Here is a 47,362-nt window from a genome sequence, read left to right as displayed (position 1 = left end):
GACAATCTTTTTGTGGAGGCCATCCCTTGTGGGGTGGCCTTCACGTGTTTCTGGGGGTGTTCTCCCCCGGGGGGGGTGTTCCCCCCCGGGGGGTGTTTCTATCCGTGTCCGGGCTCAAGATCTCCCCAGCCGCCACCACACTCCAGCCACCACCCGACACCACCGCCCAGCAAGGCCCGCCCGAGCCTGGCCTTGACGTTGACGGCCGGCCGCCCGGAGTCCGTGGCGGCCGTGGCGGCAAGCGGCCAGGATCGCCTACCGATTGGGCTGCCCGCCGACTGGGTTGCCCTCTGGCCGGTGTTATCCGTTTGCGAGGAGTTGCACGGGGCAGCGAGCATGGAGTTAGAGTGGAACGGCATGAGGATCGATCAACGGGAAGATGAAGTTACTGGCCCTCCACATTAGCGAACCAAAAACAATTAAATGCTCGGGCGTGTCGGTGGGGCGCCGCTGAGGTGTCGATTACGGTCCCTTGTATCGGGACGAGCCCGGAAAAGGACAAGTCGGAAAAGGACGAGCCGATGGGGGCAGTGCGCAAGGTGGCGAGCTACCTTGGCCTGGGTGGAGTGGACCAGTACGACGAGGCTTACGGCGACGAGGACTACGCGGACGACTGGATGCCGGCTGCGGAACGTGCCGCCAAGCGGTGGCAGCCTGCCGCGGAGGCGGCAAAGATCGTGATGGTTCGTCCGCTGAAGTACGACGACGCGCTGACGCTGGGGCGGCATTTTCGGGAGGGGAATGCCGTCGTGATGGACGTGGCAGGCATGTCCACGACCGAGGCTACGCGGATGGTGGACTTCGCCGCCGGGCTGGCTTATGGCTGCGAGGGCCGCATTGAGCGGATCGCCGACAAGGTATTTCTGATCACGCCGGCCAGCGTAGAGGTTTCCACTGCTTGATCAGCTGATTACGAGGATGGATGGTTACACGATCGACCGGTAACCGTTTCACCGGCCGCTGATCTGGAATGGCGGATATGCACCCCGGCTTCGGCTGAAGTCGGGGGTGCCGCACCAGTGCCGTACTCCGCGGCCGCCCAATCTTTGCCCCGTCGCGTCGTCCGGGCTTCTGCCGGTCTTTCCCGTTCCCCGGCGTTTACACCGAACGATCGGTTATGCGGCGCGGGGGCCGCGACGGAGCAGCCGAGTCAGATCGACCAGGTCCTGGTCGGCGGCGTCGGCCCGTTCCTCCGCTTCTCTGGCGTACTCGTGTAGGACCCACACGGCCTTGTCGGCGAGATCGGACAGCTCCCGTGCCCGCTTCTGTACCTTCTCGATTTCGGCCTGTTCTCGCGCCCTGCGCCCCCAGAGCAGACGACCGCCCCACGCACCGAGTCCGAGTCCCGCTCCCGCGATGACCCAGCCCAAGGAGGCCCAGCCCCCGAGAGACCAGACCTCGAGAGCGCTGGACAGCGCCACAGCGAGTCCGGCCACGGTCGCCACAACCGCGACGCTCACCAGAAGGTAAGCGGGCCCGGGGTGGGACCGGCGGGGAACGCATTCGGTCACGATCCGATGTTCGGCGGCGGACAGGGTTTCCTGGTCGGGCCCTTCCGGGCGGAGCTTCACCGGGTATCCGAGGATTGACAAGGTCACGGTGTCCGGCGGAGGCTCACGTACCACCTTGGCGAGGGTTTCGGCCGCCGCTTTCACCGAGGGTGCGGCCAAATAGATCGCGAGCGCCGCCAGATGCGGGTCACCGTCTGGCTGTACGTCATGTAGCAGATGGCCGGTGAGTGAACTCAGCGGTCCTTGGGGCTCGCCCTGCCCGATCAGCGATCGGAGCACGGCCAGGGGTTCGTCTTCGGCCCAGATCATGCCGCTGACCACCTTGGTGACCTCGACTCCGCCTTCGCTTTCGCTCCGCTGCGGCGCGGACGTGATCTCGGCGCATCGTTCCCGTAGCCGTCGCAGCAGGGCCGCCGCCTCGATCGCCTTCGTGATCTCCGAGACGTTCGCCAGCTCGGGGAAGTCCTGGAGCGACTGCGGCACGGGCACTTCCGCCTCCGCGGCACCTGAATCCGCGGCGGGCGCCGTACCTCCCAGGGCCTCCGGCGCGCTGAGGGCCGCCAGCCACCGCTCGTCCTCGGTCGGTACGGCCACCGCGTCCAGTTTGCGCAGCACGAAGATTTTGCCCACCGGACCGTAGGCGCCGCGTGCGGCGGCGAGCCACAGGGCTCGCTGACCGTGGGTCACCGGATGGTCGGCGGACAGTTCGCCGAAGGCGGTGCCGAGCCACGACGCGTGGATCCGGTCTCCCTGGCCGCACACCGCAAGCGCCAGGCACAGGAAGAGCGTGGTGTGCCGATCGTCGAGTTGGGTGGCGTGAGCCAGGGGTTCCAGGGCGTCCTGTCCCGACATGATGAGCACGAGGGCCTCGATGGCGGGCGCCAGCCAGTAGCCGGGGACGTCGGTGACGCCGGGCGGGAGGGCGGGGGCGCTGCCGTCGGCCGCCAGATGGACGAGGAGCGCTTGGGCGTAGCGGTGCAGTTCGGCCGTGCCTGCCGGGTTTCCGCTGCTGCCCGCGTTCCCCGGGCTCGCCGGGTCCTCCCCGCCTGCACCGTTCTGGTCGTCCCCGAAGTTCTCGGTGTTCCCGGTCGGGACGTTCCCCGTCTCGACGCTCCCGGTCTCGACGTTCCCGGGGTCCGGGCTTATGGTCAGGTCCATGCTCACGCGAAAACGCTCCCCGAGGGATTGGCAGGCACTCCCTTGACCGCGCCAGAGTAAACCTCTGACGCGGTAAGGGTGGACAGGACGCGCCGATCGGCGCTTCACATGCGCTCGGGAACCTCGATGCCGAGCAGATGGAGCCCCTGAAGCAGGACGCGGAGGGTCAGCGCGGACAGTGCCAGCCGCGATTGCCGTACTTCCTCGTCCTCGGCCTTGAGCACCGGGCATCCCTCGTAGAACGAGGTGAACGCCTGAGCGAGATCGAAGAGGTAGTTGCACAGGCGGTGCGGCTCGGACAGCTCAGCCACCGCCTCCACCACGGACCCGAACCTGAGGAGTTGCAGGGCGAGCGCCCGTTCGGCCGGGTGGCCCAGCTTGATCGGTCCGGTCGCGTCGGCCGGGTCGTACGATCCGGTCCGGAAGATGGACCGGATCCGGGCGGTGGCGTACTGCAGGTATGGCCCGGTGTTGCCGGTCAGCGCGAGCATCCGGTCGAAGTCGAAGACGTACTCGCTGTCGTGGCTGACGGACAGGTCGGCGTACTTCACCGCGCCCATGCCGACCTGGCGGGCGATCTGCCGGCGCACCGCGGGGTCGTAGCCCCGGTCGGCGATGACGGCCTCGGCCCGGACGACGCCCTCCTCCAGCAACTCGGTCAGTTTGATCGACTTCCCGCTGCGGGTCTTGAACATCTTGCCGTCGCTGCCGAGCACGCTGCCGATCTGGACGTGTTCGGCGTGGACGTCGTCGTGCAGCCAGCCGGCCACCCGGGCGGACTCGAAGACCATCTGGAAATGCAGCGACTGGGTGGCGCCGACCACATAGAGGATGCGGTCGGCCTTGAGGTCCCGGATCCGGTAGCGGATCGCGGCGAGGTCGGTGGTCGCGTAGCCGTACCCGCCGTCGCTCTTGCGGATGATGAGCGGCAGCGGCATGTCGTCACGGCCGGTGAAGCCGGGCGGGAACACGCACAGCGCGCCCTCGCTGACCTCGGCCACGCCCGCATGGGTGAGTTCCTCGCAGACGTCGGCGAGCATCGGGTTGTACATGCTCTCGCCGGCGATGTCGTCGTCGGTGAGCGTGACGCCGAGCAACGTGTACACGTGGTTGAAGTAGCGCTTGGTGTACTCGATGAACTCGTGCCACAGCCGCAGAGTCTCCGGATCGCCGCCCTGAAGCAGGGGCACCCGGCGCCGGGAGCGTTCCTCGAAAGCGGGATCGGTGTCGAACTTCAGCCGCGCCTCCTGGTAGTAGGCGTTGCCGTCGCCGGCGGCCAGCCGCCGCAGCGCCTCCTCTTCGCCGATGTCGAGCAGGTGCTCGATGAGCATGCCGAACGGCGTGCCCCAGTCGCCGAGGTGGTTCTGCCGGATCACCCGGTTGCCGACGTGTTCGTGTGTGCGGGCGAGCGTGTCGCCGACGATGGTCGTACGCAGATGCCCGACGTGCATCTCCTTCGCGGCGTTCGGCGCCGAATAGTCGATCACGACTGTCTTGGGCTCCGCGGACCGTGGCACACCCAGCCGCTCATCCCGCAGTTGCCGTACGGCCTGCCCGGCGATCCAGTCGTCGCCGAGGGTGAGGTTGAGGAAGCCGGGTCCGCTGATCTCGGCCGTGATGTCGGTCGTGTCGAGGGCCTCGAGCAGGGCCTGGGCGACCTCCCGCGGGGCACGTCGGAGCCGCTTGGCCAAGCTGAGCGCTACGTTCGCCTGGTAGTCGGCGAACTGGGAAGGCCTGATCAGCGGATCTTCGGTGGCGTACTCCGGCCCGAAGGCGGTGCCCAGCGCCTGCTGGACCCGCTCGGCGAGCACGAGCTGCGGGTCGGTCATGCACAAAGCTTATCGGCGCGCGTAGACAGCCCCCACCGCTTATCAGCCCACCTACCAGCGCCGACCATCTGAGGCGGCTATAGACCGGTGGCTACCAGAGGCGATGTGGTTTCGGGGTGGACGCGACGCGTTCGCCGATCCGGGACACGATGCCCTGGGACGCCAGCCTGGCGGCGAGCTCGCAGGCCCCCGCGATGCCTCTGGCCCGTGAGGAGCCATGTGCGATCACCACGGTTCCGTTGAGGCCCAGCAGTACGGCACCGCCCTGCGATTCGGGGTCGAGCCTGCCGCTCAGCTCACGGAGCCGCGACCGTTGCAGCACCCCGCCGAGGCGGGCCAGGCGGCTCTCCTCGATGGCCTCCCTGAGCTGGCCGAAGGCGTAGCGAACGCTGCCTTCGATGGTCTTCAGTGCGACGTTGCCGGTGAAACCGTCGGTGACGACGACGTCGACCTTCCCGGTGAGCAGGTCGTGCCCCTCGACGTTGCCGGCGAAGTTGAGACCGGCGGCGTTGGAGAGCAGTTCGTGGGCGCGCTTGGCGAGCTTGTTGCCCTTCTCCGCCTCGGCGCCGATGGTGAGCAGCCCGACCCGGGGATCTCGCATGCCCAGTCCGGCTTCGCCGTACGCCACGCCGAGGTGGGCGAACTGCACCAGCATCTCCGGTTTGGCATCCGCGGTGGCACCCGCGTCCAGCAGCACGGTCGGCTTGGGCCTGGTCGGCAGGACCACCGCGATCGCTGGCCGTACGACGCCGGGCTGGCCGCGCAGGCGCAGCCGGCCGGTGGCGACCACGCCGGCGGTCGATCCGGCGGAGACGATGGCCGCGGCGTCGCCGCGCCGCACGAGATGGCAGGCGACGGCGATGCTGGAGCGGGGACGGCGCAAGGTGGCGAGGGCGCCCTCGTCCATCGTGAGCGCCTCATCCGCCCGGACGATGGGGACCTCGGCGACCGCGTCGTGTTCGGCCAGCGCCCGGTGAAGCTCGTACGGCCGGCCCACGAGGACGACCCGGACGTCGCGTTCCCGGACGGCCTGTACGGCTCCCGCCACGATCTCGCCGGGCGCGTGGTCGCCACCCATCGCGTCGAGGGCGATGAGCGGTCCTCGCCCTCCAGCCTGCATGGCCGCATCCTAATCAGATGGCAGCACCCTAATCACGAGGTCGGGCGCTGCCCGCGATAGACGACGATCTTGCCGAAGCGCGCCTGGCCGGTGATTCGGATGAGCGGACCTTCTCCCGGTTCTCCTCCGGTCACTGAGCGCTTGGAGAACAGTGCGCTGCCTTCGTCGACGACGCGGGCACCGGGCGGAACCGCCACGATGATCTTGCCGCAGAACGAGTTGAGCTCCAGCGTGACCTCGCGGCCCGGCAGGACGGCGTCGCCGAGGTTCACGATCAGCGCGCCGAAGACGGAGCGCAGTTCGGTGCGGCGGCCGGCCACCCAGCGTCCACGCCGGATCACCTTGCTGAAGACAGCGGAGACCAGGTGGTTCTCCGCGCCCGTGATGAAGCCCGCGATGGGGGAGGACGGCGAGTGTGACACCTCGGGAAGGTCTTTTATCAGAGGTACGAGGTCACCGAGCGTCACGGCCGAGTAGGCGGCGTCGAGCCTGTCCGCGTGCTCGGCGCTGGTCAGGCGACCGGTGGCGAGCGCCTCACCGAGGACGGCCGCGATCCGGTCGCGGTCCGCGTCGGAGGCGCGCTGGGCGGGGTCATCTCCCGTGAACGGGGTGAGGGAAGTCACACGACCAGCCTAGCGCCAAACGCGATATGTCGCGATAGTGCGACGGTGTTCGGCCGTCGAACCAGGCCATCCACACGGTCCTGCCGGGCCTGCCTCGGACTCGAATCCCGTGGGATGCCGCCGGTCGGCGCGGCCGTCTGAGGCGCAACGTCAAAAGCCACCGGAAAGAATGGTTTCCCGGTTTCGTAGATGCGTTTACTGTGCCTTTTTCTTGAGACGGATGAGGCCTGACCTGACGGTGGCCGATGGTCCTCTCATATCCGGACTTTACCGGCGCGAGGCTGCCCGTACCTGCTGGGAGGGCCAGCGGAGACCGTCACCCCTCGAGGCCGGAGAGCTGATAGAAATTCGTCGTCTCAGTCGGCGGGTGCCGACGCACGGGGGTACTTGGGTTCGTCATTCCCGCTCTCGTGAAAAGAACAAGAACCGGGGGAAACAATGAAGCGAATCGCTAAGGCGGCCGCCGCAGTCGCACTTGCCGTCGGCATCGGGGGCGCGCTCGCCGCGCCGGCCCAGGCCGCCGTCACCGGCTGGGGAGGTGACAACCCGAATGTCAACCAGGCTGGCCTCCTGAATCTCAACTGCACCCCGCTGCAGGTGCCGATCTCGATCGGCGGAATCGCCCTCCCCATCCTTGGGGTCGCTGCCGACGCCGGCAACCAGCGTACGAACACGCAGGCATTCGCCTGCAACGACGTCGACACCTACCGGAATGGAAAGCTCGACGGCGCCAGGCCCGGCTGGGTGCACCGGGGCGACTGGGGCAGGAAGCCCACCACGACCGTGGTCATAGTCAAGTGCGGCGACGACGGGCGGCCTTGCCACGACGGCTGCCACGACGGCTGCCGCCCCTGCCACGACGACCCCTGCCGCGACGGCAACTGATCCGAGTCGATCGAGCGACCGATGCGGCGGCAGCCGGCGCCGCTGTGAACATCGGACTCTAGACCCGGCACGAACACCGGCCGGCATCCACTGGATGCCGGCCGGTTCTTCTCATGTGATGACAGCGATGCGGATGACCGCCGAGTAGCGGTCGGGCGCGGTGCTCTGACTCAGTTGGCCCGCTCGGGAAGGCGGCAGGCGGCCGGGCCGCGGACGTGGGTGCGTCGGGCGATCTGGGCCTGCAGCCGGGCCATCTGCCAGTGCAGCTCGATGAGCTGCTCGGTGAGAGTCCCCAACGGAAGCTCCGCGGGATCTTCGGCGGCCAGGTTGTCGATCGCCGTCGCCAGCTCGCTCATCCCACCCCTCCCCTACATCGAATCTCCGTTCGAATGATAGTCGAACGAGGGGCGCGGCGGTATCAAGTCGCGTACACCGGCGCGATGTATCCGCGGGCGAGGGTGCCCGCCGTGATGTTGAACCCGACGACGGCCGGCGAGGCGTCGTCGCCCACGCCCAGCTTCTCCACGCTGAGGGCGTGCACGGCGAACAGATAGCGATGCGGGTGTCCGGGGGGCGGGGCGGCTCCGCCGTACGACTTCAGGCCGTAGTCGTTGCGGGCGTGCACGGCGCCCGGGGGCAGACCCTCGAAGTCCGGGGCGCTGCCCGCGCCGGCGGGCAGTTCGGTCACCTCGGCCGGGATGTCGAACAGGACCCAGTGCCAGAATCCGCTCCCCGTCGGCGCGTCCGGGTCGAAGCAGGTCACCGCGTAGCTTCGGGTGCCCTCCGGGGCGCCTGACCAGCGAAGGTGCGGGGAGGTGTTCTGCCCGGACATGCCCCAGTCGTTGAAGACGTGGTTCTCGCTGAGGCGTTCGCCGTCGCGGACATCGTCGCTCTCCACGGTCAGTTCGGCCACCTCGGGGAGGTGTTCGTAGGGAATCGGTGGCGGCGTCGGCACGGTTCACCCTCTCTGTGGATCAGGCCTTGTTGTAGGCGTCCAGAACCTCCTGCGGATCGCCCTGCATCCTGATCTTCCCCTTGTGGAGCCAGATCACCCGGTTGCAGGTCTCCTCGATCACGTCAAGATTGTGCGCTACCAGGAAGACCGTCCCGGCGGCCTCGCGCATCTGCTTGATGCGCTGCTGGCTCCTGCGCTTGAACTCGCGGTCTCCGGTCGCGAGGGCCTCGTCGATGAGCAGTACGTCGTGCGTCTTGGCCGATGAGATGGCGAAGCGCAGCCGGGCGCCCATTCCGGAGGAGTAGGTCGACATGGGGAACTGGACGAACTCCCCGATGCCGGAGAAGTCCACGATCTCGTCGTACTTCTCGCGCACCTCGGTGGGGGTCATGCCCATGGCGTAGCAGCCGAGCACGATGTTCCGCTCGCCGGTGAGCTCCTTCATGAGCGCGGCGTTGACGCCCAGCAGGGACGGCTGTCCGTTGGTGTAGACGGCGCCCTTGTGCGGGGGGAGAAGCCCCGCGATCGCCCGCAGCAGCGTCGACTTGCCCGAGCCGTTGCGGCCGATGATGCCGATCGCGTCGCCGTGATGCGCGACGAAGGTCACGCCTTTGACGGCGTGGACCTCCTTCATCTGCGGCCGCCCCTGGCGGCGCAGGACGCGCATGAGCGCGTTCGCCGCGTTCCCCTTCTCGGCGTCGCCGCCCGCGCCGTACACCTTGTAGACGATGTGGAGGTCGTCCACAATGACCGTCGGAGTCCCGCCCCCGGTCGGCCCGCCCTCGGTCGCCTCAGCCACGGCCGTACCTCTCCTCGGAGCGCCAGAAGTACCAGAAGCCGCCGACCAGCGCGAACACCGCCCAGAACAGGCAGGTGACCCATGCCCAGCGTTCCGGGAACCTCTCGTAGATGAGCAGGTCGCGCATGAACTCGATGTACGCGGCCGCGGGGTTGAACTCCAGCACCCAGCGGAGGATCTCCGGCTGGTCCGCGGTCCGCTCGGTGATGCTGTAGAAGACGCCGGAGGCGTAGAGCCAGGCACGCAGGATGAACGGCAGCAACTGGTTCATGTCGCGGACGAACGCGCCGATGCGGGCCATGAACAGGCTCATGCCGATGTTGAAGACCAGCTGCATGAGCAGCGGGACGGGGATCAGCAGCCACAGCCACGTGAGCTTCTGGACGGTGGCGAGCACGAACAGGATGAGCACGCCCATCGACCAGGCGAGCTGCTGCAACTCCTGGATCGTGTACGCCAGCGGGAGCGCGGCCCGGGGAAAGTGGAGTGCCCGGATGAGCGACAGGTTTGAGGAGATGGACTTGGCGCCGCCGGTCACCGTGCGCTGGGTGAACGTGAAGACCATGACCCCGGTGATGAGGAACGCGGGGTAGTGTTCGATGTTCTTGCTCTGCCCGAGGATGATGCCGAACATCAGGAAGTAGACGGCGGCGTTCAGCAGCGGGGTGAGGACCTGCCAGAGCTGGCCGAGCGCCGACTCCGAGTATTTCGAGACGCTTCTCGACGTGGCATACGTCAGGATGAAGTGCCGCCGGTCCCACAGTTGGCGCAGGTAGGCGGGCATGCTGGGGCGTGCGATCGCCCGTCGCAGTCCGTAACGCTCGGCGAGCGCGGCCAGCGACTCCGGGGCTCGGCCGCCCGCCTGGGCGTCCGCGAGGGCGGATTCCGGCTGGCTCATGGCATGGACTCTATTGGATGGTGGTCGGTGAGGTGGCCGCGACGGGCAGGACCGCGGCTTGGTCAAAGATAGCCCAGGACATCGTTATATGGGAGCAACGGCACGGGGGGTTCGGCATCTCATGGGCCATGTACGGGCTGCTGGGTGATATATGTACCTTACTGGGGGCTTTACGACGATGTTGGGTATTTGGGGTCAGCTCGTTGAAATGTGTGTGACGCCCGACTGACACACGTGTGACCGAACTGCAATGAGTCAGAGACTCCTATGGTGTGTCTGATAAGGGATGCTCCGGACGACTGGCAGGGGCGCCGGCTGGTGCGACGTGCCTGGAACACCGGGCTTTACCAGTGGGGACGCCCATCTTAGAGGGAGGACCAAGATCCATATGCGCGTGACTAGGAGCGTAAAGCTTGCCGCGGGAACTGCGCTGCTCGCACTCGCGGTCGCCGCCTGTGGCGGCGGTGGCGGCGACTCCAAGGAGTCCGGTTCGGCGGGGGCGCAGCCGGTTCGCGTGGAGATCGCGGAGCCGCAGAACGACCTGATCCCGGGCAACACCGCGGAGAGCAGCGGTTCGGAGGTCGTGAGCGCCCTGTTCATCGGCCTCATGAGCTACGACGACAACAAGAAGCCGGTCAACCGGATCGCCGAGTCCATCGAGTCGACCGACCAGGTCAACTGGACGATCAAGATCAAGGACGGCTACACCTGGCACGACGGAACCCCCGTCACCGCGCAGAACTTCGCCGACGCCTGGAACTTCACCGCCTACGGCCCGAACCTGCAGCAGAACAACTACTTCTTCTCGGCCGTCAAGGGTTACGACGCGATGAACCCGGAGGACCCGGACGGTGAGGAGGGTCCGAAGGAGGCCCCCGAGCCCTCCGCGAAGACGCTGTCCGGCCTCAACGTGGTCGACGACACGACCTTCACCGTCGAGCTCACCCACCCCTTCTCGGGCTTCCCGACGATGCTGGGCTACGTCGCGTTCTACCCGCTGCCCAAGGCCGCGTTCGACGCCGACGGCAAGATGACGGCCGAGTACAGCGCCAACCCCATCGGCAACGGCCCCTTCAAGCTCACAAAGCCGTACAAGCGCGGGACCGACCAGACGATCGACCTCGCCCGCAACGACAGCTTCAAGGAGGGCCAGGCCAAGGTCGACGCGGTCCAGTTCAAGATCTACACGGACCTGAACACCGCGTACAACGACCTGCGGGCCGGCAACCTCGACATCATGGACCAGCTGCCCGCCGAGGCGATCGGCGGCGCCAAGGCCGAGTTCGGCGACCGTTACATCGAGCAGCCGTCCTCCGGCGTCGGCTGGATCGGCTTCAACGTCAAGTCCGGCGCCGAGTACTCGAAGAACCCCCAGCTGCGCAAGGCCATCTCGATGTCGATCGACCGTAAGACGATCACCGAGACCGTGTTCTCCGGCACCCGCGTGCCGGCCGACGACCAGATCAGCCCGGTCGTCGCCGGTTACCGCAAGGGCGCCTGCGGCGAGGCCTGCACCTACGACCCGGCCAAGGCCAAGGAGCTGTGGGACGCCAACGGCGGCAAGGACATCAAGACGGTCAACCTGAACTACAACGCCGACGGCGGCCACAAGGAGTGGATCGAGGCGCTGGCCAACAACCTCAGGACCAACCTGCAGGTCGAGGTCCAGGCCAAGCCGTACGAGAAGTTCGCGGACATCCTCAACGACCTGGAGAAGGGCAAGGTCCCCGGCGGCTTCCGCATGGCGTGGATCATGGACTATCCGTCGCCCGAGAACTACCTGCGTCCGATCTTCGCGACCGGCGGTAGCTCCAACTACGTCAAGTACTCCAACAAGGAGTTCGACGAGCTGCTCAAGAAGGGTGACTCTGCCGCTACCTTTGATGAGGGTCTGAAGTACTACCAGCAGGCCGACGACATCGCCCTCAGGGACCTCGCATACGTGCCGATCTACTTCTACACGACCAACGGGGCGTACTCGACGCACGTGAAGAACATCAAGATCGACCCGTTCGAGCACATCGACCTGTTCAACGTGGAAAGGGCCTGACCTCGTGAATCCACCTCGGGCAGTGCTTGATCTGCCCGAGGTGGCCGTACCATCCTCAAGGGCAGCTCAGTGTGTTTGAATCGGGCTGCCCTTTGTCATGACCGGGAGACCTAATGGGTCGCTACGTGATCAGGCGCCTGCTACAGGCGATCCCTGTACTGCTAGGCACCACGTTTCTCATCTTCGCCACGGTCTACGCCCTGCCGGGTGATCCCATCGCTGCGTTGGGCGGGGACCGGCTCCTCGACCCGCTGCTCGTGGCGCGCATGCGAGAGACGTTCCACCTGAATGACCCCCTGCTCGTTCAATACTGGTATTACATCAGCGGTGTCGTCACCGGTGACCTGGGGACGACCTTCCGCGGGGTTCCGGTGGCCTCGTTCTTCCAGCACAAGATCCAGGTGACCTTCAACCTGGCGATAACGGCCCTCGTCTTCGAGGCGATCCTCGGAGTCCTCCTGGGCCTGTACGCGGCGCTGCGTCGCGGTAAGTGGCAGGACCAGGCGATCCTCGCCTTCACCCTGCTCCTCGTGTCGGTCCCCACGCTCGTGAGCGGCTTCGTCCTCCAGCTCGTGCTGGGCGTGAAGCTCAAGCTGGGCACGGGCATCGACTTCTTCCCCGTGGCCGGCATCCAGGACGGCTGGCGCAGCTACCTGGTGCCCGGTCTGGTGTTGGCCGGTCTCTCCGTCGCCTATCTCGCCAGGTTGACGCGGACCAGCCTGATGGAGACGCTCCGGGCCGACTACGTCCGTACCGCGGTCGCGAAGGGCATGCCCAGACGGCGTGTGCTCGGCAGGCACGTACTGCGCAACTCGCTGATCCCGGTGATCACCTATCTCGGCGCCGACCTCGGCAACCTGATGGGCGGCGCGGTGATCACCGAGACCATCTTCAACCTGCCGGGCGTCGGTCAGCAGCTCTTCCAGTCCGTCTATCTACGAGAGAACGCCGTCGTCGTCGGCATCGTCACCGTGCTGGTGCTGGTCTACATCGTGGCCAACCTGATCGTCGACTTGCTGTACGCCGTCCTCGACCCCAGGATCCGCTATGACTAACGCGACTGTCACCCAAGAACCGGCCAAGCACGCCAAGCGGGTGAAGGCCAAGAAGCCCGCGAGCCTGTGGTCCGACGCGTGGTACGACCTGCGACGGAACAAGATCTTCCTCATCGGCTCCGCACTCGTGTTGGTCCTGATCCTGATGGCGGCCTTCCCGTCGCTGTTCTCTCCGATCGACGCGACCAACGCCGCGACGTGCGATCTCGCGCAGGCCCGGAAGGGCATCACCTCCGAGCACTGGTTCGGGACCGACAACCTCGGCTGCGACACCTACTCTCGGGTGATCTACGGTGCCCGGGTGTCCATCATCGTGGGCATCGCGACCGGCGTGATCACCGCTGTCATGGGCGGAGGTCTCGGCCTGCTGGCCGGGTTCTACGGCCGATGGGCGGACGTCGTGCTGTCCCGGCTGGCCGAGATGTTCTTCGCCGTTCCCGTGGTTCTCGGCGCCCTGCTGATCCTCGCGATGATCGGCCGAGACAAGGCCGGGGCGTGGTTCGTGGTCATGGCGCTCGCGATCCTCGCGTGGCCGATGATCCTGCGCATCATGCGGGCCTCGGTCATCTCCGCCAAGAGCCAGGACTATGTGACGGCGGCCCGGGCGCTGGGCGCCGGACCGGGGCGGATCATGATCCGGCACATCCTGCCCAACGCGATCACGCCCGTGATCGTGACGGCCACCCTCAACCTGGGGGTGTTCATCGCGGCCGAGGCGGGGCTGTCCTTCCTCGGCGTGGGCGTCCAGCCGCCAGAGATCTCCTGGGGCCTGATGATCGGCGACGCCCGCAACCGGTTCCTGGAGGCGCCGGAACCGCTGATCTTCCCGGCGGTTTTCCTCAGCATCACCGTGCTCGCGTTCGTCATGCTGGGCGACGCGGTGCGTGACGCGCTCGACCCGAAGCTTCGATAAAGGGGGCGGTAAGTGAAGAACCCAACCGTCGACACGCACACGCTCCCGGCGCAGTGGGCGGACGACGAGCCGCTGCTCGTCGTGGACGATCTGTATGTCGAGTTCCAGACCAGGCAGGGGACCGTCCGCGCAGTCAACGGCGTCTCCTACTCGGTCAACGCGGGCGAGACCCTCGCCGTGCTCGGCGAGTCCGGATCCGGGAAGTCGGTCACGGCCCAGGCCATCATGGGCATCCTCGACATGCCGCCGGCACGCATTCCCAGGGGACAGGTCCGGTTCCGCGGCACCGATCTGCTGAAGATGCCGGACGACGCGCGCAGCCAGATCCGCGGCCGGCGCGTCTCGATGATCTTCCAGGACGCGCTGTCCGCGCTCAACCCGGTCTTCAGCGTGGGCTGGCAGATCGGCGAGATGTTCCGGGTCCACCGCGGCATGTCCAAGCGGGACGCCAGGAAGAAGGCCATCGAGCTCATGGACCGGGTCCGGATCCCGGCCGCCCGGGACCGCCTGGACGACTTCCCGCACCAGTTCTCCGGCGGCATGCGGCAGCGCATCATGATCGCGATGGCGATCGCGCTGGACCCAGAGATCCTGATCGCCGACGAGCCCACGACGGCGCTCGACGTGACCGTGCAGGCCCAGATCATGGGGCTCCTCGCGGAGATCCAGCGCGACAGCGACATGGGCCTCATCCTGATCACCCACGACCTCGGCGTGGTCGCGGACGTGGCCGACAAGATCGCGGTCATGTACGGCGGACGCATCGTCGAGGAGGCTCCCGTACACGACCTGTACCGGAGCCCGGCGCACCCCTACTCGAAGGGCCTGCTGGAGTCGATCCCGAGGGTGGACCTCAAGGGGCAGGAGCTCTACGCCATCAAGGGAATGCCGCCGAACCTGCTCGAAATGCCGACAGGATGCGCGTTCCACCCCCGTTGTCCGTACCGGCGCGACAACTGCGTGACCGACGTGCCTCCGCTGCACCCGGTCGGCAGCGGCCGGGGCAGCGCCTGCCACTACTGGAGGGAGGTCCTCGATGGCGGCCACAGCTGAGCCCATCCTGGAAGTCCGCGACCTGGTCAAGCACTTCCCGCTGACCCACGGCATCGTGTTCAAGCGTCAGATCGGTGCGATCAAGGCCGTGGACGGCGTCTCCTTCGACCTGCACCGGGGTGAGACCCTGGGCGTCGTGGGCGAGTCGGGCTGCGGCAAGTCCACCCTGGCCAAGCTGCTGATGGCGCTTGAGCGGCCGACCTCCGGTTCGGTGCGGATCGACGGCAGGGACATCGGCCGCGCGAGGGGCGCGGAGCTCAAGCGCATGCGACGCAACGTCCAGATGGTGATGCAGGACCCCTACACGTCGCTGAACCCGCGCATGACGGTCGGCGACATCGTGGGGGAGCCATTCGAGATCCATTCCGATGTCGTCCCGCGGGGCGGACGTCGCAAGCGGGTGCAGGAACTGCTCGAGGTGGTGGGTCTCAACCCCGACCACATCAACCGCTATCCGCATCAGTTCTCCGGCGGTCAGCGTCAGCGCATCGGCATCGCCCGCGGACTGGCCCTCCAGCCTGACATCATCATCTGCGACGAGCCGGTCTCCGCGCTCGACGTGTCGATCCAGGCCCAGGTCATGAACCTGCTCGAGCGGCTGCAGAACGAGTTCAACCTGGCCTACATCTTCATTGCACACGACCTGTCGGTGGTGCGTCACATCTCCGACCGGGTCGCGGTGATGTATCTGGGCAAGATCGTCGAGGTCGGCCGCGACGCCGAGATCTACGACAGCCCGACCCATCCCTACACGCAGGCGCTGCTGTCGGCGGTGCCCGTGCCCGACCCGGAGGGGCGCGAGCACCGGCAGCGGATCATCCTGCAGGGCGACCCGCCCTCCCCGGCCAACCCGCCGTCCGGCTGCCGGTTCCGCACCCGCTGCTGGAAGGCGCAGGAGATCTGCGCCGAGCAGGAGCCCGCGCTGGAGACCCGGCCCGGCAGTTCGCACCCGAGTGCCTGCCACTTCGCGGAGGTCCACGACGTGGTCGGCAGTCACTAGCCGTACGGCCGCGCCGTACGGGATGCCGGTGCCCCGGGAGGATCGGGGGATTCGTCCGATCCTCCCGGGGCATTTCGCCGACCGGCGGTGTCAGAGACAGCCTTTAACATGAGGAGGGTCGGCGTCCGGCGGAGGAGGAGCGGATGGACATCGAACCGATCGATGACGACGATTTCGCCTTATCCGACCGGGACCGTCAGATCCTCGCCTTCGAGCGGCAGTGGTGGCGTTACGCCGGTGCGAAGGAGCAGGCGATCCGGGAGACGTTCGGTGTCTCCGCCACCCGCTACTACCAGTTACTCAGCGAGCTCATCGACCGGCCGCAGGCATTGGAGCACGACCCCATGCTGGTGAAGCGCCTGCGCCGGATGCGGGCCGGCCGCCGGCGTGACCGAGCCACCCGCCGCTTCGGGACGGGGCGTGAACCAGGATGAGGCCATGAAGCTCCCCACTCATGACGGCCTGTCCGCCATCCTCTCCGATCCCGCCGGAGCCGTGATCGGGCTCGACTTCGACGGCACCCTTTCCCCGATCGTGGCCGACCCTGCGGCGGCCGTCGTACACCCCGACGTCCCTGCTGTGCTCGCCGACCTGGCCGCCCTGGTCAACGCCGTCGTGATCGTCACGGGTCGTCCGCCGGGTACGGCTCTCGCGCTCGGCGCCACCCCTGCCGGGCCGTCCCTCGCCGACGTGCCCGGGCTCGTCATCCTCGGCCACTACGGCATGGAGCGGTGGGAGGCGGGCCAGATCACCGCGCCGCCTCCGCCGCCGGGGCTGGACCTGGTGCGGGCCGTGCTGTCCACCGTCATCGCCGGCATGGACGGCGTTCTGATCGAGGACAAGGACCGGGCGGTGGCGGTGCACACCCGCGGATGCCCCGATCCCGCGGCGGCCCTGGCCGTGCTGAGCCGCCCCATCGAGCGGCTGGCCGAGCAGGCCGGTCTGGTGGTCGAGCCGGGGCGTTTCGTGCTGGAGCTGCGGTCGCCCGGCATGGACAAGGGCCGCGCGCTGTCGGCGTTCCTCGCCGAGCGCGAGGCCAGGTCGGTCATGTTCGCCGGCGACGACCTCGGCGATCTCGCGGCGTTCGAGGCCGTCGAACATGCGGCCGTCCCGGGCGTACGGGTGTGCAGCGGGTCGGGCGAGGTCGCCGAGCTCGCGGCGCACACCGACATCGTGGTGGACGGCCCCGCCGGTGTCGTGACCTTCCTACGCGCCGTCGTCGACGCCCTCCACCGCGGAGACTTCGCCGGCTGAACACTCAGCGGCCGGGGAAGCGGTGCTCGGAGAAGGCGAAGGGCTCCCGATCGCCATGACGCGCCGGGATCAGACCACTGTGTCGAGCAGGTCGCGTACGGAGTCCGCCTCGGTGCTGCCGATCAGGGTGAAGAGGGCACCGGCCTCCCGCCAGGAAGCGATCGCCGCCGAGACGTCTCCGGTCCGCATCTGGGCCTGGCCAAGCGGGACGAGGGTTCTGGCGACCCCCAGCCGATGACCGGTGCCCCGGTGCAGGATCAGGGCGCGCTCAGCCAGCTCGATGGCCTTTCCGGGGTCATCGAGGAGGTAACCTGCCGCCAGCACCGTGAGCGCCTGACCCATCGGTATGGGGTAGCCGCAGCTCTCGGCGAGCCGGAACGCCTCCCACCCGTGGGTTCTGGCGAGTTCCGCCTGGCCGAGCGAATGGTGCGCGGTGGCGAGCCCCAGGAGGGCTCCGGTGACATGCTCCCGGCTGGAGATCTCGCGGGCGATCCGCAGCGCCTCGACGTGGTGATCGATCGCGTCGACATGCCCGCCGCGCTGCACCATGACGGATCCGAGGGTGATGAGGACTTCGGCCTCCACATAACGGTCATCGGTTTCCCTGATGAGGTTCAGGGCTCTGCGAGCGTGATCCACCGCTGCCTCGAAGCGGCCCGCATCGCGGTAGGCCGCCGCCAGATTGCTCAGGCAGATGGCCTGGCCGTTGATCCTGTCGGTGTCCCGGTAGATGCCCAGCGCCTCGGTGAGATGCCCGATCGCCTCATCGAGGTGTCCCATGAGTTGCAGCACATAGCCCATGTTGTTGAGGGCGATCGCCTGAGGGGCCGCGGCTCCGTTCTGGCGCAGCAATGTGAGGGCCTGGCGATGCCGTCGTACCGCATCCTCCAGTTGTCCCATGCTGGTGAACACTCCGCCGAGGTTGCCGAGATAGACCGCGGTCCGGGTCGGGTCGCCGATCTCGCCGTACTTCGAGATCGCACGGCTGATATGGGTGGCCGCCTCGGGGAGACGGCCGGCGTCGGCGAGGATGTTTCCGAGATTGCCCAGTGCCGTGGCCACGCCCTCATGCCATCCGACCTGTTCACTGAACTTCAGTGCGTGCGTGAGGTGATCGGTCGCCGTCGCGGTGTCGCCCCGGCAGTAGTGGGCCTGGGCGAGACTGTGATGGGCGGCCGCCTGTGCGAGGACATCTCCGGCGGCCTCCGCGGCGCCGAGTGCGGCTCGGGCGACGAGCAGCCACTCGGTGGTGTCGCTGCGTACCGCGAAATAGCCACGGATCGCGTCAGCCAGCAGTCCGGCCGGTTCGGTGACACCGAGCGTCCGCCCGCGGATGATCGCCGCCACCAGGTTCGCCCGCTCCGCGTCCAGCCAGGACAGGGCATCCGCGGTGTCGTTGAACACGGATGAATCGGCAGCCGGTACCGGAAGCCGTAGAAGCTGGGGAGCCAGGAGGCGTACCGCGGCGTCGACCCGATGCAGGTACCAGCCGTAGAGCCGACCGATGGCCGTCAGCCGCTCCGCTGGAGGATTGTCGGAAAGTGCTCGCTCGTGCGCGTACTCGCGCACCAGATCGTGCATTCGGAACCGGTCCGCACCATGATGCTCGACGAGATGTGCGCGGGAGAGCCGGCTCAGGCAGGCGGCGGCCCGGGTAGGGGTGGTGTCATCGAGCACGGCCGCGGCTTGTACGGAGAAGTCCGGGCCCGGATACAGTCCCAACAGGCGGAAGAGCCGATGGTCTTCCAGCGCGAGAGTCCGATAGGAGAGATCGATCGCGGACCGGACCGCCAGTTGGTGATCGCCTTCGACTGCCAGTGTCTCCAGTCGGCCCGCTCCTCGGAGCCTGCTCGCCAGCGCGGCGACCGAAAGCCGGGGATCGGCCGCCAGGTGCGCGGCGGCGATGCGTAGCGCCAGCGGTAGGTACCCGCACAGTCGGGACAGTTCGCTGAGTGCGGCCGGCTCCGTGGTGCGTCGGTCGTCTTCGACCAGTCGGGTGAGCAGGGCGTCGGCATCACTCGGGGAGAGAGTGCCGAGGGGCACCGTGCGTACGTCATGGGTGACGAGGAGACCGCGCAGATCGTCGCGACTGGTCACCAGCACCAGGCAGGTGGGCGAACCTGGAAGCAGGGGCCGCACCTGCTCGCTGGTGGCGGCGTTGTCCAGAATGATCAGCATCCGGCGACTGGCGAGAAGCGAGCGGAGAGTCGCCGCCTGCTCGTCCGGATCGAACGCGATCGCCTCCGGCTTGACTCCCAGCGTGACCAGGAAGCGTCGCAGCACCTGGCCGGACGTCATCCGCTCGTCCGTCGAGTAGCCACGCAGATCCACGTACAGTTGCCCGTCGGGGAAGTGGTCCAGCACTCTGTGCCCCCAGTGAACGGCGAGTGCTGTCTTCCCAACTCCTGCCGTCCCGGTGATCGCTGCGATCGACACGGTCGCCGAGCCCTCTTTTCGCCCCCCGAGTAGCAGGGAGTCCAGTGCCTCCAGGGACTTCGTGCGGCCGATGAAGCTGGCGATGCCGGAGGGCAGCTGGCGCGGCGTGGGGAAGGGCTGCCTTCGGGTGTTGCGGGCCGAGGCTTCCCCCGCGCGGTCCGCGGGATCCGCTGCCAGGATCGACTGATGAACCTGGGTGAGCTCGGGACCGGGTTCGATCCCGAGCTCGTCTCGGAGATACCGGCGCGTGTTCCGGTACTCCTCAAGCGCCTCGGCGGTACGGCCCACCCGGTGGAGGGCGAGCATCAGTTGCCCGCGCAACTGCTCCCAACCGGGGTGCTCGGCGGCGAGCCCACGTAGCTCGCCGATCAGCTCCCCGTGACGTCCCGACGAGAGATCGGCGCGGATGCGGTCGGTGAGGGCGGCGAGCCTTCTCTCTTCCAACGCGGCGCACTCGGCCAACTGCAGGTCGGGGTGGGTGCCGCCGAGCGCCGGTCCTCGCCACAGATTCAGCGCCGTTCTCAGGCGATCTGCCGACTCCAGGGCGTCACCGGCGGCCCAGGCCGCGCGTGACGCCTCGGTCTCGGAGATGAAAACGTCGAGGTCGGAGCCGCCGGGCTGGATTTCCAGCCGGTAACCCGCCGACGTACTCGACATCAAGGCGGGATCGGAAAGCAGACGACGTAGCGCCCACACGTGTTTGTGCAGCAGTCTCCGTCCGGTGGTCGGAACATCGGCCCCCCACAGCGCCGAGATCAGTCGTTCGGACGGGACCACGCGATTGGCGTTCAACACGAGGATGGCCAGGAGGCTGCGTTGTTTCACTCCGACGATCGGCACCGACCGCCCTTCGCGCCAGATGTCCACAGGACCTAAGATCCGGAACTCCATGCGCAGGCTGCCTCCTGTGATTGAGAACGCTTCGGGTCGCCGCGGTCTGCCGCCACCTTCTCACAGCGTGGTCTTCGTGGATCAGGGCCTGGTGGCGGAGAGATTCCGAAGATCGCCACAGCGACGGGAACAAGATCGAGACATGGGTTCGTCATGCTGGTCCCGTTCCGGGGGACGGCGGACCAACCGGCGCGTGAACGACCGCGCCGGTTGGTCCGCGGACGGCGCCGGAGGCCGCGGTGTTCACCCGGGCAGGCCGGTCCTCAGAGGGCCGGCTGGGATCAGGGATGGGATCGACCTAGCGAAAGGTGGGATGAATTGTCCGATGATTCGTTGTCAGAATTCGATGTCGAATCAGCACTCGCGCGGGTCACAGCTCTTTCTGAACGTGAGCGGGATGTACTGAGGCTGCTGGCCTACGGGCTCACGGACCGCCAGATAGCCGAGCGCCTCTCCATTTCTCAACGAACTGCCCGCGCTCACACTGCCAACATTCTCAGCAAGCTTCGAGTGACGGGCCGCATTCAGGCCGCACTGGTCGGGTTCACGGTGCACCGTGGATCGGAAATCGCCAATTGGCTGACTCGCCTAGGCGGAACGGCCAATAGCCAGGCCGCTTCCGGTTAGTTCACACTGGACGAAATGCCAACAGCGGGAAAGGGAGACGCTTCCATGCAGAAGGTTCTGGCACTGGGCGACCGGATTCTGTCGGCGATGGTTCCCAGCGCACGGGCGGCCGCCGCGGAGTGTGACTACATCAAATGCGCGGGCGGTAAGACGAAGCTGTGCTGCGTACAGCGCAACGGCTCGATCACCTGCGGTGCTTGCCGATAACAGGGACCGAGGCGTGCCGGCCTGTCCTCACCGGGCCGGCACGTCGTCACCATTCCATTGATCATGCCATTGAGGATGCCTGCTGATGTCATGGTATGTCGCCGCCCTGGTTCTACTCGGTGTGCTCTTCCTGGCGAACCTGCTGCTGACGGTCGCCGTGATCCGGCGGCTCAGGGAGCATTCGGAGTTGTTGCGGCAGTACGTGAGGCCCGGGATGTTCACCAAGTCGCCGGGCGACCCGATCGGCGAGTTCGAGGCGGTCACCACGACGGGTGAAGTCATATCGTCGAGTGAACTGCCCTCCACAGTCGTCGCCGCGTTCTTCGCGCCTGGTTGCGAATCATGCGAGGAGCAGATTCCGCAGTTGGCGGCCTATGCCGCCGGTTTTCCGCCGGACGGGCCCCGATTTTGGGCGGTCGTGTTCGATACCGGCGGAACCGAGGCTGTCCAGGAGAAGGTGGCGGCGCTGGCGGGCGCCGTACAGGTGATCACCGAGCCGCTGGGTGGCCCGGTGGCCAGGGCTTTCGGTGTTGACGCCGTGGTGCCGGCGTTCGTCGTGGCGGGTGACGCCGTCGTCCTGGAGACCAGGTCGCGGGTCGATCTGCTGTCGGAGCTCACCCCCGTGGCCGCCTGATGTCCCTGGCCGTCACACTGGCGTGGCGGTCCGGACCGCTGCGGTTGCTGAGCTACCTCCTGGCCACTCTGTGCTCGGCCGCCGTGCCGTTGAGCGTCGCCTGGCTGACCAAGTTGACGCTCGACAAGGTGGCGGCGGGCACTACCTGGCAGGAACTCGCCCCTCTGGCGGTCGGCCTGGCCCTCGTCGGGGTGATCTCCAGTCTCATGCCCGGCGTGCTGAAGTATGTCCGGTCAGCTCTGGAACGGGCGACCGGCCTGCTGGCGCAGGAGCGGCTGTTCGGCGCGGTCAACGGGTTCACCGGATTGGCACGCTTCGAGGATCCGGCGTTCCTGGATCGGCTGCAGCTCGCCCGACAGTCCGGAGGGATGACCCCGGGCCAGGTGGTCGACACCGGCCTGCAGTTGGTCCACGGTGTCGTGGTCGTCGGCGGCTTCCTGGCCGGGCTGTTCGTCATGAACCCGCTGATGGCCGGGATCGTCGTGGTCTCCGCGGTGCCCGTGCTGGTGTCGGAGATCTGGCTGTCCCGGTGGCGGGCCGAGATGATGTGGCAGATCGCGCCCATGCAGCGTTGGGAGATCTTCTACGGCATGCTGATGAGCGATGTCTCGGCCGCCAAGGAAATCCGGCTGTTCGGCCTGGGCGACTGGCTCCGGCATCGGATGCTGCGCGAGCGGCGCATGGTCAACCGAGCCCAGCAGCGGATGGACCGGCGCGAACTCGCCATGGAGGCGACCTTGTCGCCGCTGTCGGCCGTGGTGGCGGGCGCCGGTCTGCTCTGGGCGATAGCGGCGGCCGGCAGCGGACGGCTCACCATCGGCGACGTCTCCATGTTCGTCGCGGCGGTGGCCGGAGTGCAGACGGGCCTGGCCCAGATGGCGGGCAACGTGGCCGCGGCCCATCAGCAACTGTTGCTGTTCGCGCACTTCCAGGCGGTGCTCACCGCAGAGCAGGATCTTCCCGTCCCGAAGCGGCCGACTCGGCTTCAGCCGCTTCGGCACCGCATCGAATTGAAGGACGTCTGGTTCCGCTACTCACCCGACCACCCCTGGGTGCTCAAGGGGGTCGACCTCACCATCCGGTACGGCACCACCGTCGCGCTCGTCGGCCGGAACGGTGCGGGGAAGAGCACGTTGATCAAGCTCCTCGGCCGGTTCTACGATCCGACGCGCGGCGTCATCCTGTGGGATGGCGTCGACCTGCGTGACCTGGATCCCGCGGAGTTGCGGCGGCGGCTGGGCGTGCTGTTCCAGGACTTCATGCAGTACGACCTGACCGCGAGGGAGAACATCGGACTGGGTGACCTGGAGTTGATGGACGACCGGTCACGCGTGGAGCAGGCCGCGCGGGAGGCGGGTGTGCACGACACCCTGGCCGGGCTTCCGCGTGGTTACGACACCTCACTGACGCGCATCCTGCTTCCTGAAGATCAGGGGACCGGGGTGACGCTCTCCGGCGGTCAGTGGCAGCGGGTGGCCCTGTCCAGGGCATTGTTACGTGGTGACCGCGATCTACTGATCCTGGACGAGCCCAGTTCCGGATTGGACGCCGAGTCCGAACACGCCATCCACAGCAGACTGAGGACGCTTCGGCGAGGCCGTACCAGCGTGTTGATCTCCCACCGGCTCAGCGCGGTCCGGGACGCCGACCATCTCGTCGTGCTGGAGGCCGGGAAGGTGGTCGAACAGGGCACGCACGAAGAGTTGATGTCGGCCGGGGGCCGGTACGCGGAACTGTTCACCCTCCAGGCCTCCGGCTATCGGGAGCCGGTGGGATGAGCGTCCTTCTGGGGGTCGTCTTCGTGGCCGCGGTCGCCGGGTTGGTCGTACGACGATGCCTGCTGATCGTCGAAGTCGAGGGAGCCAGCATGAAACCCACACTCCATGACGGGGATCGGCTGCTGGTGATACGCCTTGGCGGACTCGCTCGTAGGGGACAGGTGGTGGTGCTCGACCGTGAGCGACCGGGGCGACCGGGGCGACGGAGCGGTGAGCCGCGCACCGGTGAGCCGCCGCCCGCGCCGCTGATCGTCAAACGGGTGGCGGGCGTCGCCGGGGACAGGATCTCCGCAGAACTCGCAGGACGGGCGAACCTGCCGGTGGGTGACCGGGTTCCAGCGGGCCACGTCGTCATCTTGGGTGACAATGCCGCGGCGAGCCTGGATTCCCGAAGCATGGGTTATGTTCCCGCTGAGCGAGTCGCGGGCGTGGTGGTTGGTCGGTTTCCGAAGGATGGCCGTTCTTGATCTATCTGGTGTTGGTCTCGCGGATGCTGCTGACGGCCGTTTTTGTGCTCTCGGCGCTCGGAAAGGTGCGAAACCTCGACGCCTTCGCCGAGGCGTTGGCCCAACTGAAAGAGGTGCCGAAGCGGCTGACCGGAAAAGTGGCGCTTCTCGTGGTCGCCGCTGAGATCACGGTTGCGCTCCTGCTCGTCGTCACTTCCCAGGCGGGCCTGATATCGGCCGCGGTCCTGCTTCTGGCCTTCACCACCGTCATCATGCGAGCGATCTCTCGTCGGCGCCGGGTCTCCTGTAACTGTTTCGGAAAGCAGGGCGCGAGCATCGGCGAACGTCATCTGGTGCGGAACGCTCTGCTGGTTCTCATCGCGCTGCTGGGAGCGGTCGGTGAGATGTTCTCATCGGGCTCATTCGATTTACCAGGAATCGCGATGGCCGGGACGGTGACGGCCGCGCTCACGATCCTCATCTACTTCTGGGATGAACTCGTGGACCTGGTGGTCCCTCTCCGCTGACGTGGAGCCGATGAGGTGGAGCCTCCCGCTTCCCGGCATCCGGCCGGACGGTACCCGCGTTCGTCGCCGTCACGTCCCGCCGCGGTCCCGTTCGACGCGGGCCAGGAACGGCAATTGAATTGAGCTTGGTTGAGAGACTGGGACCGGCGTGGGCGCCGGTGTCGGCACCCAGAGCCGGCCACGGTGTAGCCGCGATCCGCGAATCTTCAGCAGTGATCCAGAGCGGCGAGCTGATCGTCGAACCAGCGCCTCGGGGGGAACGCGGTCGCCGCCTCCCGTAGCCGGGCGCAGCGCCCGGCCCGATCCTCCTCGGGCAGCAGCAGCGCCTCGTGCAGTGCGGCCGCCGTACCGGAGACGTCGTAGGGGTTGACCAGCAGCGCGTCGGCGCCGAGCTCCGCCGCGGCGCCCGCCTCGCGGGAGAGCACGAGCGCGCACCGCCTGGACAGGATCGGTCCCTCCTTGGCGACCAGGTTCATGCCGTCCCTGATGGGGTTGACCAGCAGGACGTCGGCCAGCCGGTAGGCGGCCAATGATCGCGGATAGTCGTCGTGGACGTTGAGGATCAGCGGATCCCAGTCCTCGGTGGCGAACTCGTCGTCGATCTCCTTGGCGCACCGCTGCACGGCCGCCGTGTACTCGCGGTATTCAGGCAGGTCGTGCCGGGACGGGTAGGCGAAGGCCAGATGCACGACCTTGCCGTGCCACTCCGGATGCCCGGCCAGGAACTCCCGGTAGGCGGTGAGGCCGCGCACGATGTTCTTGGACAGCTCTGTCCGGTCGATGCGGACGATCAGCTTGCGGTCGCCGACCACGTCCTTGATCGCGGCGATGTGCGACTCGACGTCGGGCTCGGCGGCACGTGCCCGCAGCGCCTCGCCGTTCACGCCGAGCGGATGCACGCCGATGCGGACGGTCCGGCCGCCGAAGCTGACCGTACGGCTCTCGCGATCGACCCTGGCGCCGAGGAAGACGGCGCAGCAGTCCATGAACGCCTCGGCCCAGCGGGCGGTGAGGAAGCCGGCGTGGTCGGAGCCGAGGATCCCCGACAGCACCTCGACGGCGACGTCGTCGGGTAGCAGCGAGAAGTACTCCGGCGGCGCCCACGGCGTGTGGGAGAAGTGGGCGATCCGCAGGTCGGGCCGCTCGACGCGGAGCATCGCCGGGGCCAGCGTCAGGTGGTAGTCCTGCACCATCACGCGGGATCCGGGCCCGGCCTCCTCGGCGAGCGCGAGCGCGAAAGCGCCGTTGTACTCCCGGTAGGACTCCCACTCGCGGCGGAAGCGTATGCCGAACTGCGGCGTGAACGGCGTGTTGTAGAGCAGGTGGTTGACGAACCACAGGGTCGAGTTGGCCACGGCGTTGTAGGCCCGATGGAAGACCGCCGGCGGGATGTCGAGCATCCGGACCGGCCCGGCGTCGAACGCGCGGTCGAGTCGCCCGCCGGGCGCGAGTCGTACGGCACCGCGGTCGCCGTCGGACAGCGCGGCGCAGACCCACAGCAGGTCACCGTCCCTGGCCACCTCCGACAGCCCGGAGACCAGACCGCCACCGCCCCGGCGCATGGTGAGCGTGCCGTCGTCCGACATGGAGAACGACACCGGCCCCCGGTTGGAAGCGATCAGAACCTGGCTGCTCATGAATCAATAGGATGTCAAAAGGAGGGGCGGAAACGGCAATGGCAATGGACGAGACAACTGAGGATCTGGCCAGGGCGGCCGCCGGAGGCGATCATCGATCACTCGGCGAACTGCTCCGCCGGATCGAGCCCGACGTGCTGCGGCACTGCGAGCGACTTCTACCCTATCGTCAGGACGCCGAGGAGGCGTGCCAGGACACGCTGCTCGCCGTGGCGCGCAACATCGGCAGGTTCGAGGGCCGGGCCAAGTTCAGCACCTGGCTGCACATCGTGACCGTCAACTGCACGCGGACCACCTACCGCTCGCTGAAGCGGCGCGCGGCCGAGCAGGCGGAGGAACTACCCGAGCAGCGCCCCGATCCTCGGCGGGTCAGCGTCATCGCCGGATCGCGGCTCGATCTGCTCGACGCCATGGAGTCGCTGGAGGCGGACAAGCCCGATCTCGCTCAGGCGCTGGTGCTGCGCGACATCTGCCAACTCGATTACCTGGAGATCGCCGAGCAGCTCGGCATCCCGCTCGGCACCGCCAAATCGCGGATCCACCAGGCCCGCAAGTACGTGCAGTCGGCACTCGGCGACGCCTACGGGTGACCTGCTTGATACCGGGCTCGCGTACGGATGGTGGGACGATTTGTCTCGTCTATTGAGAAGCGGGACCGGATTCCGGGAACGCCGGGGTACAGTGCTTACGGACGTTCCCCCATGCCATTCGACGACTCGGGACACGACCTGGGACAACTGAACGTCCACACAACTGAACATGCTCATCCAGAGGGGTGGAGGGACCGGCCCTGCGAAGCCCCGGCAACCCTCCCGTGACCGAACTCGTGACCACGAGGCCCGGCCGGGACAGGGTGCCAATTCCGGGCTCGCGGTCAAGGTGGTCGCGAGCGAAGATGAGGGAAGGGCCTCGCTTCATGGCGCACACCAATGCCCCCGGTTCCAGCACCACGACCAGTTCTGAGTTCGGCCCCGCCACGGGTCTGTCCTGTCGCGAATGCGGCACCGTCTACGATTTGGGGCCGATCTTCGCCTGTGCCGAGTGTTTCGGGCCGCTCGAGGTGACGTACGACTTCGGCGATGTCCGCCGCGAGGACATCGAGTCGGGACCGACGAACATCTGGCGCTACCGGGCGCTTCTGCCGGTTCCCGCGGACGTGGCGGCCAAGCCCAATCTCCAACCCGGGTGGACCAAGCTGGTCAAGGCGGACAGGCTCGCGGCCGAGCTGGGGCTACGCTCGCTGCACATCAAGGATGACTCGGGCAACCCCACCCACTCCTTCAAGGATCGGGTCGTGGCGATCGCCCTCGAGGCGGCCAGAACCTTCGGTTTCCACACGCTCTCCTGCTCCTCCACCGGCAACCTGGCGGGCGCCGTCGGCGCCGCCGCCGCCCGTGCCGGCCTCGACTCCTGCGTGTTCATCCCCGCCGACCTCGAGGCGGCCAAGGTCACGATGGCCTCGGCGTACGGCGGCCGCCTCGTCGGCATCCAGGGCACCTATGACGAGGTCAACCGCTTCTGCTCCGAGCTGATCGGCGACGAGCTCGGCGAGAAGTGGGGCTTCGTCAACGTCAACCTCCGGCCTTACTACGCGGAGGGGTCCAAGACGCTCGCGTACGAGATCGCGGAGCAGCTCGGCTGGCGGTTGCCCGACCAGATCGTCATCCCGGTGGCCTCCGGTTCGCAGCTCACCAAGGTGGACAAGGGCTTCCGTGAGCTGATCAGGCTCGGCCTGGTGGAGGACCGTCCGTACCGGATCTTCGGCGCCCAGGCGGAGGGTTGCTCACCGGTCTCAAGGGCGTACAAGGCGGGGCACGACGTGGTGCAGCCGGTCAGGCCGGACACGATCGCCAAGTCGCTGGCGATCGGCAACCCGGCGGACGGGCCGTACGTGCTGGACATCGCGCGGCGCACGGGCGGTGCGGTGGAGGACGTCGACGACCACGAGGTGGTCGAGGCCATCCGTCTGCTGGCGCGGACCGAGGGCGTTTTCGCCGAGACCGCCGGCGGTGTGACGGTCGGCGTGCTGCGCAAGCTGGCGCGCGAAGGCAGGCTCGACCCGGACGCCGAGACCGTCGTACTCAACACGGGCGACGGGTTGAAGACGCTCGATGCGATCGCCGAGCAGGCCCGTCCGGCGGCCGTCATCCGGCCGTCTCTCGACGCGTTCCGTACGGCTTTCGCCAACTGACCGCGTTTCCCTGAGCCCACTTCCAATCACGAAAGCGAGTGAAAATGAGCGTTTCTGTACGGATTCCGACGATTCTGCGCACATACACGAATGGGGTCGCGGAGGTGTCCGGAGAAGGTGCGACGCTTCGCGAGGTCCTGCAGAAGCTGGATGCGGACTACCCGGGCATCGGAGGTCGAATCTTGGACGAAACGGGCAAAATACGGCGTTTTGTCAATGTCTATGTCGGGGAAGAGGATGTCCGATTTGCCGAGGGGTTGGACACCTCCACGCCGGACGGCGCGCAGATCTCGGTGATCCCGGCAGTCGCGGGCGGCTGAGCCTCTCCGCACCTAGAGGGCGCCTGACCTGGGCATTTGTCATCGCCCAAGTCGGGCGCTACCTGTCAAATGGTGCAATTATCAACTATCGCCCACTAAAGTGAATATTCCCTGATCCTGCGTTGAGCGAACACCTCGTAGTAGTTTGCGGATTTACTCTGTTGTCCGATGCCTTGACACGGGTATCGTCGAGGACGATCGACGAAAACCGGGGGCTTCTTGGGTGTGGTCCCCCGCCCAGCAAGAGGAGTCGGAAAGTGGCGCAGGGCACCGTCAAATGGTTTAACGCGGACAAGGGCTACGGCTTCATCGCGGTAGACGGTGGTAAGGACGTGTTCGTTCATTACTCGGCGATCCTGATGGACGGCTACAAGTCGCTTGAGCAGGGGCAGCGGGTGGAGTTCGACATCACGCAGGGACAGAAGGGTCCGCAGGCGGAGGCCGTCCGGGCCGTCTGATCTTGGGTGTGTTCGGCACGTCATGTCCTGCCCCGCGTGGGACGGCGTTGCCGAACACGCCCTTGTCGCTCGACCATCGCGAGGCCCGGTTCGCTCCTGGCGAAGCCGGGCCTTCGTCGTTTCTCGATGCTGTGTCAGGGGCGTGTCAGCGGAGTCTTCGCTGGTCAGCGCGTTGGACACGCCCTGGGTCAGGATGGCCTGCGCTTGCACTCGCAGGGGTAGAGTGCTAAATACATGGTTGGCACTCTGAGGTCGAGAGTGACAACAACAGGATCGAGACGATGGGGTCCCCGAAGGGAGAGCGGGCCCATGCCGTCGCGGGCGTCGGCTCGGTCCAGTGGAAGCCACCCTGCTACTGGGAGGTCTAGCCTGATGGCAGCCAAGATGATCGCGTTTGACGAGGACGCCCGGCGCGGTCTCGAGCGCGGTATGAACCAGCTCGCCGACGCCGTGAAGGTGACCCTCGGCCCCAAGGGCCGCAACGTCGTGCTGGAGAAGAAGTGGGGAGCCCCCACGATCACCAACGATGGTGTCTCGATCGCCAAGGAGATCGAGCTCGAGGACCCGTGGGAGAAGATCGGCGCCGAGCTGGTCAAGGAAGTCGCCAAGAAGACCGACGACGTCGCCGGTGACGGCACGACCACCGCCACCGTACTCGCCCAGGCGCTGGTACGTGAGGGGCTGCGCAACGTAGCCGCGGGCGCCAACCCGATGGCCCTGAAGAAGGGCATCGAGGCCGCCGTCGAGCGCGTCAGTGAGGAGCTGTCCAAGCTCGCCAAGGACGTGGAGACCAAGGAGCAGATCGCCTCCACCGCCTCCATCTCCGCCGCCGACCCCGAGATCGGCTCGCTCATCGCCGAGGCGATGGACAAGGTCGGCAAGGAAGGCGTCATCACCGTCGAGGAGAGCAACACCTTCGGCCTGGAGCTGGAGCTCACCGAGGGCATGCGCTTCGACAAGGGCTACGTCTCCGGCTACTTCGTCACGGACCCTGAGCGCATGGAGGCGGTCTTCGAGGACGCCTACATCCTCATCGTCAACTCCAAGATCTCTGCGAACAAGGACCTGCTCCCGCTGCTCGACAAGGTCGTCCAGTCGGGCAAGCCGCTGGTCATCATCGCCGAGGACGTCGAGGGCGAGGCCCTGGCGACCCTGGTCGTCAACAAGATCCGCGGCCTGTTCAAGTCCGTCGCGGTCAAGGCTCCGGGCTTCGGTGACCGCCGCAAGGCCATGCTGGGCGACATCGCCATCCTCGCCGGTGGTCAGGTCATCTCCGAGGAGGTCGGTCTCAAGCTCGAGAACGCGACCCTCGACCTGCTCGGCCGGGCCCGCAAGGTCGTCATCACCAAGGACGAGACCACCATCGTCGACGGTGCCGGCGACCCCGAGCAGATCTCCGGCCGGGTGAACGAGATCCGCGCCGAGATCGAGCGGACCGACTCCGACTACGACCGTGAGAAGCTCCAGGAGCGTCTCGCCAAGCTGGCCGGCGGCGTCGCCGTCATCAAGGCTGGCGCGGCCACCGAGGTCGAGCTGAAGGAGCGCAAGCACCGCATCGAGGACGCCGTCCGCAACGCGAAGGCCGCCGTCGAGGAGGGCATCGTCCCCGGTGGTGGCGTGGCCCTGCTGCAGGCGGGCGCCAAGGCCTTCGACAAGCTGGAGCTCGGCGGCGACGAGGCGACCGGTGCGGCGATCGTCCGCAAGGCGCTTGAGGAGCCGCTGAAGCAGATCGCCGTCAACGCCGGCCTCGAGGGCGGCGTCGTGGTGGAGAAGGTCCGCAACCTTCCCGCCGGCGAGGGCCTCAACGCGGCCAGCGGCGAGTACGTGAACATGTTCGAGTCGGGCATCCTCGACCCGGCCAAGGTGACGCGCTCCGCGCTGCAGAACGCGGCGTCCATCGCGGCGCTGTTCCTCACCACCGAGGCCGTCATCGCCGAGAAGCCCGAGAAGGAGAAGGCCCCCGCCATGCCCGGCGGCGGCGAGATGGACTTCTAAGTCCGCTCTCTCCTGACGAGCCACGAGAAGGGGCGGTTCCCGGTCTTCCGGGAGCCGCCCCTTCTCTCGTTCTCCGCCCCGGGTCCGCTGGGCGGCTTGGCCTCGGCTTGGCCACTAAAAGTCAGCGCCCGATCGATGAGGGGATCGGGCGCTGTTGCTCGCTTCGTGGCGGGCGTTACTGGTCGAACTGCCCGTCTTTGATGCCGTTGATGAAGGCTCGCCACTCTCCGGGCGTGAAGAGGAGCTTGGGGCCGTCAGGGTTCTTGCTGTCGCGGACCGCGACCACCCCCGGCAGGTTCGCGGCCACCTCGACACACTGACCGCCGTTCGAGCCGGAGCGCGAGGACTTCCGCCACTGTGCGCCGGTCAGATCCATTGCGCCATCACTTCCTTGATCATATTGAGCGATACGTGTTCAGGATAGGCCCACGAGCGGATGGATTCGTACCTGTTCCAGATAGAGGACACCAGCTCAGGGGTAGCGGAGACAAGCCCCTCGGCGGCCGAATCCGCGTGGATGGCGGAGGGTTCACCGCCGGATAGCTCGGCGATCATAAACGCACCGATCAGTCCCGTGACGCATCCGGGATCGACTATCTGAACGGTCACGTTGGAGCGTTCGGCGACCTCCAAGAGGTACCCGAGCTGTTCGTGCATCAGCATGGTTGAAGCCGCCCGGGATCTGTGCTGGCGCCAGTTCGACCTCTTCGCCACCAGCGGCCCATACGACCAGGCGACCGCGAAGCTCGCCCTCCAACCCCTGGTCAACCTGGGACGTCTACACACCCGCGACGGTAACGGCATCGCCGCCTATCAAGTCCATGAGGCCCTGTTCCACGCCGCGCAGTCCCGGAGCGAAGCAGTCATCGACGGCACGCGCATTGATCTGGGCAGGATCGTCCAGGACGGAGACGATCATCGCGTCGTCGTCCGATGGCTCTGGACGATCCTGCTCGCCGACGGCATCCGCGCCCTCTGCCGTGCACGACATCAAGCCCGTCATCCGAACGATCGCACACCGCGACCAACGCCGCCGACGCCTACGCCGCACGGGAAACGTTGGCCGCCGGCTTACCACTGTGGTGCCCTGCGCGAGGTCGAGTCCCCTGCGCCCGATTTCGAGCGGAGCAGAGGCGCCGGCGCGTCCAAGTCGACGCACGCCGTCCACGGTTACGGTAGCGCTGCGAGCCATTCCTACCCCGTGGAGACGCTCCTCCTGCATATGTGCCTCATTGTGTAGTTAGTGACACTCACCAGATTCGGTGGCTAGAATCGCTGACATGGACACCAGGCCGCGACGCACGTATTGTGTGCGCATAAGCGACAAAGGGCGCCTGACCGTGCCCGCCGACGTCCGGCAGGCCGCTGGAATCCCCGATGGGGCGGAGCTGGTCGTCACCGCGAGTGGAGACGGAGAGGTGACGCTGACCACCAGGGATGCGGTGATCCGACGCATCCGTGATGCGGTGCCCCCCGCTCCGGCCGGTGGCTGGCCGCTGGCCGAGTGGGACCGTGAGGACGCGGCCGATGACGAACAGGACGACGCGCGAGACGGCGCCGCATGAGTCATGTACTCGACGCCGGCGCGGTCCTCGCATTCGTCCTCGGCGAGAGCGGAGCCGATCAGGTCATGGCAGAGCTGGACGGTTCCGTACTGCCGACAGTCGCCCTGACCGAGGTGTGCCGCCGCACGGAACAGATCGGATACCGCCGCACCACCGCCCAGCTCACCGCCGATCTGGCGGCCCTCGGCGTGGTCATCGACGAGACTCTGACATCAACGGACGCCCAGCGAGCTGCCGCCCTGCGGCAGTCCTCCTACCGGCTGCGCTCGCAGTGGACGGATCAGGACCGTAATGACGCGGGCGGCATGAGCACGCTGTCCACCGCCGACGCCCAGGTGATCGCTGTTGCGGAACGCCATGGCCTGCCTGTCATGACCACCGACCGTGCGTGGCTGGTTGTCGAGCGCTTGACGGGCGGCTTCCGCGTCAAGGTCGTCTGCATCCGCTGAAACACGACCTAGTGCTACGCCAGCTCGGGGGGCAGGGGCTGGGTGTGGAGGACCGTCAGGGAGGTGACGGCTCGGGTGAGGACGACGTAGAGGCGGGCCAGGCCGCGGTCTTCGGCGGCCGCGATGTCGGCGGGCTCAATCAGGATGACGTGGTCGTACTCCAGGCCCTTGGCGAGCGTGGCGGGGACGACGAGCACCCGATGACCGGTCGAGTCGGCTCCGGCGGCATCGGGGGGAGCGGCTGTGTCCGAGGCGTCGGGCACGGCTGAGGTGCTGCGTTCTTCCTCCGTGCCGAGGATCTGGGCGGTGCCGTCGAGGGCCGCCGCGATGGCGGGCACGGCGGCGTCGGGTGCGATGACGCCGATCGAGCCCTCCCGGCCGAGGGCCTCCCGTACGGCCTCGGGCACGGCGGTGACGGCGTCGGGCACCTGCCGTACGGCCAGGGAGCCGGCGCCGGGGCGCAGTGACCGCGGGGCGGCCAGGTCCGGCGCGACCGAGGGGAGCAGCGTGGCGGCGAAGTCGAGGATCTCGCGCGGCACGCGGAAGCCGACGGTGAGCTCGGTGACCTCCCCGTCCGGCTGGCCGAGATGGTCGAGCACGGTCTTCCACGACGTCGCCGACCAGGGCGTGGTGCCCTGCGCGAGGTCGCCCAGGATCGTCGCCGAGCCCGTACGGCACCGCCGGCCGAGAGCGCGCAACTGCATGGCTGACAGGTCCTGGGCCTCGTCGATGACCAGGTGACCGTGCGACGGCGTCCGCTCGATCAGGTCGTTCAGCTCATCCAGCAGGGCGGCGTCGGCGGCCGACCACCTGGCCGAACGGTGCGACTTGTACGGCTTACGCCACAGGACCAGCTCCCGCTCCTCCGCCGACAGATCGGCCCTGGCGGCCCTGCTCAGGAACTCGCCGTCCGACAGCAGCCGGAAGAGCACCTGCTCGGCGGTGAGCTTCGGCCACACCTGGTCGAGGAGGGCCTTCACCGGCTTCGACCGCGCGACCGAGTCCTGCACCCGGTCGTCCGGTGACTCGCCGCGCCGCTCCATCTGCACGAGCACGGCGTGCGCGAGTCGCTGGGCGAGGATCGTACGGCCGGGGCCGTACCTGGTGGTGCCGCGCAGCGCGGCGACCATCTCACGGACCTCGTGCTCGGCCACCCGGTAGCGGTTGACGCCCTTGGTGATCAGCAGCCCCTCGTCGGGCTTGCTGATGTGGAGCCACAGCGCCCGCTCCAGGACGGCGGCCATCCGTCCGTCGCCCTTGATCGCGGCCGTGACCGGTTCCTCCGGGTGGGCGTGGTCGCCGAGGATGCCGCTCACGGTCGTCTGGTCGACCCGGACCTCGCCCAGCGCGGGGAGCACCGAGGAGATGTAGGAGAGGAATGCCCGGTTCGGGCCGACGATCATCACGCCGGACCGGGTGAGCCGCTCCCGGTGGGTGAACAGCAGATAGGCGGCCCGGTGCAGGCCCACGGCGGTCTTCCCGGTGCCGGGCGCGCCCTGGACGCAGACGGTGACGCCGAGGTCGGCGCGGACGATCTCGTCCTGGTCCGGTTGGATGGTCGCCACGATGTCGCGCATCGGCCCGCTGCGCGGCCGCTCGATCTCCCGCAGCAGCAGGGTGCTCTCTTCCGGCTGCCGCGATGGAGACCCGCCGTCGCCGAGCTGCTCGTCCTCGTACGCTGTGAGGTCGCCGCCTTGGTAACCGAACCGGCGGCGCAGCGCGACGCCCATGGGGTCGGCGGGGCCGGCCTGATAGAACGCACGGGAGATCGGCGCCCGCCAGTCGATCACGAGGGGGCGGCTGCGGTCGTCGTGGACGTGCCGCCGCCCGACGTAGATCGTGCCCGGTAGGTCGTCGTCGGCCGAGCGGTCGAGGCGGCCGAAGAAGAGGGGGGCGTCCGGGTGATCGGCCAGGGCGGCGACGCGCTGGTCGAGCAGACCCTGGAGGATCTCCCGGGAGACCCAGTCGCCTGCCGCGTCGGCGGACAGGGACCGAGCGTGCTCCCGCATCGTTCGGAGCGCGGCGCGGGCGGCCGCGAGATGGGCGCGCTCGGCCTCGAGCACGTCCGCTGGCAGGTCTGCGGGCACGCGAAAGCTCCTCCGGAAGGCAGGGAAAGCTACGAGCCTAGCGGCTGCGGCCCGCGATCCGAAATACTTTTTTCGTGCGTGTCGCCGCTCCCCGGCGCGGGTATCAGACGCGCTGATGCCTCGGCCCGATCCGGCGCGTCATGTTCTGCGACAGGTGAAATGTGGCGATTTATCGGGAGATTGGGTATCCGCGCGAGGAGGTGGGGAGCGTGGCTCGGACCGCTGGGATCTCCTGGACCTAGACCGTGTTCCCTAGACCCAGGGGAGTGTCTCAGGGGTGAGAACTGTTGGCGCTTGAGCGTACCCGCGTCAATGCCCCGTGGTTAAGCCACGAGTGCCATCGTCGACGTGGTCGTTTTCGCGGGTTGCGGCTGGTCGTACGAAACTCGTACCGGTGCGAGCGCGTGCCGAAGAGGCGCTGGCCGCCTCAATGTTGCGGTTGCGTCGTCAGACGCGGATGGCGTCGGCCAGGCGGGAGCGGTATCCGACGATACGGGCGGCTCTGCCAGCGGTAAGCGCTCCGACGAGCCGGCCAGCACGGTAGTAGGAGATCTCCAGTCGTCCCGCAGCCGGATCGTTGGCTTCGACGCGGGTCTGCTCCGCTAGGTGCGGGAACCCCACGGAGCGGAGTTTCACGCCGTACTGGTCAGACCAGAAGGACGGCACCGGCCTATAGTGGCCGGGTTCATCGGGTCGGAGCAGGCTACGGGCGGCAACACCGGCCTGTTCCACAGCATTGCTCCAGTGGCCTAGACGGATGGGCCTGGGCACCCAGGGATGCGGCCAGCAGGCGACGTCGCCGGCCGCGACGACCCCTGTGGCAGGAGAACCATCGTTCAGCAATGCCCGGCAGTGCTGGTCGCATCGCAGTCCCCGATCAATCCAGAGCCCGGATCCCGCAAGCCAATCGGTGTTAGGTCGCGCCCCGAGGGCGAGGATGGCGACATCGGCCTCCACAGACTTTCCATCAGACAGGCGGGCTGCGGTGAGGGCGGCTTCGCCTGTGAACCCCTCGACGGTAGTGGAGCACCTCAGGTCCACGTCGGCCTGGCGGTGGAGAGCCGCGACGAACGCCCCAGCTTCGCCCCCAATGAAGCGATACAGCGGATATCGTCCCGTATGTACCAGAGTGACCTGCATGCCCAGTTCTCGGGCGGTGGCGGCGGTTTCGCAGCCGATGAACCCGCCGCCCACCACCAGCAGTCGCCCTCCCGGCCGCAGTTCCCGGCGCAGGCGGGCCGCGTCGTCCACGGTGCGCAGCACGTGAACACCCTGCTTGGGGAGTGGCCCTGGCCAGGGACTGGACGAGGAACCGGTCGCGACGACCAGGCCGCCGAACTCCATTCGGGTGCCGTCATCGAGATGCAGTTGCCGGGAGGCGAGATCCACACCGGTTGCCCGGAGGCCGAGCCGCCAGTCGGCGTCGAGACCTGCGTGGGACAGGCCCAGCCGTGTGCGCGGGACCGAGCCGGTGAGGAATCCCTTGGAGAGCGGGGGCCGGTCGTAGGGCGGGTGCGGCTCGTCGCCGATGATGGTGATGCGTCCGCGGTAGCCGTGTCCGCGCAGCGCTTCGCAGGTGCGCAGGCCGGCCAGAGAGGCACCGACGATGACGATGCCGTAGTGGTCTAAGCCGTTCATGACACGGCGTTGTTGTCGGCGATGAGGATCGCGCGGACCGGGCACGTCGCGGCGGCTCTGGCGACGGCGTCGCGCCGGGTGTCATCGACGACGGCGGTGTACGTCAGAGTGTCCTCGTCATCGAAGGAGAAGACGTCAGGGGCGGCGAAGACGCACTGTCCGTGGCTCTCGCACAAGTTCATGTCGACATCGATTCGCACGATGCACCCTTTCAGGCAGTCGGGTAGCGGTCCGCGGTGGGGTTGAAGCGGGAGTATTCGACTCCCGTCCAGCGCAGCGGGGTCGCATCGGGGATCTCGACCACGCGCTGAACGGTGAACTCGATCAGCCTTTCGGCTCCGGGTACGGCCGCGGTGCGTCCGGTGTCCCAGTCGATCCTCGCGGTTCCGGTCAACTGGAGGCAGCCGCCGCTTTCCCAATCGGGGAAGAGTAGTCCGGCGGCGGGATTGACCTCGATGTTGCCGAGGGTGCCGAACATGGCGTTGCCCCGGTAGTCAGGCCAGCGCAACATCGTGGGGGAGAGGACCTTGACGAATCCCGGGTTGCCGCCGCGGTGTGAGGCGTCGGCGTGCCCTTCGCCGTCAGCGGTGGCGACGAAGAACGTGTCGGCACTGCTGATCAGCGCCTGCTGGGCGCCGGTGAGGCGGTCGGTGGTGCTTGCCGGGCTGGGGCCCGGCGGTTCTGCCAGCGTCTCTACCTGGCGTTTTTGGATGTATTTGGGGCAGTTGGCGTATATCTGCTCCAGTGCCACGTGGAATCCGTTCGTGGCGGTTGTGGCGCTGCCGTTCATTCTCATCCGGCGGCGGGTGGCCGGTTCGATCGCGATCATACCGATGTCGAACGGCTGTCCGTCCAGGGCGGTGAATCGAGCCCGCAGAGGATCGCCCTTCGGCGGTAGGGACTGGACGTGGAGCGTCGTATCCCCGGTGACCTTGATAAACCCAGCGGGAGCGCTGAGGAGGGACACCCAGATACTCCCGTGCTCATCGCTTGCCCCGGCGATGAGCATGACCTGCTGCGCGAGGAAGTCGCGGGCGATCTCGGGAATGTGTCGGTGGCGGGCCCGTGCGGAGAATTGGGCCTGTTCGCGCAGGCCGGCTCGGGTTTGCACCTGACGCTCCCCTGCGTGGTAGGTGCCTGTCGCTGTCACAGTCATGCCGTTCACCTTTCCCGCGCTGTTCAACACACGGCCGATGCGCGCGAGGCACTGGGTAAGCTTCTCGCGCGCATCGGCATGGCCTTGGGGTGATCAGAAGAAGCCGCAGGTGGGGGCGGCGCCAGAAGGTGCCGGCGCAGTGTCCGCACCGGTGGGAGCGTAGATCTCCAGCCGGGTGCCGTCGGGGTCGGCGAAGAAGATCCCTCCCGACGCGGCTCCCTCACCATGGGGCACGACGCCCTCGTAGTGGAAGTCCGCTCCCAGCTCGCGAAGCACTCGCTCCGCGGCGTTGACCTGGTCGATGGACTCCACCTGGAAGGACAGGTGGTGGAGACCGGCGGAGGAAGCGTTGAAGCCGCTGTCGCTCTGCTGCCACAGAGTCAGGATCAGCCGTCCGTCCTTCCCAAGGAAGGCCCAGCGCTGGGCCTCCTCCTTCCCTTCCGCCTGGATCTGGAAGCCGAACACCCGCAAGTAGAACTGCAGGGATCGCTCCATGTCCGTGACGTTGAGCCCGACATGTCCGGTCTGCAGCGTGGTGGTGCCAGTGGGCTGCGCCATCAAATGCCTCCGATCTTCGATATCCGGATCTTTTGACCTAACCGTTGACAGCAAGCTTAGGGGTTAGATCATCGATGAGTCAACCGCTGACACGGGGTTGGCCGGTTAGACTGGTTCTCCGAGCGACAATGTTGAGCCCAGGGCCGGCCGGGGTGACGCGTCCAGCTCGTGGGGAGCCGCCGTACCACGCGCACAGAGAGGACGGGCACGTGACCGCAGATGAACGCCGGCAGTCTCCACGGGAGGACCCGAGGCCGCTGATCGGCGAACCCCTCTGCCTCGACCTCCTGAACACCCGCTGGAGAAGTGTGGAAGGTCCGCATGACCTGCTGGATTCCGTCAACGGCCTATTTGTGTGGCTACGTTCCACCGGCCTTCACCATCGGGTCACCGCCGACCAACCGACCCTTGAGGCCCTGCTCGACGTACGGGACGCCTTGCTGGAACTCGTAGAGGAAGGCATCACGCCGACTGCCATGGCCGCCCTTGACCGCACACTGCGCCACGGCTGCGTCCGCCGGTCGCTGGGACCCGACGGCGCCCTGGAGACAGTGGAGGCCGACGACCCGGCTCACCTGGCAGCCTGGCTGGCCGCTGACGACTACCTCCGTCTGCTGGGTTGGGCCCCCACCCGCATCAGACGCTGCGCACACCCCGACTGCGTCCTCTACTTCTACGATGTCTCCAAGAACGGCACGCGCCGCTGGTGCTCCATGACCGGCTGTGGGAACCGCGCCAAGGCATCTCGTCACTACGCACGACACAGGCATGAGCCGCAAACAGATCCCGGTCCCGAGCCGCCCGCCAGTTGACGGGCGGTGCCGACCGACGGCACCGCCCGGCCAAGCCACGTCCAGACAGGCCACACGCGTCACATCCGGGCGACCTGCCGCGCATCGGGCGTGACGTCTGTTATCCGCCAGCGTCAGTGACGACGGGGTGAGCGCCGGACGTCATTGACGGTGAGGATGTGGTTGGGGCAGTCCGATGGGGTTGCCCTTCTTCGTGTGCGATGTCAGCGCGAGTATCGCGGAGAGCCCATGGAGGACAGCGGCCCTCCCGTCACGTCTTGGCGGAGTCTCGGGAGGGCCGTGCGACTGGCAACCCGGCCTCGATCAGCAGCCGCCGTACCGTATCGTCGCTGACCGGATGCCCCTGCGCGGTCAGCTCACCGGCCGGCTTGTTCAGCGATTCACTGGTCCACCGCGGCGGCGACATCGGATCTCCCCGGATCACCGGTTCGACCAGCGCATCCAGCGCTGCGGGCAGTCCAGGGTCGATGTTCTCAGCGCGCTTGCGGCCCCCGCCAAGACGGCGTACCCCTTGCGCCAAAGGCTTCTCACCCGTGAGTTCCTTGATCCCCTCGGCGATCGTCTCGGTGGTTACCTTCGTCACCGCCGCGACGAACGCGATCCCGCCGTACCCCCAAAGATCAGACCTCGGCAGCCAGCCACAGCCGACGCGACCGTTCATCCAAGTGTTCCCGCAGGTCGAGCCATCGGTGGGTCAGCCCGCTCTCCAAGCGTTCCCGCTCATCAGCGGCCATCGTGCGGAGCTTCACCACACAATTAGATCACCAATCACCAGAGACCGGACAGCGGGATAAATTTCATATGATCCCTAACAGACGTCCTCGAGTCGATACTCGACCCCGGTCGCCTGGTCTTCCGTCCGACCCTTCAGTTCGGTGCGGCGGATCTTCCCCGAAGCCGTGCGCGGCAGCGTCGCCACGAACTCCAGCAGCCACACCCACTTCTCGGCGGGTAGGACGCTCCGGGCATGCTCAAGCAGTTCACGGGCGTCGGCCGACTCGGTGCGGTGGCCCGGGGCGGCGACGACGTACGCCTTCGGCACCCATAGGCCTACCGGGTCCGGCACCGCTACGACGGCTGCATCGGCCACCATCGGGTGTTCCAGCAGAGCCTGCTCCAGCTCACGGGGCGAAATCCGGTGGTCGAACGACTTGAACATGTCGTCGGTGCGGGAGAGGTAGGTGATGCCGCCCTCCTCGGTGCGCACCGCGAGATCACCCGAGTGGTAGTAGCCACCAGCGAACGCTTTGTCGGTGCGCCGCTCGTCGTCGGCGTATCCGCGCATGAGCCCCACCGGCCGGTGGCGCAGATCCAGGCAGATCTCTCCGGGCTCACCATCGGGCACGGGCTCGCCGGTTTCCGGGTCGATCAGCACAACGGGACAGCCGGGCAGTGGAACGCCCATGCTGCCCGGCACGACCACGCGGCCCGGGGGGTTGCCGATCTGTCCGGTGGTCTCGGTCTGCCCGTACCCGTCGCGCAGATCGAGACCCCAAGCCTCCTTCACCTGGCGGATCAGCCCGGGCTCCAGGGGCTCACCGGCGGCCATCGTCTCGCGTAGCAGTGCGGGTCGCTCGCCGAGACCGACCACGGCCATGGCCCGCCAGACGGTCGGAGGAGCACAGAACGTGGTCACACCGCGGGTGCGCAGCACGTCGAGAACGTCTTCCGCGGTACTGCGAGAGCCTTCCAGCGCCACGACGGTCGCCTCGGCGTTCCAGGGAACGAAGAACGAACTCCACGCGTGCTTCGCCCAACCGGGTGAGGACACGTTGAGATGGATATCGCCGGGCCTGACGCCGTTCCAGTACATGCCGGACAGATGCCCGACCGGGTAGCTGGTGTGCGTGTGCTCAACCATCTTCGGCTTCGAGGTGGTACCCGAGGTGAAGTAGCGAAAGACGACGTCATCGGCTCCGGTGGGGCCGTCGGGGACGAACGTGCCGGAGGCGCGCTCCGTCTCCTCGTACGGTAGCCAGCCGGCACTCGAGGCATCACCGGCACCCACGCGAACGCCCACCCAGCTACCCTCCAGGCCGTGGAATCGCCCGGTCAGCTCCGCCTCCGTGACCACATAACCGATAGCCCCCCGGGTGAGCCGGTCCTGCAACTCCGCCGGTGTTGCGGTGGTGTACGTGGGCACGACCACCGCCCCGAGTTTGACGGCGGCCAGCAGCATCTCCCAGACCTCCTGCCGGTTGCCCAGCATCACCAGGACCGGGTCGTCGCGGCGCACTCCAACGGAGCGGAGCCAGTTGGCCACCTGGGAGGACCGGGTGGCCAACTCGCGGAAGGTGAGCAGCCGGTCCGTCTCGGGCCCCCCCGGACCGACGATGCGCAGAGCCGTGCGCGGCCGACCCTGCTCGGCCGGCTCGGCGAGGGTGTCAAACCAGTCGAGGGCCCAGTTGAAGTGCTCGAAGTTGGGCCACCGGAACTCGCGGACGGCTGCGGCCCAGTCGGTGCGGTGCCGCAGTAGCACGTCGCGGGCCGCGCGGAACACTTCCGTGGGTGAAGCGGCCGCGGCCGCTTCCTGCCCGCTCATTCTGGACTCCCGGCACCGGCGGCCGCGCTGACCAGACGACGAGCGGGCCACTGTTCGTCCTCCAGGTCCGTGTCCTGCGGCTCCACTGACCGCAGGACCTCCTCTGCGATGAGGTCGGCATCCAGGTAGAAGAGGGTGGCGACTCCCGGCCTGCTGCTGCCTACCTGGGTGAACCAACGGGTGTGCTCGGTGGGGATGCCAAGAGCGTACAGACCGGGCTGCGGTTCACCACTCGCCGTACGGACGTGGAACGGGGCCGGCGTGACGTCGAGACCGCCGGTGACGAACGACTCACCGTCAGGGGACGGGATGGTGAATACACGCGCCATGCCGTCGGCGATGAGCTGCTGGGTGAGCTCGGAGGTGTCACGTCGCAGGTCGGGACTGGGTATACGGGCGTCGATGATCGTCCGCACGATGCGCTCCGATCCCTCGACCTGGGGAGACATCACCCGGAAGCCCCCGGCGCTCTCGTCGGTCTCGAACCGGGTGTCGGGACCGGCGATCTCCACGACTCCCTGGCGGATGAGGGCACGCAACTGCTCGACCCGTTCCATCGGCGGTCCCGCGGACAGCAACGAGTTCAGGGGCAGGTAGTAGCCGTGGAAATCCCTGACATGCGACTCGGGCAGCAGCCCCCCGAAGTCGACGGCTTCACGCACGATCGTACGGATGTCGCGCAGCACGTCCAGGGCGGCCTTGAGCGGGCCGTCGACGTTGCCGAGAGAGGCGGCCGCCAGGTCACGGTGCATCAACTCGAACAGCTCCTGGGTGAACTGCTCAGTGCTGCGGTAGTGACGGCCCGCGAAGGGGCGGGCAAGTGCCTCCAGATCGATCGGAGGGAGATCGCCGAGACCGGCCTCGGCCCTCAGTTCCCGCGGATCCTCGCCCCGGCGCAGTGTCGCCTCGTGTCGCTCAGCGAAGGCCTGCGCCTGAGCTGTCCCCTGCGTCACGCGGACGTGCGTGGTGAAGTAGACGTGTTCCACCTCGAGCAGCAGAAGCGGCAGGATATCTTCGGCGAAGACCAGCTGGGCGCTGCCGCCCGCCGCTCGGGCCCGGCGCGCGGCCTCCAGCGCCTGCCTGGTGAGGAACAGCGGCCGATGGCTCTGCGTGGGTTCCTTCTGGTTCCGGCCGCGGGCGGGGATGGGCAGCCCGCTGCGCGATCCGGCCACGATGTGCGGTTCCCGGCCGCTGGGCTTGTACACCAGCTCATCCCCGGGTGACCAGAGGAATCGTCCCCCCCGTCCCACGGTGAGGGACAGCATGACATCGTAGAAGGACAACCCCAAACCCCGCACGCCCACGGAGGTACCCGCCGGGATCGCCTCCTCGCTCAAGTCCATGTCGGCCGCGGAGTCCGCGCAAATGTACCGGGTGCTGGGGAAGTGATCGGTGAAGCCGAGCATACGCCGTTCGAAGGCGTCAGGTTCGTTCACGGGGTGCCCGGTGGTGAGAACGACGCGGTCGACTTCCAGGGGCTGTGAGTGCCCGGCGAAACTGAGCCGGTATCCACCGCGGGGCACCGGACGAACCGCGACGACGCGCCCGGTCACCTGGTGTAGCTCAACGTGGCTCGGAAGGCTGCGGGAGATGACCTGGCAGACGTCGTAGAGATACTCGCCGTACCGCACCCGGGGTGCGTAGTCGTTCGGTCCCAGGTAGTCCTCATCCAGGTCCTTGGCGCGTTGCGCGATCCACTGCCCCAGGGACGGCCCCGCACCGGGCCGGGCGGGCCCTTCATCCTGTTCCCCCGAGTACATGGTCACCTGGCTGATAACCGTGTTCATGGTGAACCAGGTCGGCTGGTCGGTGCGCCACACTCGTCCCGCACCGACCTGGTGTGAGTCGATGAGGTGGATGCGCACCGGCCGTGGGACGACACCGGCGGCCGCGGCCTCTTCCACCTCCACACGTGTACGTACAGCCAACCGTTCCAGTACCGCGATACCGCGAGGACCACTCCCCACGATGGCGATGGCAAGCGGACGAGAGCTTAAGGAATGTGCTGACACGGAACATCCTTGGGATGAGATGAGTGGGAAGCACGGAAGCGGGTACAGCGCGGTGAACGCCGCCCCGGGTCTCAGCGCGCCGGCAAGGCGGGAGCGGGTCCATTTCGCGAGCCCTGCCGCAGCGCCGCTTGGTCGTAAGTCTCCTGTACGTGCGAGAGCATGTTGAGCAGGTCATCTGCCTGTTGCAGACCGCCTGTGGGCGAAGCTGCAGCCCGGATCGGCATGGCCCCGGCGGAGTGCCACTGAAGGCGCCCCCGTGCGTCGATGTAGCTGCGTGAGCGCTGCGCGTTGTCGGCATGCAGGCAGTAGGGGACGTCGAGCAGGCCGCGCCCGAACGCCCTGATGAGCGCCTGACCGATGTCGGTGTGCAGCTCTCGCACAGCCTCGATCAGTGCACGCGCCTCGGCCAGCACCCCATACTCGCCGTTCTCGACAAGAAGATCTCCGCTCCGCGGCCCGGCCGCCTCACGTCCAGCAACTTCGAGTGCTTCGACGTTGTCCTCGATGGTCGGGATGCGGTACGCCTCCGCTGTGGTCTTGACGATGAGCCGCTCGGTGCCGGTGAGCGCCGCGAGGCGGGCGCTGTCCCGCAGCAGTGCCAGGGCGCCTTCGGGAGACCTCGGAAAGACACCCATGTAGGTATAGAGGACGATATGCCAGTCGGTATCCGGCAGATACTCGGCGGCGAGCTTTCTCAGCGCCAGCAGCGCCTCGGTGTCCTGGCCGGGGTGCGTCTGCTGGGCATAGCTGAGGGAGATGCTGCGGATCCCGTGCTGGCGGAAGAACAACCCCTCCAGGAGCGACAGGGCCAGTAGCAGCCCCGGTGGGCAGAGCTGGCCCAGCATGCATCCGCCAAAGCTCTCCAGGTGCGCACCCGGGTGTGCGGCCAGCAGTTCGCAGCTGCGAGCCCAGGCGTCGACTGAGTCACGCAGGGGAGTGCGGCTGTAGGGCAGGCAATACGACACGGGGCCGCCCTCCGTGGCATCGAGCCCAGCGTCCAGCAGAGACCTGATGATGCTCACGGGGTTGGCGGAGCCGTGACGCACCTGGATCGCGAAGCCGTCCGTGACCAGCCCGTCGACCAGGGCGCGGGTCACATCTGGCCCGTGGGCCACGATGGGATAGCCGTTGAGGTCTGCGCCTGAGTCAAGAGCCTGACGGGCGGACTCGTCGTCACCGACTCGGGTGTAGGAGTCGATCGTGAGGGTGCCCACCGTATGGGCTCGGGCGGCTTTCACCGCGTTCAGCCCTTCTCTCATCTGCCGCACGGTGGGAAAGCCCATGCGGGGCTGAACCACCAGGTGGCCGGCCGCGCCGGCGGAGGCCACGGCCGCGGCGAACGTGCCGTCAAGAGGGCGGTCGCGATGTGGCGTCACTGACGTCATGGCGCGCTCGCGGGCTCCAGGTCCCGTATCGAGGCACGGGAGAGGTAGCGGCGGAATTCGGCGATCCCCGAAGTGTCCTCGAAGACCGCGTCGAATCCGGCCTCCATGAGATCGGGCCCATGGGAGGTGGCCTCCACTCCTCGGACACCCAGCTTGCCGCCGATGACGACACGCAGGCCACGCAGGTCGGGCTCGCCACGCAGACGCCTGATCATGCGAGCGCCGTCCATGGCTCCGTGGCCATTGACGCTGCTGATGACCACCAGGTCGGGACGTTGTCGCAGACACTCGGCAACGAGCAGATTGTCGGGCACGCAGGAACCGAGATTGGTCACCTTATGTCCCATCTCTTCCAATAGGAGTTGGAGGAAGACGAGGTTCCAGGTGTGGGAGTCCGAGGAGACGCTGGAGACCAGTACGCGCACGCCGGAGGGGGAGGCAATAGTCGTGGGCCGTATCGCGATATCGGCACGTGGAGATGGCTGGAGTGACAAGGCAGCTCTTTCGATGGTGGTGACTTCAGGGCCGGCGATGCGGGTGAGTGGCCGCCGCCGACAGGCAAGGGGGGCGGAGCGCGCGGTCGGAGGAACACCGTCTGCTAGCTACTCCACCCCCTCCGAGTCAGGGAGCGGCGGTGATTCCGACCGGCCGGACAGCCTTCTGGGGCGTACGGGCCTCAGCGGGTCGTGTCCGGATGGCCAGCACCGTGCAGCCCGTCCGACTGGACATCTGGTGCTCGGTCCCGGGCCCTTCGACCACCAGGTCGCCCTTGACGTAGGAGATGCCGTCACTGTGGTCCAGAACGCCGTCGAGAACGAGCATCAGTTCATAGCCGAGATGTTCGTGGAAATCTCCATGAGCGCCGGGTGGGAAACGCAGCAGCAGCCCGACGGAGTCCTCGTCCCGTGACGCGTCAGGGGCCCACAGAACATGGTGCTCCACCCCGATCCGACCGGGTTCCTTCCACGGAACCCATTCGAGCTGGTCGAGCTCGAAGCCGCTGCGAAAAACATTGGGGATAACCGATACTTCGGCCATTTGTCACCTTTCCATAGTGCGCAGTTGACAGCTCCACCAGAAAGACTAGGAAGTCCGCACTCTCCCGGATGCCGTGAATCGGTGATGGCCGCCATCGGAAAAATCGATGAACGGGTGGTCTATATACCGTGAAAGCCGCCCGCGAAAGCAGCGGACGGCTTGAGGTTGGAACTCCAGACTGATGCGCCCAGAGGTTGTGGAGGTGATTGTCCAGTGATCACGACCTGACCGGAGACTCGTCGTCTGCCGGTGTGCGTCCGGTCCGGGCGATCGCCAGGAAGGCCGGCAGGCCGGCGGCTCGGACTGGAAGCGGGCAAGGCCGAAGCCCAGCGTCGAAAGCCCCGTCGGGGAAAGCAACTGAGCGGTCCGCACTGGTTGCCGATCCGCCGCAACTGGCGCACCAGCGAGCCGGCCTCCTACCGGTGCCGGCCCGTACCTGCCGGCTTGGCCCCACTGGCTCTCGGCGAGATACGCTGCATCAGCTGAGCGGGACCTTCATCGATGGGAGAAGGGTGTCAGACGGTCGCGGTCTCTCCCGTCAGCCTGGCGGCGAGTTCACACACAACACGCACCCGCGGGGCGGTCAACTCGGTTCCGGCCCACAGAGCCCACACCGCCAGTCGCATCCGCGGGAACCAGTCAAGCACCGCGAGCCCGCTGTCTGATCCCTCCCCATGCATCGATCCAGCGGGAAGCAAAGCGATGCCGTAGCCGCTGCGCACGAGTTCGCGAGCGCTGCCGACCGAGCCGCATTCGATGACGGTGGGCTCCATGCCGTATCGCTCACGCAACTCCAGCGCCAGGTCCTGGTGTGAAGGGCAGGCCGGGTCGATCGCGAGCACCCGGACATTCCGAAGCGCCCTTTCCTTG

Annotated in this window: 49 protein-coding genes and 1 riboswitch (1 of these 50 only partly in view); of the genes, 24 read left to right on the top strand and 25 right to left on the bottom strand. The window is 67.3% G+C overall.

Annotated features, from left to right (window positions below; genetic code table 11):
- Window positions 1–455: 455 nt before the first annotated feature.
- The gene (locus ACFHYQ_RS24775) at window positions 456–902 is read left to right on the top strand and encodes a cell division protein SepF (RefSeq protein WP_394303527.1); all 447 of its coding nucleotides are present in this window, start codon (window positions 456–458) and stop codon (window positions 900–902) included.
- A gap of 213 nt (window positions 903–1,115) precedes the next feature.
- Here ACFHYQ_RS24775 and ACFHYQ_RS24770 read toward each other — a convergent pair whose 3' ends face one another.
- The 4 genes from ACFHYQ_RS24770 to ACFHYQ_RS24755 form a co-directional block, all read right to left on the bottom strand.
- Window positions 1,116–2,669 (bottom strand): hypothetical protein, encoded by a 1,554-nt coding sequence (locus ACFHYQ_RS24770; protein ID WP_394303531.1) that lies wholly within the window; start codon window positions 2,667–2,669, stop codon window positions 1,116–1,118.
- A 104-nt stretch (window positions 2,670–2,773) separates the two neighbouring features.
- Complete coding sequence (argS, locus tag ACFHYQ_RS24765) at window positions 2,774–4,498, bottom strand: arginine--tRNA ligase (RefSeq protein ID WP_394303526.1); 1,725 nt, start codon at window positions 4,496–4,498, stop codon at window positions 2,774–2,776.
- A 91-nt stretch (window positions 4,499–4,589) separates the two neighbouring features.
- Complete coding sequence (gene plsX, locus ACFHYQ_RS24760; RefSeq protein WP_394303525.1) at window positions 4,590–5,618, bottom strand: phosphate acyltransferase PlsX; 1,029 nt, start codon at window positions 5,616–5,618, stop codon at window positions 4,590–4,592.
- A gap of 32 nt (window positions 5,619–5,650) precedes the next feature.
- Entirely contained in the window at window positions 5,651–6,241 is a 591-nt protein-coding gene (locus tag ACFHYQ_RS24755; protein ID WP_394303524.1) for a DUF1707 SHOCT-like domain-containing protein, read from the bottom strand.
- A 438-nt stretch (window positions 6,242–6,679) separates the two neighbouring features.
- On the opposite strand from ACFHYQ_RS24755, the gene ACFHYQ_RS24750 reads away from it, so the two are divergent.
- A complete protein-coding gene (locus ACFHYQ_RS24750; RefSeq protein WP_394303523.1) occupies window positions 6,680–7,126 on the top strand; it encodes a hypothetical protein in 447 nt (148 codons plus the stop codon).
- 170 nt (window positions 7,127–7,296) lie between these two features.
- Here the strand turns inward: ACFHYQ_RS24750 and ACFHYQ_RS24745 are convergent, their stop codons facing one another.
- The 4 genes from ACFHYQ_RS24745 to ACFHYQ_RS24730 form a co-directional block, all read right to left on the bottom strand.
- The gene (locus ACFHYQ_RS24745) at window positions 7,297–7,482 is read right to left on the bottom strand and encodes a hypothetical protein (RefSeq protein WP_204015226.1); all 186 of its coding nucleotides are present in this window, start codon (window positions 7,480–7,482) and stop codon (window positions 7,297–7,299) included.
- A 62-nt stretch (window positions 7,483–7,544) separates the two neighbouring features.
- A complete protein-coding gene (locus ACFHYQ_RS24740) occupies window positions 7,545–8,081 on the bottom strand; it encodes a YbhB/YbcL family Raf kinase inhibitor-like protein (RefSeq protein WP_394303522.1) in 537 nt (178 codons plus the stop codon).
- A 19-nt stretch (window positions 8,082–8,100) separates the two neighbouring features.
- Window positions 8,101–8,880: an ABC transporter ATP-binding protein gene (locus ACFHYQ_RS24735; RefSeq protein WP_394303521.1), complete on the bottom strand. Its 780-nt coding sequence runs from the start codon at window positions 8,878–8,880 to the stop codon at window positions 8,101–8,103.
- On the bottom strand, window positions 8,873–9,778 hold the full coding sequence (locus tag ACFHYQ_RS24730; RefSeq protein ID WP_394303520.1) for an ABC transporter permease: 906 nt from the start codon (window positions 9,776–9,778) through the stop codon (window positions 8,873–8,875). Before ACFHYQ_RS24730 ends, ACFHYQ_RS24735 begins: the two co-directional genes overlap by 8 nt.
- Window positions 9,779–10,166: 388 nt before the next feature.
- Between ACFHYQ_RS24730 and ACFHYQ_RS24725 the strand changes: the two genes are divergently transcribed.
- The 7 genes from ACFHYQ_RS24725 (at window position 10,167) to otsB (ending at window position 17,103) form a co-directional block, all read left to right on the top strand.
- Window positions 10,167–11,828, top strand: coding sequence for a peptide ABC transporter substrate-binding protein (locus ACFHYQ_RS24725; RefSeq protein WP_394303519.1), 1,662 nt, complete (start codon window positions 10,167–10,169; stop codon window positions 11,826–11,828).
- Window positions 11,829–11,941: 113 nt separating this feature from the next.
- Complete coding sequence (locus tag ACFHYQ_RS24720) at window positions 11,942–12,883, top strand: ABC transporter permease (protein ID WP_394303518.1); 942 nt, start codon at window positions 11,942–11,944, stop codon at window positions 12,881–12,883.
- Entirely contained in the window at window positions 12,876–13,796 is a 921-nt protein-coding gene (locus ACFHYQ_RS24715; protein ID WP_394303517.1) for an ABC transporter permease, read from the top strand. Before ACFHYQ_RS24720 ends, ACFHYQ_RS24715 begins: the two co-directional genes overlap by 8 nt.
- A gap of 12 nt (window positions 13,797–13,808) precedes the next feature.
- The gene (locus ACFHYQ_RS24710) at window positions 13,809–14,849 is read left to right on the top strand and encodes an ABC transporter ATP-binding protein (RefSeq protein WP_394303516.1); all 1,041 of its coding nucleotides are present in this window, start codon (window positions 13,809–13,811) and stop codon (window positions 14,847–14,849) included.
- Window positions 14,833–15,849 (top strand): ABC transporter ATP-binding protein, encoded by a 1,017-nt coding sequence (locus ACFHYQ_RS24705; RefSeq protein WP_394303515.1) that lies wholly within the window; start codon window positions 14,833–14,835, stop codon window positions 15,847–15,849. Before ACFHYQ_RS24710 ends, ACFHYQ_RS24705 begins: the two co-directional genes overlap by 17 nt.
- A 143-nt stretch (window positions 15,850–15,992) precedes the next feature.
- Window positions 15,993–16,283 carry a DUF3263 domain-containing protein gene (locus ACFHYQ_RS24700; RefSeq protein WP_394303514.1) on the top strand — a complete coding sequence of 97 codons (291 nt, stop codon included), beginning with the start codon at window positions 15,993–15,995 and terminating at the stop codon, window positions 16,281–16,283.
- Window positions 16,284–16,287: 4 nt separating this feature from the next.
- Complete coding sequence (gene otsB / locus ACFHYQ_RS24695) at window positions 16,288–17,103, top strand: trehalose-phosphatase (RefSeq protein ID WP_394303513.1); 816 nt, start codon at window positions 16,288–16,290, stop codon at window positions 17,101–17,103.
- A 69-nt stretch (window positions 17,104–17,172) separates the two neighbouring features.
- On the opposite strand, the gene ACFHYQ_RS24690 is transcribed toward otsB, so the two are convergent.
- Window positions 17,173–20,430: an AfsR/SARP family transcriptional regulator gene (locus ACFHYQ_RS24690; protein WP_394303512.1), complete on the bottom strand. Its 3,258-nt coding sequence runs from the start codon at window positions 20,428–20,430 to the stop codon at window positions 17,173–17,175.
- Window positions 20,431–20,748: 318 nt separating this feature from the next.
- Between ACFHYQ_RS24690 and ACFHYQ_RS24685 the strand changes: the two genes are divergently transcribed.
- From ACFHYQ_RS24685 to ACFHYQ_RS24660, 6 genes are all read left to right on the top strand, one after another.
- Window positions 20,749–21,057 carry a response regulator transcription factor gene (locus tag ACFHYQ_RS24685; RefSeq protein WP_394303511.1) on the top strand — a complete coding sequence of 103 codons (309 nt, stop codon included), beginning with the start codon at window positions 20,749–20,751 and terminating at the stop codon, window positions 21,055–21,057.
- A gap of 45 nt (window positions 21,058–21,102) precedes the next feature.
- Complete coding sequence (locus tag ACFHYQ_RS24680; protein WP_394303510.1) at window positions 21,103–21,264, top strand: hypothetical protein; 162 nt, start codon at window positions 21,103–21,105, stop codon at window positions 21,262–21,264.
- Window positions 21,265–21,349: 85 nt separating this feature from the next.
- Complete coding sequence (locus tag ACFHYQ_RS24675; RefSeq protein ID WP_394303509.1) at window positions 21,350–21,898, top strand: thioredoxin domain-containing protein; 549 nt, start codon at window positions 21,350–21,352, stop codon at window positions 21,896–21,898.
- Window positions 21,898–23,676 (top strand): ABC transporter ATP-binding protein, encoded by a 1,779-nt coding sequence (locus ACFHYQ_RS24670; protein ID WP_394303508.1) that lies wholly within the window; start codon window positions 21,898–21,900, stop codon window positions 23,674–23,676. Before ACFHYQ_RS24675 ends, ACFHYQ_RS24670 begins: the two co-directional genes overlap by 1 nt.
- Window positions 23,673–24,143: a S26 family signal peptidase gene (locus tag ACFHYQ_RS24665; RefSeq protein ID WP_394303507.1), complete on the top strand. Its 471-nt coding sequence runs from the start codon at window positions 23,673–23,675 to the stop codon at window positions 24,141–24,143. The genes ACFHYQ_RS24670 and ACFHYQ_RS24665 overlap by 4 nt, the downstream gene beginning before the upstream one ends.
- Complete coding sequence (locus tag ACFHYQ_RS24660; protein WP_394303506.1) at window positions 24,140–24,649, top strand: MauE/DoxX family redox-associated membrane protein; 510 nt, start codon at window positions 24,140–24,142, stop codon at window positions 24,647–24,649. Before ACFHYQ_RS24665 ends, ACFHYQ_RS24660 begins: the two co-directional genes overlap by 4 nt.
- A 206-nt stretch (window positions 24,650–24,855) precedes the next feature.
- Here ACFHYQ_RS24660 and ACFHYQ_RS24655 read toward each other — a convergent pair whose 3' ends face one another.
- Complete coding sequence (locus ACFHYQ_RS24655; protein ID WP_394303505.1) at window positions 24,856–26,286, bottom strand: alpha,alpha-trehalose-phosphate synthase (UDP-forming); 1,431 nt, start codon at window positions 26,284–26,286, stop codon at window positions 24,856–24,858.
- A 38-nt stretch (window positions 26,287–26,324) separates the two neighbouring features.
- On the opposite strand from ACFHYQ_RS24655, the gene ACFHYQ_RS24650 reads away from it, so the two are divergent.
- The 5 genes from ACFHYQ_RS24650 to groL all read left to right on the top strand — a co-directional run bounded on the left by ACFHYQ_RS24650 (window position 26,325) and on the right by groL (window position 31,250).
- Window positions 26,325–26,876: an RNA polymerase sigma factor gene (locus tag ACFHYQ_RS24650; protein ID WP_394303504.1), complete on the top strand. Its 552-nt coding sequence runs from the start codon at window positions 26,325–26,327 to the stop codon at window positions 26,874–26,876.
- A 170-nt stretch (window positions 26,877–27,046) separates the two neighbouring features.
- Window positions 27,047–27,188: riboswitch (SAM riboswitch) on the top strand.
- A gap of 14 nt (window positions 27,189–27,202) precedes the next feature.
- Window positions 27,203–28,477 carry a threonine synthase gene (gene thrC / locus ACFHYQ_RS24645; protein ID WP_394303503.1) on the top strand — a complete coding sequence of 425 codons (1,275 nt, stop codon included), beginning with the start codon at window positions 27,203–27,205 and terminating at the stop codon, window positions 28,475–28,477.
- A 44-nt stretch (window positions 28,478–28,521) separates the two neighbouring features.
- Window positions 28,522–28,797, top strand: a complete 276-nt coding sequence (locus ACFHYQ_RS24640) for a MoaD/ThiS family protein (RefSeq protein WP_204015289.1) — start codon at window positions 28,522–28,524, stop codon at window positions 28,795–28,797.
- Between the two features lie 257 nt (window positions 28,798–29,054).
- Window positions 29,055–29,255 carry a cold-shock protein gene (locus ACFHYQ_RS24635; protein ID WP_055482725.1) on the top strand — a complete coding sequence of 67 codons (201 nt, stop codon included), beginning with the start codon at window positions 29,055–29,057 and terminating at the stop codon, window positions 29,253–29,255.
- Between the two features lie 372 nt (window positions 29,256–29,627).
- Complete coding sequence (gene groL, locus ACFHYQ_RS24630) at window positions 29,628–31,250, top strand: chaperonin GroEL (protein ID WP_394303502.1); 1,623 nt, start codon at window positions 29,628–29,630, stop codon at window positions 31,248–31,250.
- Between the two features lie 175 nt (window positions 31,251–31,425).
- Here groL and ACFHYQ_RS24625 read toward each other — a convergent pair whose 3' ends face one another.
- Both ACFHYQ_RS24625 and ACFHYQ_RS24620 read right to left on the bottom strand, forming a co-directional pair.
- Window positions 31,426–31,626 (bottom strand): DUF397 domain-containing protein, encoded by a 201-nt coding sequence (locus ACFHYQ_RS24625; protein ID WP_204015293.1) that lies wholly within the window; start codon window positions 31,624–31,626, stop codon window positions 31,426–31,428.
- The gene (locus ACFHYQ_RS24620; RefSeq protein ID WP_394303501.1) at window positions 31,617–31,913 is read right to left on the bottom strand and encodes a Scr1 family TA system antitoxin-like transcriptional regulator; all 297 of its coding nucleotides are present in this window, start codon (window positions 31,911–31,913) and stop codon (window positions 31,617–31,619) included. Before ACFHYQ_RS24620 ends, ACFHYQ_RS24625 begins: the two co-directional genes overlap by 10 nt.
- Between ACFHYQ_RS24620 and ACFHYQ_RS24615 the strand changes: the two genes are divergently transcribed.
- From ACFHYQ_RS24615 to ACFHYQ_RS24605, 3 genes are read left to right on the top strand one after another with little or no spacing between them, the layout of a single operon-like run.
- Window positions 31,912–32,490, top strand: coding sequence for a hypothetical protein (locus ACFHYQ_RS24615; RefSeq protein ID WP_394303500.1), 579 nt, complete (start codon window positions 31,912–31,914; stop codon window positions 32,488–32,490). The genes ACFHYQ_RS24620 and ACFHYQ_RS24615 overlap by 2 nt on opposite strands.
- A 40-nt stretch (window positions 32,491–32,530) precedes the next feature.
- Complete coding sequence (locus ACFHYQ_RS24610) at window positions 32,531–32,815, top strand: AbrB/MazE/SpoVT family DNA-binding domain-containing protein (protein WP_394303499.1); 285 nt, start codon at window positions 32,531–32,533, stop codon at window positions 32,813–32,815.
- Window positions 32,812–33,264, top strand: a complete 453-nt coding sequence (locus ACFHYQ_RS24605) for a PIN domain-containing protein (RefSeq protein WP_394303498.1) — start codon at window positions 32,812–32,814, stop codon at window positions 33,262–33,264. Before ACFHYQ_RS24610 ends, ACFHYQ_RS24605 begins: the two co-directional genes overlap by 4 nt.
- A gap of 14 nt (window positions 33,265–33,278) precedes the next feature.
- On the opposite strand, the gene ACFHYQ_RS24600 is transcribed toward ACFHYQ_RS24605, so the two are convergent.
- From ACFHYQ_RS24600 to ACFHYQ_RS24580, 5 genes are all read right to left on the bottom strand, one after another.
- Complete coding sequence (locus ACFHYQ_RS24600; protein ID WP_394303497.1) at window positions 33,279–35,351, bottom strand: HelD family protein; 2,073 nt, start codon at window positions 35,349–35,351, stop codon at window positions 33,279–33,281.
- A 447-nt stretch (window positions 35,352–35,798) separates the two neighbouring features.
- Entirely contained in the window at window positions 35,799–36,989 is a 1,191-nt protein-coding gene (locus tag ACFHYQ_RS24595; RefSeq protein ID WP_394303496.1) for an NAD(P)/FAD-dependent oxidoreductase, read from the bottom strand.
- Entirely contained in the window at window positions 36,986–37,189 is a 204-nt protein-coding gene (locus tag ACFHYQ_RS24590) for a ferredoxin (RefSeq protein WP_394303495.1), read from the bottom strand. Before ACFHYQ_RS24590 ends, ACFHYQ_RS24595 begins: the two co-directional genes overlap by 4 nt.
- Window positions 37,190–37,200: 11 nt before the next feature.
- A complete protein-coding gene (locus ACFHYQ_RS24585) occupies window positions 37,201–38,145 on the bottom strand; it encodes a pyridoxamine 5'-phosphate oxidase family protein (RefSeq protein ID WP_394303494.1) in 945 nt (314 codons plus the stop codon).
- A 93-nt stretch (window positions 38,146–38,238) separates the two neighbouring features.
- Window positions 38,239–38,703, bottom strand: a complete 465-nt coding sequence (locus ACFHYQ_RS24580; RefSeq protein ID WP_394303493.1) for a VOC family protein — start codon at window positions 38,701–38,703, stop codon at window positions 38,239–38,241.
- 209 nt (window positions 38,704–38,912) lie between these two features.
- On the opposite strand from ACFHYQ_RS24580, the gene ACFHYQ_RS24575 reads away from it, so the two are divergent.
- A complete protein-coding gene (locus tag ACFHYQ_RS24575) occupies window positions 38,913–39,515 on the top strand; it encodes a CGNR zinc finger domain-containing protein (RefSeq protein ID WP_394303492.1) in 603 nt (200 codons plus the stop codon).
- Window positions 39,516–39,765: 250 nt separating this feature from the next.
- Here the strand turns inward: ACFHYQ_RS24575 and ACFHYQ_RS24570 are convergent, their stop codons facing one another.
- The 8 genes from ACFHYQ_RS24570 to ACFHYQ_RS24535 form a co-directional block, all read right to left on the bottom strand.
- Window positions 39,766–40,176: an ISAzo13-like element transposase-related protein gene (locus tag ACFHYQ_RS24570; protein WP_394303491.1), complete on the bottom strand. Its 411-nt coding sequence runs from the start codon at window positions 40,174–40,176 to the stop codon at window positions 39,766–39,768.
- Window positions 40,136–40,264: a hypothetical protein gene (locus ACFHYQ_RS24565; RefSeq protein WP_394303490.1), complete on the bottom strand. Its 129-nt coding sequence runs from the start codon at window positions 40,262–40,264 to the stop codon at window positions 40,136–40,138. The genes ACFHYQ_RS24570 and ACFHYQ_RS24565 overlap by 41 nt, the downstream gene beginning before the upstream one ends.
- Window positions 40,265–40,323: 59 nt before the next feature.
- Window positions 40,324–42,057, bottom strand: coding sequence for an AMP-binding protein (locus ACFHYQ_RS24560; RefSeq protein ID WP_394303489.1), 1,734 nt, complete (start codon window positions 42,055–42,057; stop codon window positions 40,324–40,326).
- Complete coding sequence (locus tag ACFHYQ_RS24555; RefSeq protein ID WP_394303488.1) at window positions 42,054–44,024, bottom strand: FAD/NAD(P)-binding protein; 1,971 nt, start codon at window positions 44,022–44,024, stop codon at window positions 42,054–42,056. The genes ACFHYQ_RS24560 and ACFHYQ_RS24555 overlap by 4 nt, the downstream gene beginning before the upstream one ends.
- A gap of 116 nt (window positions 44,025–44,140) precedes the next feature.
- Complete coding sequence (locus tag ACFHYQ_RS24550) at window positions 44,141–45,454, bottom strand: methylaspartate mutase (protein WP_394303487.1); 1,314 nt, start codon at window positions 45,452–45,454, stop codon at window positions 44,141–44,143.
- Window positions 45,451–45,879: a cobalamin B12-binding domain-containing protein gene (locus tag ACFHYQ_RS24545; protein WP_394303486.1), complete on the bottom strand. Its 429-nt coding sequence runs from the start codon at window positions 45,877–45,879 to the stop codon at window positions 45,451–45,453. Before ACFHYQ_RS24545 ends, ACFHYQ_RS24550 begins: the two co-directional genes overlap by 4 nt.
- 196 nt (window positions 45,880–46,075) lie before the next feature.
- The gene (locus ACFHYQ_RS24540) at window positions 46,076–46,492 is read right to left on the bottom strand and encodes a cupin domain-containing protein (RefSeq protein ID WP_394303485.1); all 417 of its coding nucleotides are present in this window, start codon (window positions 46,490–46,492) and stop codon (window positions 46,076–46,078) included.
- Between the two features lie 515 nt (window positions 46,493–47,007).
- Window positions 47,008–47,362, bottom strand: partial view of a LysR family transcriptional regulator gene (locus ACFHYQ_RS24535; RefSeq protein WP_394303484.1) — the end only. 560 nt of this gene lie beyond the right edge of the window; the window shows 355 of its 915 coding nt (coding positions 561–915); its start codon lies off the right edge, out of view — the gene reads right to left on this strand; its stop codon occupies window positions 47,008–47,010.

This window comes from Sphaerimonospora cavernae (genome assembly GCF_042435035.1).
In the GTDB taxonomy this organism is placed as follows: Bacteria; Actinomycetota; Actinomycetes; order Streptosporangiales; family Streptosporangiaceae; genus Sphaerimonospora; species Sphaerimonospora cavernae.
The sequence above is the reverse complement of the archived record's forward strand: the minus strand, read 5'-3'. Positions and strand labels throughout refer to the sequence as shown.

Bases quoted from the DNA above. Each gene is read 5' to 3' on its own strand.
- ACFHYQ_RS24605 (WP_394303498.1), top strand. From the start codon at position 32,812: ATGAGTCATGTACTCGACGCCGGCGCGGTCCTCGCATTCGTCCTCGGC.
- ACFHYQ_RS24615 (WP_394303500.1), top strand. From the start codon at position 31,912: ATGGTTGAAGCCGCCCGGGATCTGTGCTGGCGCCAGTTCGACCTCTTC.
- ACFHYQ_RS24625 (WP_204015293.1), bottom strand. From the start codon at position 31,626: ATGGATCTGACCGGCGCACAGTGGCGGAAGTCCTCGCGCTCCGGCTCG.
- ACFHYQ_RS24750 (WP_394303523.1), top strand. From the start codon at position 6,680: ATGAAGCGAATCGCTAAGGCGGCCGCCGCAGTCGCACTTGCCGTCGGC.
- groL (WP_394303502.1), top strand. From the start codon at position 29,628: ATGGCAGCCAAGATGATCGCGTTTGACGAGGACGCCCGGCGCGGTCTC.
- ACFHYQ_RS24720 (WP_394303518.1), top strand. From the start codon at position 11,942: ATGGGTCGCTACGTGATCAGGCGCCTGCTACAGGCGATCCCTGTACTG.
- ACFHYQ_RS24700 (WP_394303514.1), top strand. From the start codon at position 15,993: ATGGACATCGAACCGATCGATGACGACGATTTCGCCTTATCCGACCGG.
- ACFHYQ_RS24675 (WP_394303509.1), top strand. From the start codon at position 21,350: ATGTCATGGTATGTCGCCGCCCTGGTTCTACTCGGTGTGCTCTTCCTG.
- ACFHYQ_RS24725 (WP_394303519.1), top strand. From the start codon at position 10,167: ATGCGCGTGACTAGGAGCGTAAAGCTTGCCGCGGGAACTGCGCTGCTC.
- ACFHYQ_RS24680 (WP_394303510.1), top strand. From the start codon at position 21,103: ATGCAGAAGGTTCTGGCACTGGGCGACCGGATTCTGTCGGCGATGGTT.
- ACFHYQ_RS24640 (WP_204015289.1), top strand. From the start codon at position 28,522: ATGAGCGTTTCTGTACGGATTCCGACGATTCTGCGCACATACACGAAT.
- ACFHYQ_RS24560 (WP_394303489.1), bottom strand. From the start codon at position 42,057: ATGAGCGGGCAGGAAGCGGCCGCGGCCGCTTCACCCACGGAAGTGTTC.
- ACFHYQ_RS24540 (WP_394303485.1), bottom strand. From the start codon at position 46,492: ATGGCCGAAGTATCGGTTATCCCCAATGTTTTTCGCAGCGGCTTCGAG.
- argS (WP_394303526.1), bottom strand. From the start codon at position 4,498: ATGACCGACCCGCAGCTCGTGCTCGCCGAGCGGGTCCAGCAGGCGCTG.
- ACFHYQ_RS24690 (WP_394303512.1), bottom strand. From the start codon at position 20,430: ATGGAGTTCCGGATCTTAGGTCCTGTGGACATCTGGCGCGAAGGGCGG.
- ACFHYQ_RS24620 (WP_394303501.1), bottom strand. From the start codon at position 31,913: ATGCTGATGCACGAACAGCTCGGGTACCTCTTGGAGGTCGCCGAACGC.
- ACFHYQ_RS24595 (WP_394303496.1), bottom strand. From the start codon at position 36,989: ATGAACGGCTTAGACCACTACGGCATCGTCATCGTCGGTGCCTCTCTG.
- ACFHYQ_RS24770 (WP_394303531.1), bottom strand. From the start codon at position 2,669: ATGGACCTGACCATAAGCCCGGACCCCGGGAACGTCGAGACCGGGAGC.
- ACFHYQ_RS24665 (WP_394303507.1), top strand. From the start codon at position 23,673: ATGAGCGTCCTTCTGGGGGTCGTCTTCGTGGCCGCGGTCGCCGGGTTG.
- otsB (WP_394303513.1), top strand. From the start codon at position 16,288: ATGAAGCTCCCCACTCATGACGGCCTGTCCGCCATCCTCTCCGATCCC.
- ACFHYQ_RS24650 (WP_394303504.1), top strand. From the start codon at position 26,325: ATGGCAATGGACGAGACAACTGAGGATCTGGCCAGGGCGGCCGCCGGA.
- ACFHYQ_RS24670 (WP_394303508.1), top strand. From the start codon at position 21,898: ATGTCCCTGGCCGTCACACTGGCGTGGCGGTCCGGACCGCTGCGGTTG.
- ACFHYQ_RS24580 (WP_394303493.1), bottom strand. From the start codon at position 38,703: ATGGCGCAGCCCACTGGCACCACCACGCTGCAGACCGGACATGTCGGG.
- plsX (WP_394303525.1), bottom strand. From the start codon at position 5,618: ATGCAGGCTGGAGGGCGAGGACCGCTCATCGCCCTCGACGCGATGGGT.
- ACFHYQ_RS24570 (WP_394303491.1), bottom strand. From the start codon at position 40,176: ATGAACGGTCGCGTCGGCTGTGGCTGGCTGCCGAGGTCTGATCTTTGG.
- ACFHYQ_RS24730 (WP_394303520.1), bottom strand. From the start codon at position 9,778: ATGAGCCAGCCGGAATCCGCCCTCGCGGACGCCCAGGCGGGCGGCCGA.
- ACFHYQ_RS24715 (WP_394303517.1), top strand. From the start codon at position 12,876: ATGACTAACGCGACTGTCACCCAAGAACCGGCCAAGCACGCCAAGCGG.
- ACFHYQ_RS24550 (WP_394303487.1), bottom strand. From the start codon at position 45,454: ATGACGTCAGTGACGCCACATCGCGACCGCCCTCTTGACGGCACGTTC.
- ACFHYQ_RS24745 (WP_204015226.1), bottom strand. From the start codon at position 7,482: ATGAGCGAGCTGGCGACGGCGATCGACAACCTGGCCGCCGAAGATCCC.
- ACFHYQ_RS24655 (WP_394303505.1), bottom strand. From the start codon at position 26,286: ATGAGCAGCCAGGTTCTGATCGCTTCCAACCGGGGGCCGGTGTCGTTC.
- ACFHYQ_RS24585 (WP_394303494.1), bottom strand. From the start codon at position 38,145: ATGACTGTGACAGCGACAGGCACCTACCACGCAGGGGAGCGTCAGGTG.
- ACFHYQ_RS24705 (WP_394303515.1), top strand. From the start codon at position 14,833: ATGGCGGCCACAGCTGAGCCCATCCTGGAAGTCCGCGACCTGGTCAAG.
- ACFHYQ_RS24610 (WP_394303499.1), top strand. From the start codon at position 32,531: ATGGACACCAGGCCGCGACGCACGTATTGTGTGCGCATAAGCGACAAA.
- thrC (WP_394303503.1), top strand. From the start codon at position 27,203: ATGGCGCACACCAATGCCCCCGGTTCCAGCACCACGACCAGTTCTGAG.